This is a genomic window from Rhodoferax ferrireducens (genome assembly GCF_003347515.1).
In the GTDB taxonomy this organism is placed as follows: Bacteria; Pseudomonadota; Gammaproteobacteria; order Burkholderiales; family Burkholderiaceae_C; genus Rhodoferax.
Genome location: NZ_QEII01000324.1, coordinates 507164 through 564299, shown reverse-complemented (window position 1 = coordinate 564299; position 57136 = coordinate 507164). Strand labels below are relative to the sequence as shown.

Annotated in this window: 52 protein-coding genes (2 of these 52 cut by a window edge); 28 read left to right on the top strand and 24 right to left on the bottom strand. The window is 60.4% G+C overall.

What is annotated here, in order from left to right; translation table 11 throughout:
• The 3 genes in view from C5P05_RS33205 to C5P05_RS33195 are tightly spaced (at most 14 nt apart) and all read right to left on the bottom strand, a layout consistent with a single transcriptional unit that may run on beyond the window.
• Positions 1-500: the 5' portion of a tRNA-uridine aminocarboxypropyltransferase gene (locus C5P05_RS33205; protein ID WP_114974116.1), read on the bottom strand. Its footprint begins 205 nt before the window's first position; 500 of the gene's 705 nt are visible here — the first part of the coding sequence; it begins with the start codon at positions 498-500; the stop codon falls past the left edge of the window.
• A 14-nt stretch (positions 501-514) separates the two neighbouring features.
• The gene (locus C5P05_RS33200) at positions 515-1567 is read right to left on the bottom strand and encodes a DMT family transporter (protein ID WP_114974115.1); all 1053 of its coding nucleotides are present in this window, start codon (positions 1565-1567) and stop codon (positions 515-517) included.
• Positions 1564-2223, bottom strand: coding sequence for a DUF6064 family protein (locus tag C5P05_RS33195; protein ID WP_114974114.1), 660 nt, complete (start codon positions 2221-2223; stop codon positions 1564-1566). The genes C5P05_RS33200 and C5P05_RS33195 overlap by 4 nt, the downstream gene beginning before the upstream one ends.
• Before the next feature lie 191 nt (positions 2224-2414).
• Between C5P05_RS33195 and C5P05_RS33190 the strand changes: the two genes are divergently transcribed.
• Both C5P05_RS33190 and C5P05_RS33185 read left to right on the top strand, forming a co-directional pair.
• Positions 2415-3302, top strand: coding sequence for an EamA family transporter (locus C5P05_RS33190; RefSeq protein WP_198674939.1), 888 nt, complete (start codon positions 2415-2417; stop codon positions 3300-3302).
• A gap of 37 nt (positions 3303-3339) precedes the next feature.
• Positions 3340-3984, top strand: coding sequence for an ABC transporter ATP-binding protein (locus tag C5P05_RS33185; protein ID WP_198674938.1), 645 nt, complete (start codon positions 3340-3342; stop codon positions 3982-3984).
• Between the two features lie 26 nt (positions 3985-4010).
• Here the strand turns inward: C5P05_RS33185 and C5P05_RS33180 are convergent, their stop codons facing one another.
• From C5P05_RS33180 to C5P05_RS33160, 5 genes are all read right to left on the bottom strand, one after another.
• On the bottom strand, positions 4011-5045 hold the full coding sequence (locus C5P05_RS33180; protein ID WP_232834761.1) for a diguanylate cyclase: 1035 nt from the start codon (positions 5043-5045) through the stop codon (positions 4011-4013).
• Positions 5042-5584: a peptide-methionine (S)-S-oxide reductase MsrA gene (msrA, locus tag C5P05_RS33175; RefSeq protein WP_114974112.1), complete on the bottom strand. Its 543-nt coding sequence runs from the start codon at positions 5582-5584 to the stop codon at positions 5042-5044. Before msrA ends, C5P05_RS33180 begins: the two co-directional genes overlap by 4 nt.
• A 44-nt stretch (positions 5585-5628) precedes the next feature.
• Positions 5629-6687, bottom strand: coding sequence for a substrate-binding domain-containing protein (locus C5P05_RS33170; protein ID WP_114974111.1), 1059 nt, complete (start codon positions 6685-6687; stop codon positions 5629-5631).
• 109 nt (positions 6688-6796) lie between these two features.
• Positions 6797-8128 carry a response regulator gene (locus C5P05_RS33165; RefSeq protein WP_114974110.1) on the bottom strand — a complete coding sequence of 444 codons (1332 nt, stop codon included), beginning with the start codon at positions 8126-8128 and terminating at the stop codon, positions 6797-6799.
• Positions 8125-10203 (bottom strand): ATP-binding protein, encoded by a 2079-nt coding sequence (locus tag C5P05_RS33160; RefSeq protein WP_232834760.1) that lies wholly within the window; start codon positions 10201-10203, stop codon positions 8125-8127. Before C5P05_RS33160 ends, C5P05_RS33165 begins: the two co-directional genes overlap by 4 nt.
• A gap of 300 nt (positions 10204-10503) precedes the next feature.
• Between C5P05_RS33160 and C5P05_RS33155 the strand changes: the two genes are divergently transcribed.
• The 7 genes from C5P05_RS33155 (at position 10504) to C5P05_RS33125 (ending at position 20388) form a co-directional block, all read left to right on the top strand.
• Positions 10504-12771, top strand: coding sequence for an EAL domain-containing protein (locus C5P05_RS33155; protein WP_232834759.1), 2268 nt, complete (start codon positions 10504-10506; stop codon positions 12769-12771).
• A 149-nt stretch (positions 12772-12920) separates the two neighbouring features.
• Positions 12921-13619 carry a TetR/AcrR family transcriptional regulator gene (locus C5P05_RS33150; protein WP_114974108.1) on the top strand — a complete coding sequence of 233 codons (699 nt, stop codon included), beginning with the start codon at positions 12921-12923 and terminating at the stop codon, positions 13617-13619.
• Positions 13616-14749 carry an efflux RND transporter periplasmic adaptor subunit gene (locus tag C5P05_RS33145; protein WP_114974107.1) on the top strand — a complete coding sequence of 378 codons (1134 nt, stop codon included), beginning with the start codon at positions 13616-13618 and terminating at the stop codon, positions 14747-14749. Before C5P05_RS33150 ends, C5P05_RS33145 begins: the two co-directional genes overlap by 4 nt.
• Complete coding sequence (locus tag C5P05_RS33140; protein WP_114974106.1) at positions 14750-17950, top strand: efflux RND transporter permease subunit; 3201 nt, start codon at positions 14750-14752, stop codon at positions 17948-17950.
• 41 nt (positions 17951-17991) lie between these two features.
• Positions 17992-18645, top strand: coding sequence for a protein-L-isoaspartate O-methyltransferase family protein (locus C5P05_RS33135; protein ID WP_114974105.1), 654 nt, complete (start codon positions 17992-17994; stop codon positions 18643-18645).
• A 3-nt stretch (positions 18646-18648) separates the two neighbouring features.
• A complete protein-coding gene (locus C5P05_RS33130; protein WP_114974104.1) occupies positions 18649-18990 on the top strand; it encodes a rhodanese-like domain-containing protein in 342 nt (113 codons plus the stop codon).
• 66 nt (positions 18991-19056) lie between these two features.
• Complete coding sequence (locus C5P05_RS33125) at positions 19057-20388, top strand: TolC family outer membrane protein (protein WP_114974103.1); 1332 nt, start codon at positions 19057-19059, stop codon at positions 20386-20388.
• Here the strand turns inward: C5P05_RS33125 and C5P05_RS33120 are convergent.
• Genes C5P05_RS33120 through C5P05_RS33110 form a run of 3 tightly spaced genes read right to left on the bottom strand, consistent with a single transcriptional unit; the run spans position 20356 to position 24127 of the window.
• Complete coding sequence (locus C5P05_RS33120) at positions 20356-21696, bottom strand: 3-deoxy-D-manno-octulosonic acid transferase (protein ID WP_114974102.1); 1341 nt, start codon at positions 21694-21696, stop codon at positions 20356-20358. The genes C5P05_RS33125 and C5P05_RS33120 overlap by 33 nt on opposite strands.
• On the bottom strand, positions 21693-22748 hold the full coding sequence (waaC, locus tag C5P05_RS33115; protein ID WP_114974101.1) for a lipopolysaccharide heptosyltransferase I: 1056 nt from the start codon (positions 22746-22748) through the stop codon (positions 21693-21695). The genes C5P05_RS33120 and waaC overlap by 4 nt, the downstream gene beginning before the upstream one ends.
• Positions 22745-24127, bottom strand: a complete 1383-nt coding sequence (locus C5P05_RS33110) for a phosphomannomutase/phosphoglucomutase (RefSeq protein ID WP_114974100.1) — start codon at positions 24125-24127, stop codon at positions 22745-22747. The genes waaC and C5P05_RS33110 overlap by 4 nt, the downstream gene beginning before the upstream one ends.
• A 131-nt stretch (positions 24128-24258) precedes the next feature.
• Between C5P05_RS33110 and C5P05_RS33105 the strand changes: the two genes are divergently transcribed.
• From C5P05_RS33105 to C5P05_RS33095, 3 genes are read left to right on the top strand one after another with little or no spacing between them, the layout of a single operon-like run.
• On the top strand, positions 24259-25827 hold the full coding sequence (locus C5P05_RS33105; protein WP_114974099.1) for a DNA-3-methyladenine glycosylase 2 family protein: 1569 nt from the start codon (positions 24259-24261) through the stop codon (positions 25825-25827).
• Between the two features lie 45 nt (positions 25828-25872).
• Entirely contained in the window at positions 25873-26367 is a 495-nt protein-coding gene (locus tag C5P05_RS33100; protein WP_114974098.1) for a methylated-DNA--[protein]-cysteine S-methyltransferase, read from the top strand.
• The gene (locus tag C5P05_RS33095) at positions 26361-27269 is read left to right on the top strand and encodes a DMT family transporter (RefSeq protein WP_114974097.1); all 909 of its coding nucleotides are present in this window, start codon (positions 26361-26363) and stop codon (positions 27267-27269) included. Before C5P05_RS33100 ends, C5P05_RS33095 begins: the two co-directional genes overlap by 7 nt.
• 18 nt (positions 27270-27287) lie before the next feature.
• Here C5P05_RS33095 and C5P05_RS33955 read toward each other — a convergent pair whose 3' ends face one another.
• The 3 genes from C5P05_RS33955 to C5P05_RS33085 form a co-directional block, all read right to left on the bottom strand.
• Positions 27288-27464 carry a hypothetical protein gene (locus C5P05_RS33955; RefSeq protein ID WP_157979506.1) on the bottom strand — a complete coding sequence of 59 codons (177 nt, stop codon included), beginning with the start codon at positions 27462-27464 and terminating at the stop codon, positions 27288-27290.
• A 119-nt stretch (positions 27465-27583) separates the two neighbouring features.
• Positions 27584-28192, bottom strand: coding sequence for an OmpW/AlkL family protein (locus tag C5P05_RS33090; protein WP_232834758.1), 609 nt, complete (start codon positions 28190-28192; stop codon positions 27584-27586).
• A 260-nt stretch (positions 28193-28452) separates the two neighbouring features.
• The gene (locus C5P05_RS33085) at positions 28453-29667 is read right to left on the bottom strand and encodes an SAM-dependent methyltransferase (protein ID WP_114974095.1); all 1215 of its coding nucleotides are present in this window, start codon (positions 29665-29667) and stop codon (positions 28453-28455) included.
• Between the two features lie 167 nt (positions 29668-29834).
• Between C5P05_RS33085 and C5P05_RS33080 the strand changes: the two genes are divergently transcribed.
• The 8 genes from C5P05_RS33080 to C5P05_RS33045 all read left to right on the top strand — a co-directional run bounded on the left by C5P05_RS33080 (position 29835) and on the right by C5P05_RS33045 (position 36384).
• Complete coding sequence (locus C5P05_RS33080; RefSeq protein WP_114974094.1) at positions 29835-30239, top strand: Hsp20/alpha crystallin family protein; 405 nt, start codon at positions 29835-29837, stop codon at positions 30237-30239.
• Positions 30240-30262: 23 nt separating this feature from the next.
• Complete coding sequence (gene lon, locus C5P05_RS33075) at positions 30263-32686, top strand: endopeptidase La (protein WP_198674937.1); 2424 nt, start codon at positions 30263-30265, stop codon at positions 32684-32686.
• Positions 32687-32731: 45 nt separating this feature from the next.
• Complete coding sequence (locus C5P05_RS33070; RefSeq protein ID WP_114974092.1) at positions 32732-32941, top strand: hypothetical protein; 210 nt, start codon at positions 32732-32734, stop codon at positions 32939-32941.
• Positions 32942-33020: 79 nt separating this feature from the next.
• Positions 33021-33482: an RT0821/Lpp0805 family surface protein gene (locus C5P05_RS33065; RefSeq protein ID WP_114974091.1), complete on the top strand. Its 462-nt coding sequence runs from the start codon at positions 33021-33023 to the stop codon at positions 33480-33482.
• A 29-nt stretch (positions 33483-33511) separates the two neighbouring features.
• Positions 33512-33937 (top strand): hypothetical protein, encoded by a 426-nt coding sequence (locus C5P05_RS33060; protein WP_114974090.1) that lies wholly within the window; start codon positions 33512-33514, stop codon positions 33935-33937.
• 111 nt (positions 33938-34048) lie between these two features.
• Positions 34049-35683, top strand: coding sequence for a chaperonin GroEL (gene groL, locus C5P05_RS33055; protein WP_114974211.1), 1635 nt, complete (start codon positions 34049-34051; stop codon positions 35681-35683).
• A 25-nt stretch (positions 35684-35708) separates the two neighbouring features.
• Positions 35709-36167 (top strand): host attachment protein, encoded by a 459-nt coding sequence (locus C5P05_RS33050; RefSeq protein ID WP_114974089.1) that lies wholly within the window; start codon positions 35709-35711, stop codon positions 36165-36167.
• Positions 36168-36222: 55 nt separating this feature from the next.
• On the top strand, positions 36223-36384 hold the full coding sequence (locus tag C5P05_RS33045) for a universal stress protein (protein WP_114974088.1): 162 nt from the start codon (positions 36223-36225) through the stop codon (positions 36382-36384).
• Here C5P05_RS33045 and C5P05_RS33040 read toward each other — a convergent pair.
• The 6 genes from C5P05_RS33040 to C5P05_RS33015 all read right to left on the bottom strand — a co-directional run bounded on the left by C5P05_RS33040 (position 36370) and on the right by C5P05_RS33015 (position 46424).
• Positions 36370-38211 carry an adenosylcobalamin-dependent ribonucleoside-diphosphate reductase gene (locus C5P05_RS33040; protein ID WP_114974087.1) on the bottom strand — a complete coding sequence of 614 codons (1842 nt, stop codon included), beginning with the start codon at positions 38209-38211 and terminating at the stop codon, positions 36370-36372. The two genes, C5P05_RS33045 and C5P05_RS33040, sit on opposite strands and share 15 nt — an antisense overlap.
• A 175-nt stretch (positions 38212-38386) precedes the next feature.
• A complete protein-coding gene (locus C5P05_RS33035; RefSeq protein WP_114974086.1) occupies positions 38387-40237 on the bottom strand; it encodes a diguanylate cyclase in 1851 nt (616 codons plus the stop codon).
• Entirely contained in the window at positions 40224-42854 is a 2631-nt protein-coding gene (locus C5P05_RS33030; protein WP_232834756.1) for a chemotaxis protein CheB, read from the bottom strand. Before C5P05_RS33030 ends, C5P05_RS33035 begins: the two co-directional genes overlap by 14 nt.
• 199 nt (positions 42855-43053) lie before the next feature.
• On the bottom strand, positions 43054-43812 hold the full coding sequence (locus tag C5P05_RS33025; RefSeq protein ID WP_114974084.1) for a Crp/Fnr family transcriptional regulator: 759 nt from the start codon (positions 43810-43812) through the stop codon (positions 43054-43056).
• A 138-nt stretch (positions 43813-43950) separates the two neighbouring features.
• Positions 43951-44619 carry a response regulator transcription factor gene (locus tag C5P05_RS33020; RefSeq protein ID WP_114974083.1) on the bottom strand — a complete coding sequence of 223 codons (669 nt, stop codon included), beginning with the start codon at positions 44617-44619 and terminating at the stop codon, positions 43951-43953.
• A complete protein-coding gene (locus C5P05_RS33015) occupies positions 44616-46424 on the bottom strand; it encodes a PAS domain S-box protein (RefSeq protein ID WP_114974082.1) in 1809 nt (602 codons plus the stop codon). Before C5P05_RS33015 ends, C5P05_RS33020 begins: the two co-directional genes overlap by 4 nt.
• Positions 46425-46786: 362 nt before the next feature.
• On the opposite strand from C5P05_RS33015, the gene C5P05_RS33010 reads away from it, so the two are divergent.
• The 4 genes from C5P05_RS33010 (at position 46787) to C5P05_RS32995 (ending at position 50154) form a co-directional block, all read left to right on the top strand.
• Positions 46787-47977 carry a multidrug effflux MFS transporter gene (locus tag C5P05_RS33010; protein ID WP_332871380.1) on the top strand — a complete coding sequence of 397 codons (1191 nt, stop codon included), beginning with the start codon at positions 46787-46789 and terminating at the stop codon, positions 47975-47977.
• Positions 47955-49007 carry a tRNA (adenosine(37)-N6)-dimethylallyltransferase MiaA gene (miaA, locus tag C5P05_RS33005; protein WP_114974080.1) on the top strand — a complete coding sequence of 351 codons (1053 nt, stop codon included), beginning with the start codon at positions 47955-47957 and terminating at the stop codon, positions 49005-49007. Before C5P05_RS33010 ends, miaA begins: the two co-directional genes overlap by 23 nt.
• The gene (locus C5P05_RS33000) at positions 49004-49657 is read left to right on the top strand and encodes an ABC transporter ATP-binding protein (RefSeq protein ID WP_114974079.1); all 654 of its coding nucleotides are present in this window, start codon (positions 49004-49006) and stop codon (positions 49655-49657) included. The genes miaA and C5P05_RS33000 overlap by 4 nt, the downstream gene beginning before the upstream one ends.
• A 92-nt stretch (positions 49658-49749) precedes the next feature.
• Complete coding sequence (locus C5P05_RS32995; protein ID WP_157979505.1) at positions 49750-50154, top strand: hypothetical protein; 405 nt, start codon at positions 49750-49752, stop codon at positions 50152-50154.
• A gap of 24 nt (positions 50155-50178) precedes the next feature.
• On the opposite strand, the gene C5P05_RS32990 is transcribed toward C5P05_RS32995, so the two are convergent.
• The gene (locus C5P05_RS32990) at positions 50179-50607 is read right to left on the bottom strand and encodes an Hsp20/alpha crystallin family protein (RefSeq protein WP_114974077.1); all 429 of its coding nucleotides are present in this window, start codon (positions 50605-50607) and stop codon (positions 50179-50181) included.
• A gap of 130 nt (positions 50608-50737) precedes the next feature.
• On the bottom strand, positions 50738-51646 hold the full coding sequence (locus tag C5P05_RS32985; protein ID WP_114974076.1) for a LysR family transcriptional regulator: 909 nt from the start codon (positions 51644-51646) through the stop codon (positions 50738-50740).
• A 146-nt stretch (positions 51647-51792) separates the two neighbouring features.
• Here C5P05_RS32985 and C5P05_RS32980 point away from each other — a divergent pair, with 146 nt between their 5' ends.
• The 3 genes from C5P05_RS32980 to C5P05_RS32970 are packed head-to-tail and all read left to right on the top strand — an operon-like array spanning position 51793 to position 55035.
• Positions 51793-53010 carry a CaiB/BaiF CoA transferase family protein gene (locus C5P05_RS32980; RefSeq protein ID WP_114974075.1) on the top strand — a complete coding sequence of 406 codons (1218 nt, stop codon included), beginning with the start codon at positions 51793-51795 and terminating at the stop codon, positions 53008-53010.
• On the top strand, positions 53007-54008 hold the full coding sequence (locus C5P05_RS32975; RefSeq protein WP_114974074.1) for a hydroxymethylglutaryl-CoA lyase: 1002 nt from the start codon (positions 53007-53009) through the stop codon (positions 54006-54008). The genes C5P05_RS32980 and C5P05_RS32975 overlap by 4 nt, the downstream gene beginning before the upstream one ends.
• Positions 54009-54033: 25 nt before the next feature.
• The gene (locus C5P05_RS32970) at positions 54034-55035 is read left to right on the top strand and encodes a Bug family tripartite tricarboxylate transporter substrate binding protein (RefSeq protein WP_114974073.1); all 1002 of its coding nucleotides are present in this window, start codon (positions 54034-54036) and stop codon (positions 55033-55035) included.
• Between the two features lie 23 nt (positions 55036-55058).
• Here C5P05_RS32970 and C5P05_RS32965 read toward each other — a convergent pair whose 3' ends face one another.
• Together C5P05_RS32965 and C5P05_RS32960 are read right to left on the bottom strand one after the other, a co-directional pair.
• Positions 55059-55520, bottom strand: coding sequence for a CBS domain-containing protein (locus C5P05_RS32965; protein WP_114974072.1), 462 nt, complete (start codon positions 55518-55520; stop codon positions 55059-55061).
• A gap of 31 nt (positions 55521-55551) precedes the next feature.
• Positions 55552-55911 carry an HPF/RaiA family ribosome-associated protein gene (locus C5P05_RS32960; protein WP_114974071.1) on the bottom strand — a complete coding sequence of 120 codons (360 nt, stop codon included), beginning with the start codon at positions 55909-55911 and terminating at the stop codon, positions 55552-55554.
• 109 nt (positions 55912-56020) lie between these two features.
• Here C5P05_RS32960 and C5P05_RS32955 point away from each other — a divergent pair, with 109 nt between their 5' ends.
• On the top strand, positions 56021-57136 hold the 5' portion of the coding sequence (locus tag C5P05_RS32955) for an FtsX-like permease family protein (protein ID WP_114974070.1). Its footprint extends 1443 nt past the window's final position; 1116 of the gene's 2559 nt are visible here — the first part of the coding sequence; the start codon lies at positions 56021-56023; the stop codon falls past the right edge of the window.

Below are 57136 nucleotides of genomic sequence, written 5' to 3'. Positions count from 1 at the left end.
TAGTGCGAAGCCGGCATGTCGCGCAGGGCCAGGCGCGGCAGTTGGCGCAGCAGCGGGTTGAGGTACAACATCTTGCGGCTCTTGCGCCAGGTGCCATCCAGCACGATCAGGCGCAGCTGCGAGGGATCGCGCAACCAGGCGGGCGACAAGACAGGCGGCTGCGGCATGCCCAGCGCTTGGTCTTGCGGCGAGTCTGGATACAACAAAACTGCGTGCTTCGGGTGAAGCACCCCAGCCCCGGCCTGCGGCTGGAAGGGCACCGTCAGCAAGGCCTGCAACTGCGGCGTGGCAAAGACCTCACCCGTCAGCAAACGGCTGCGCGCCAAACTCAGCTGCAACAGCCGTGCGCTGCCTTTGGCATTCGCCACTTCCAGCGGATGCTGCAAGACCACCACCTCGACCTCATGCGGCGTCGGCCTGATCCACTGGCAGATGCAGCTGCTTTGCGCCCGCAGACAGGTTGGGCAGCGCAGACGTTTACTCGGGGTGTCGCAAACCATGGGGAGTTTTGCAGTCAATGGTCATGGCGGTGATGCGCATCCGGAAAATGCGCGTGGCTGTGCGGCATGGGCTCGTGCCGGTGCGTATGACTGTGTGGTTCACGGGTGGCGGTGCCGTCGGGATGCAAATGCTGATGGTGTTCATCGTGCACATGTTCGTGGCTGTGTTCCATCGCCTCGTGGCTGTGAAAATGCTGGTGGCGCTCGGTCAGGTGGAGCCAGACCCCCACGCCCATGGCCAGTCCGGCCAGCATCAGCTTCACCGAGAGCGGCTCGCCCAGCAGCGGCACGGCCAGGGCGGCGCCGAAAAACGGCGCCACGGAGAAATACGCGCCGGTCCGGGCGGTGCCCAAATGCCGCAGGCCCACCACAAACAGGGCGAGACTCACGCCATAGGCGCCGAAGCCGACCACGGCGGCACCGAGAACAAAAGGCAAAGATGGCAGTTCTGCGCCCAGGGCCAGGGCCAGGGCCAGATTGACGCTGCCGGCCACCAGGCCCTTGACGGAAGCGATCCAGGTGGCATCGTTCAGGGACACGCGCCGGGTCAGGTTGTTGTCCAGACCCCAGGCCAGGCAGGCGCCCAGTACGGCCAACGTGGGCACCATGCCGGCCAGCTCGGAACGCTCGGGCCAGCTGAGGACCAAGGCGCCCAGGACGATGGCCGCCATGCCCAGCGCGATGCGCCGGTCCACGTTTTCCTTGAACACGACCCAGGCGATCAGCGCCGTGAAAACGCTCTCGGCATTCAGCAACAGCGAGGCCGTTGAGGCCGGCATGTGCGTCAGGCCAAACATCAAAAGCACCGGGCCGACCACGCCGCCCGACACAATGGCGCCGGCCAGCCAGGGCCACTCGTTTGCCGCCAGGGTGACCGGCCCGGACTGACGCAGCCGCCGGTACAGCCACAGGCCAACGCCGGAGCCGAGATAGAACAGACCCGCCAGCATCCAGGGATCGACCTTGCCCAGCAGCCACTTGGCCAGCGGTGTTCCGGCGCCAAACAAAAGCGCTGCGCCCAAGGCAGCGAGGACGCCGGAGTGGCCGAGTCGGGTGAAAATCGTCATCCCGATATTGTCGCGCCAGGTTTGATGGCAACTTTGGCCCGTGCCAGCAGTACCACGCCTGCGACACCTGCGGCGATGACCCCGGTGTCCGGGGGCACGTCCAGAAGAAATACGGCCTGCGCCCCGATAAAACACCACACGACCGGCACCACCAAGGGACTGCGCGGATACGGTGCCACCGCCAAGCAGAGCAGCCCAATGGTAAAAATTGTGGTGGGGCACGGCACACCAAATGTCGGTATGGCTGGATAACTGTGCCCCACGGCCATGGACCAGGCGGGGTACACGAGCAGGGCGAACGCAATGAGAACGAGCCCGGCCACGGTGCGGGCACTGCGGGCTCCCCTGAATTCAAGCCTGCGACACACAACGCCCTGCCAGAAAAAGAGGGCGGCGCCTGCCAGTGAGACAGCCGAAAAGCCATAGGCCAGCGGGTTAATGGCCGTGAAGAACGCCAAGTGGTAGGCCAGACCCAGCCAGGCCCAAAGAAAGGCAAGAATGGCTGAAATGACGGCGCCGGACCAGCGGCGCGGGTAAAACACGAACGCGAGGGTCATCAGGGCGAGGCCGACCAGGAACACCTGAGCCGGCCACAGGCTTGTGTTGTAGTCGCGAAAGACACCAAAGAATTGCTCGACCGAAAACGGAAGCTGCATGCTCGCTCCTTGTGGCATTCCTGACTTGAACGCCAAAATACAGAGCGCTCAGACTCACTATAGGTGCCGTGCATCGCGTGAATTTTGACGCACCTCACCCGGAGGCCTTGAAAGGTCAAAACGAGGTTAAGGTTATGGTGTCTTTTTTGTCAATTCAATCGCAGCGAATGCAAGCGCCGGAGCATTATTTTTTGTCCTATTCCCATCTTCTTCTTGCCCTGTCCGTGGTCTTTGTCTGGGGCACCAACTTTGTGGTGATTCGCTGGGGACTGGACGGCTTGCCGCCGTTTCTGTTCGCCACGCTGCGCTTTGCCTTTTCCGCCCTGCCCTGGTTGCTGTTCATTCGTCGCCCGGCCGTGCCCTGGCACAAGCTGGCCCTATTCGGCGTGCTGCTGGGCGTGGGGCAGTTCGCCTTGCTGTTCCTCGCCATGCGCGCCGATATCTCGCCGGGGCTGGCCTCCTTGGTGATTCAGGTGCAGGTGTTTTTCACCATCGGCCTGTCACTGCTGACGCTGGGTGAGCGGGTGAAAGGCTTTCAGATGGTCGGGCTGATGCTGGGCGTGGCCGGCCTTGCCGTGATTGCCGCGCATCTGGACGCCACGCTCACCGTGAAAGGACTGGCGCTGGTGCTGGCGGCGGCGTTCTTCTGGGCCTGCGCCAACATGGTGGTCAAAACCGTGGGGCGTATCGACATGCTGGGCTTCATGGTCTGGACCAGTCTGTTTGCCGTGCCGCCCCTGTTCGCCCTGTCCTGGTGGCTGGAAGGCCCGTCGCTCATGGCCTCCAGCGTGATGCAGGCCAGCACGAGTGTCTGGGCCTGTGTGCTGTGGCAGGCGATCGGCAACACGCTGTTTGGTTACGGCATCTGGAACTGGTTGCTGGCGCGCCACCCTGCCGCCACGGTCACGCCGCTGGCTTTGCTGGTGCCGGTTTTTGGCATGGGGGCGTCCGCCCTGTCACTGGGCGAGCCGCTGCCCGCCTGGAAGCTGGCCGCTGGCGCGCTGGTGCTGTGCGGCTTGGCCGTCATTGTGCTGTGGCCGCGCTGGCGTAGCGCGACTGGCCGGGCCAATGCGGCTTAGCCAGAGGGCCATGTCCCCAATAAACGAAAGCCGATCCATGGAACACCTCCCTTTAGCCACACCCGTCACATTGCAGATCGAAGACCTGTGTTTCTCCTACCCGCAGCGCATGGTGTTGACGCACCTGTCAGTTGGCATTCCGCCCGGCGTGACGCTGGTGCATGGCGGCGATGGCAGCGGCAAGAGCACGCTGCTGCGCTTGTTGGCGGGCGAGCTGCCAGCCCAGGCGGGCACCCTGCAGGTCAACAACATTCGGCTGGGCGACTCGGCCGTCGCCTACCGGCAGCAGGTGTTTTGGGCCGACCCGCGCTCGGAGACCCTGGATCAAACGACAGCGGTCGACTACTTCAAGTCCCTGCACCGCCTGTACCCCCGGTTTGATGAGCAGCTTATGGGCGAGCTGACCGCCGGCTTGTCGCTGACGCCGCACCTGAACAAGCCGCTGTACATGCTGTCCACGGGATCAAAACGCAAAGTCTGGCTGGCCGCCGCTTTTGCTTCGGGTGCGGCCGTCACACTGCTGGACGAGCCCTTTGCCGCGCTCGACAAGGCGTCAATTGGCTTTGTGCTGGAGCTGCTGGCCGACGCGGCCGAGCACCCGACGCGGGCCTGGGTCATTGCCGATTACGAGGCGCCGGGCAAGGTGCCACTGGCGACCACTATCGAGTTGGGGCAGCGGTAACGACTCGCTCGGCAGGCCAGGCCAAGTCAGTCCATCGCCAATTGCATGCAGTTCCGCCCGGCTTCTTTGGCTCGGTAGAGCGCGGAATCGGCCTGCAGCACCAGATCTTCAGGGCTGTGCTGGCTTGACGGCACCAGGCTCGCCACGCCCAGGCTGAAGGTGACGATGCCGGGGGCAGTTTGCGCATGTGGCAGGGCCAGCGACCAGACCTCGTGCTGCATGTGGCGGGCGGCTTCCACCGCCGCATGCCCATTCATGTCCGGCAGCAGCACGACGAACTCCTCACCCCCATAACGCGCCACCAGGTCAGACGAGCGCCGCGCCGCCTTGACCAGCGCTCGGGCCAGCGCCTGCAGGCAGCCGTCGCCGGCAACGTGGCCGTAGTGGTCGTTGTAGTGTTTGAACAGGTCCACATCGAGCATCACCAGGGCCAGCGGCGTGCCCGCGCGTTGAGCCCGATGCCATTCCTGCGCCAGCATGCGGTCGAAGTAGCGCCGGTTGGCAATGCCAGTCAGCCCATCCGTGTTGCTCAAGGCCTCCAGCTTGCTATTGGCCTCTTCCAGCGAGCGGGTGCGCTCCTCGACCAGTGTCTCCAGCTCGCGGTTGCGCTCGTGCAAGCCCTTGATCGGATAGACCTCGCCCGCCCGGACCAGGCCATAGGGGATGGAGATGCCGCTGTGCACAATCTTCCAGTCCTCGCCCTCCAGCCGAAAAACCAGCACCAGCCGCGCTGTCTCGCGCGACAGGATGTGGTCGGGGATGGGCAGGTGAATGTGGAAGAAAGCAGTGGCGACCACGACCTCCTCGCTGAGGTCCTGCAGCGCAAGGTCGAGCACCTCGATGCGAATGCGGCCGGTCACCTGCGCGAAGTCCTGCCGGGTGATCTTCACCCACGCATCCCGGTCCTTGACGAGGAAATCGCCACCACCGGTGTAGCCGCTGAAGTTTTCACTGAAACGCGCGGTCAGGCTGTCATCGCGCGCAGCGTACAGCTCGATGTACTCGTCAAACAGGGCGCGGATCAGGCGCAGGCGCTCCGCCGGCACGGGGCCGGGCTTCAATCGCGCACCAGACGCGCAAAGGTCTTGCGAAACTTGGCGACCTTGGGCGCGGCCACGGCAACACAATAGCCCTGGCCCGGGTTGTTCGCAAAAAAGTCCTGGTGGTAATCCTCGGCCGGCCAGTAGTTGGCCAGCGGCAGGACCTCGGTCACGATGGGGCGGCTGTACACGCCGCTCTCGCTCATCTCGCGAATCACGTCTTTGGCAACCGTCTCCTGCTCGGGCGTGGAAAAATAAATGCCGCTGCGGTACTGGGTGCCGCTGTCATGGCCCTGCCGGTTCAGCGTGGTCGGGTCATGGATGACGAAGAAAATTTCCAGAATTTCACGCACGCTGATTTGGGCCGGGTCAAACGCCAACTTGACAACCTCGTTATGGCCTGTGCTGCCGGTGCAGACCTGCTCGTAACTGGGCTTGGCAGTGTGGCCGTTGCTGTAGCCGGACTCCACGTCGACCACGCCGCGCACTTGCACATACACGGCCTCGGTGCACCAGAAGCAGCCACCGCCCAGGGCAATGGTTTGCGGGGAATCGGACATGAAATTTCTCCTTTAAAGGATTGAGAATGCCAGCAACAACGAAATCATGGCTTCTCAACAGCCTTCACTTGCCAGATGGCTCGATAAGCTTTTCCATAGGGGATTTCGGAATCGATGGCGGCAGTACCGATCTGTTTCAACAATTGGGTCGTGACCAGGATGGGCTTGCTCACGTAGCCACTTGAGGCGACGCCGGCAAATGCGCGGTTCAACTCATCGGCCAATTGCCAGCCCTGCATATTTGTGGGCTCGGCCACGGTCGCGATTTGTTGCGATAGCCCGCCCTTGATACGGCTCAGGGCAACATTGGAGCCGTCACCGGCAGATATATTCTTGATGTCGAGTCTTCCGATGGACACCAGGGGGAAATTCATGGCATCAAAATACACGTCATTGATGGCCAATGTGTGCGTCCAGGCTTTGCCATAGGTCTTGTCGAGTCGTACAACGGCCGCTGGAATGTCCTTCCCCGCATTTGAAATGAGCAGGTTTTCCACCGCCAAAACCTTGCATTTTTTGCACTGTTCAACAATCTCTTTCATGCGCTGCGTTTTGGCGTTGGCTACGCCAAAACGATTGTCATTGAAAATGATCACCCCCACATTCCCGCTTCCGCTTTGGATCGCGTAGTCGGCGGCCATTCTGGCGACTTCGGAGGATTCCGTCGCAATGTTGATGAAAAGATCTTTGCTTGGTCCCGGCTCCGCTGCGGCGTGCCAGCCAGCCAGAATGATCTTGGACTGTTTGGCAAGCGCGACGACATCTTTGAATTCATCGGTTTGAAATCCGCCAAGGACAATGGCATCCTGATGTGAGTGGATCGCATCGAGGAACGCAGCGTGAATGGTCTTGACATCGCTTTTCCCATCGACCACATTGACGTCCCAGCCGAGCTCTGCTGCTGCGGCAGAAAAACCTCGATACGCCGTCGAAATGCCTCCGTTCTTGAAGTCTTGTGAAATGAACAGGACTTTTTTCGCCGCTTGTTTGATCGGGCCGCTGGTGGGCCCATCCCATTTTTCCCCGAACGCTTGCTGACCCAGCAATAAAGCCATCGCGACGATGGCGCAACGAGCAAGTGACGAGTTCTTAATATTTTTCATAGTGTCTCATCCGGTTGAAAAGAGAATCGCAAACGTGCGGGCAGACCTGATTTTCCGACGCAGCCCCTGGGCGAAATTATGCACAGCAATCTGAAAACTGAACGGAGTGCTAACCCGGATTCGCTGGATTGACCGGCAAATGCACCGTGAAGCTGCTTCCCTTGTTCAGTTCGCTGCGCACTTCTATCCTGCCGCCATGCTTGCGCACGATGCCATACGAGAGAGACAGGCCCAGGCCGGTGCCGCTGCCAACCGGTTTGGTCGTGAAAAACGGTTCGAAGATGCGATTCATGATGTCCTCGGGAATGCCAGCGCCGGTGTCGCATATTTCCACCCAGACCCAGTCGTTGACGACGCCGGTGCGCACGGTGATGGTGCCGCGCTCCTTGATGGCGTGCGCCGCATTGATCAGCAGGTTCATGAAGACCTGATTCAACTGCGAGGCCAGACATCTCACCAGCGGCAGCTGACCATATTGTTTGACGACGTCAGCCTTGTATTTGATCTCGTTGTTGACGATGTTCAGCGTGCTGTCCAGGCCGTGATGCAGGTCGGCGTCCTGCCAGTTGGCTTCGCCGACATGAGAAAAATCCTTGAGTGACTGCACGATATCCTTCACCCGTTTCAAGCCGTCCCTGGACTCCTTCATCAAATCGACAATGTCCTGTTTCAGGAAATCGATTTCGGATTCTTCCTTCACTTGCGCAAAGCGCGCAACAATTTGTGTGCTGTTGGGCGATTCAGCGACCACCTGTTCGCAGGCATCGAGCGCCGCGAACAAGGTCTCAAAGTAGTTCTGCAAGGAACCCATATTGGAGTTCACAAACCCGATGGGGTTGTTGATTTCGTGCGCAATGCCAGCGGCCAGCTGACCGAGCGAGGCCATTTTTTCCGACTGCAATAGTTGATCGTGCGCCGCCTGCAATTTGGCAATCAATAACTGCTGCTCGGCACTGAGTTTACGCAGTGCTTCTTCTGTTTCCAGGCGTATTTCCATCTCCTGACGCAATACCTGGTTTTGTTGGGTCAGTTGCTGGTGCATGGCACGCAAGTCCAGATGTGTCTTGACTCGCGCCCACACCTCTTCGATCTGGACTGGCTTGGTCACATAGTCAACGCCGCCGACCTTGAAGCCTTTGACCACACTCTGCGTGTCCGTCAACGCGGTCATGAAAATCACCGGAATGTCCCGGACAGCCTCACTCATCTTCAGGCGCCGACAAGTCTCAAACCCATCCATGCCCGGCATCATCACGTCGAGCAATATCAGATCAGGCTTGACGAATTCAGCGCGTCCGAGCCCCTCCTCTCCATCCTGCGCGACCACGACACGCAAACCCAAGTCGTCAAGGTAGTCCGCCAGCATGGCCACATTGGCGGGCGTGTCATCAATGATCAGGATGACCGCAGCGTGCGGGGTCTTCTCAACGTTTGCGCTCATTCGGATGATCTCGGTTTGGCGTACTCATTGACCATTTCCAGTATGGCTTTTGATTGATACGTTTTTGCCAATTGCCTCAATCGGTCGGCAAAGGCCTGGTACCTGATATCCATGGCTTCAATGTGATCCGCGCGCTTTCGGATATCGCGCATATTGCCCCCCCGGGCGAGTTGATACAGCACGTCTATCTCATCCTCGGGTGGCGCAAACAGTTCGGCGGTTCTCGCGGTCACGTCCGCATGCTTGTCATCCAACAATGCATCATAGTTGAGGGTCAGGTCCAGAAATTCAGCGAGTTTTTCCAGCAAAAGGGTTTGCTGAACCGGTTTGCCCATGAATGCATTGGCACCTGCCAAGATCGCCTCATCCTGGTCTTCCGGGGTGACGCTGGCGGAGATCGCGATGAGGGTCACCTGCTCCATGCCGGCCATATGACGAATGCAGCGCATGGCCTCCAGACCATCCATCACCGGCATATGGATGTCCATCAAGATGACGTCGGGCCGCGTCTTGAAGGCCTGCTCCACGCCTTCCAGCCCATTCTCTGCCAGGCCGACATCAAAGCCAAGATCGGTCAGCAAGGCCTTCAACACGTCCCGGTTCGCCTCCACATCGTCGACGATCAATGCCTTCTTGCGGGCACCTTGATAACTGATCACCACACGTTCCGGCGTGGCAGCCGGGACTTCGATGGTGCTTGGCTGCACCAGAATTTCAAAGCTGAATGTGCTGCCTCTACCGACCTCACTGTCCACCTGAATATCGCTGTCCATCAAGCGCACCAATTGGCGGCTGATGGACAAGCCCAGCCCCGTGCCACCGAATTTACGTTGCGCCTCACCCACTTGTTCAAAAGGCTGAAAGATATGCCCCAATTGGCCCGGACTCATCCCCACACCGGTGTCCTGAATTTCAAAGTGCAAACGCATCTCCTTAGGCCCCGCGCCTGAACGCGATACTTTCAGCGTGACTTGCCCGCTGTCGGTGAACTTGATGGCGTTGCCCAGCAAGTTGAGCAAGACTTGGCGCACGCGTTTTTCGTCAAGCAGCACGGCACTGGGCAAATCTGTCTGCGCTTCAAAGCAGAACTGCAAGTTTTTTTGCTCCGCCCTGACCCGTACGATATTGACAATGCCGATCAAAAAGGACGGCAAATGGATGGGAGCAGGCATGAGCTCAAACTTGCCGGCTTCAATCTTGGCCAGGTCCAGCAAATCAGAAATCAGGGTCAATAAATGCTCGCCACTTTGTTGAATCGTGGTTAAACCTGTCACCTGGCGCTCGCTCAAGGGCTTGTCACGCTGGAGGATCTGGGCATAACCGAGGATGGCATTCAGCGGCGTGCGCAATTCGTGCGTCATGCTGGACAGAAAGGTACTTTTGGCCTGGTTCGCCACGTCAGCCCGCTCTTTAGCCGCTTGCAGTTCGCGGGTGCGCTCCCTGACCAGTTCTTCCAGATGCTCGCGATGGCCTTGCAGCTCCTTTTCGGTCAAGGCGCGTTGCTCAATATCCTTTTCCAGCATCAGATTCTTGGCCTCAATTTCGCTGAACAAGGCCTGCAGCGCCTGTCGCGTGTGCTCCAGGCTGGCGCCCAGACTGCCCAGCTCATCCTTTTGCTCCCAGACGAATGGTGTCACAAGATCGCGCTCCGCCAGGCGTCCGGATTCGCGCATCAGGCGCTTTATCGGAACCAGCACGCGACGCTGCAGCAGCGTGACGATCAAGATCAGACTCAACAAAAGCTGGCCGACCACGGTCCAGGCAAAAACCAGCCGATCATGGGCAACTTCGCTATCGAGCAGGCCACTGTCCATTTCCAGGCTGACATGACCAATCTGGTTTTCGTTATAGCTCACCTCGCGATCCAGCGTGACCTGGCGTCCCAGGCGCCGTTCCGGGTACTGTTTCGACAAGAATTCGCGGTTTCTGCTGTCAGTCACTGCGATGGCGACGATACGGGTGTCACCCAGCAGGGATTCAAACAGCGGCAGGCCACCCGTGGGATTGATGTTCCACAAGGGCTCTTGCATACCCAGCGCCAGTATTTCGGTCAGGCGCTGGTGGTCGGTTTGCATTCTTTGTGCCTGCGCTCTTTGACGCTGCCCCAAGGTAAAAAAGCTGCTCACCGATACCGGTATCATGAGCCCCACAATGACCACCAACACTATGGATGAGCGCAATCTTAAGTGCATCAGGTATTGGTCCTCTATTTTGCAAATTTTACTTTTCTTACCCGCCCAGCGCCCAATCATGTCTGGGCCCCAAGCACGCGTCAATTGCCACTTGGCTGTCAGACCCTATGAATGCGTGAAGCGCTGCCAGTCAAAAGCGCGACTCGGCCGGGTCGGGAAATTCACGGGCAAGAGAGGCACACGGTGAACAACACACTGGATTTTCAGGGCTATACGATTCTGATTATTGACGACACCCCGGCGAATTTGGGGGTGATGGTCGAGCATCTGGAGGTTTGCGGCTGCCGCGTGGTGGTTGCACAAGATGGAGAAGAGGGAATCAAGCGGGCACAGTTTATCCAGCCGGACCTCATCTTTCTCGATGTCATGATGCCGGGCATGGATGGGTTCGAGACCTGTCATCAACTCAGCATGCTGGCTGACACGCGCAACATCCCGGTCATTTTCATGACGGCGCTGACCGAAACCGCAGACAAAATCAAGGGCTTCGCGGCTGGAGGCGTTGATTTCATTTCCAAGCCCTTTCAGATCGAAGAAGTGCTGGCGCGTGCGAACATCCATTTGGCCTTGCGCAAGGCACAGAGGGAACTGGAGGCGAAGAATGTGCAGCTCCAGGCAGAAGTATCCTTCCGGGAAGGACAGGCCCGGATTCTGGAGATGATCGCGACCCAGGCGCCTTTGACGGAAGTATTTGAGCGCCTGATCCGGTTGATCGAGCACAACAGTAGTGGCGCACTGGGCAGTGTGTTGCTGCTCAACCGGGACGGCGTGCATATAGACCTGTGCGTCGCCCCAGGTCTGCCCGAGGCCTATTGCACGGCCCTGGTGGGCATTGCCATCGGGCCACAGGTCGGCTCTTGCGGCACGGCCATGTTCCGCCGCGAAACGGTCGTCGTCACCAATATCGAAACCGATCCGCTGTGGTCCGATTACCGCAGTCTGGCCTTGAACTATGGCCTGCGCGCTTGTTGGTCGACGCCCATCCTGTCACCCGAAGGCCCGGCACTGGGGTCCTTTGCCTTGTATTACAAAACGGTGCACGGCCCCACCCCGGCCGACCTGGCCCTCATCGAACTGGCCACCCACAGCGCCGGCATTGCGATCCAGCGCTACCAGACGCAGGCGCGCATCCAGCACATGGCACACCACGACGCGCTGACGGACCTGCCCAACCGCATCTTGCTGGAGGACCGACTGAACCAGGCGATCGTCCAGGCCCGTCGGGACCAGAACCACGTCGGCGTCCTGTTCATTGACCTGGACCATTTCAAGCACGTCAACGATTCGCTTGGGCATCACGTCGGGGATGCCTTGCTGATGGAGGTTGCGCAGCGATTGCGCGCCTGCGTGCGCGAAGGCGACAGCGTGGCCCGCATTGGAGGCGATGAGTTCATCATCAGCCTGCCCCGACTTGCCGATAGCCACAATTCGGCGCAGGTGGCAGAAAAAATTGTGGCCACCTTGAGTTCAGCCATCCAGTTGAATGGCCACGACCTGCACATCGGTGCCAGCATCGGCATCAGCCTCTATCCGGAGGATGGCGAGGATGCCAATACCCTGCTGCGCGCCGCTGACACCGCCATGTACAACGCCAAGGAGAAGGGGCGCAACAACTACAAGTTCTTCACGGCCGCGATGAACGAAGCGGCGCAGCAGCGGTTGGTCACTACGACCCGGCTCCGAAAGGCACTGGTCCAACAGGAATTCGTGCTGCACTATCAACCGCAGGTCAGCCTGAAATCGGGCGCCATCATTGGCGTCGAAGCGCTGTTGCGCTGGAACAATCCAGAGTTGGGCATGGTCCTGCCGTCCCGCTTTATCCCCATGCTGGAGTCGACCGGCCTGATCAACGAGGTCGGCGAATGGGTGCTGCGCATGGCGTGCGAGCAAAGCATGGCCTGGCAGCGGGAAGGGCTGCCACCGGTCCGCATGGCCGTCAATCTATCGGCGCACCAGTTTCAGACCGGCGACATCGTTCGTGTGGTCAAACAAGCTCTGGATGAGACCGGCCTGAATCCCAAGCAGCTCGAACTGGAGATCACGGAAAGTGTGATTCTGGACAGTTCGGAACTGATCATCGGCGCCCTGCACGCGTTGAAAAAACTGGGCGTCACCTTGTCGCTCGATGATTTTGGAACCGGCTATTCGTCGCTTTCCTATCTGCAGCGATTCCCCATCGACCGGGTCAAGATCGACCGTTCCTTTATCGACAAAGTCACGGCGGACGCCGGCTCCGCCGCGATCGTGTGCAGCATTCTCGACCTGTCCCGGAACCTGGGCCTCGACTGCATCGCAGAAGGCGTGGAAACGTCCCTGCAAATGGGGTACTTGCAGAACCAGCTGTGCTCGGAAATCCAGGGCTTCCTCTTTAGCAAAGCGCTACCGGCGCCCGAACTGGCTGCCATGCTGCGCGCGGATTGTCGCCTCCCCATGATGCCGCCGAATACGTGAGGCATTCCGGTGGCATGAAGCGCTGCACAAGCAGGCCGGCCCGTTGCCGCAGACCCGCTCAATTTGACGCAGACGCTGGCGGCGCAGCCCGCCAGCCGCATCCCCATTGGAAAAAAGATACACTAATAACCAGTTAGTCATTAATTTCCATGTCCATTTCCAAGCTGAACTGCAACACCACACCTGCGGTGCTCGTCAAGCGAGAGCGCCGCAAGAGCGCGCGTCCGGCCGAACTGCTGGCCGCGGCGCTGGAACTCTTTGTTGAAAAAGGTTTCGCCGCGACCCGGGCCGAAGAGGTCGCCAAGCTGGCGGGCGTGTCCAAAGGCACGCTCTTTCTTTATTTCGCCAGCAAGGAAGAGCTGTTCAAAGCCGTGGTGCGCGAGAATATTTCCGGCCGCTTCACGGAATGGAATGCCGAGTTCGAGACTTTTCAGGGCAGCACGGCCGACATGCTGCGCTATTGCATCACCGCCTGGTGGGAGCGCATCGGCTCGACCAAGGCCTCGGGCATCACCAAGCTCATGATGAGCGAGGCCGGCAATTTTCCGGAACTGGCCGCCTTCTATGAGCACGAGGTCATTCAACCGGGCCACCAGCTGATCCAACGCGTATTGCAGCGTGGCGTGGACCGCGGTGAATTCCAGCCGATCGACATGAAGTATGGGGTCTACATCGTGTTGGCCCCCATGATGTTCCTGGCCATGTGGAAACACTCCTTGGGCTCCTGCGCCGCGAGCGCCGAGCTGGTGCCCGAGGAATACATCGCCGTGCAAATTGAAACCATTCTCCATGGTCTGTGCACGGCGCAGCCCCCTCATCCGCCCTCACCGGAAAACCCTGCACCATGAAACCTTGGTTGAAATGGCTGGTCATCGGCCTGGTCCTGGCCTTGTTCGCCGCCGGTGCACTGCGGGCCCTGTCGGCGCGTCAGACGCAGAAGGAAGCGCTGCAGGCGCAGCAGGCCGCACAAAAAATCCAGGCTGTCGTGGCCTTGGCGCCGACGGATCTGGTACAGGTCAAAACCATTGAGCTGTCGCAAGGCCTGGCCATCGCCGGCCCGCTCAAGGCGGTCAACTCCGCCGTGGTCAAGGCCCGCGTGGCGGGCGAACTGCAAGGCCTTAGCGTGCGCGAAGGCGACTTCGTCAAGGCCGGCCAGGTCATCGCCCGAGTGGACTCCACCGAATTTCAGGCACGGGTGCGCCAGGCCCAGCAGCAGGCCGAATCCGCCAAGGCCCAGGTGGATATTGCCAAACGCAGTTTTGACAACAACCGCTCGCTGGTCGATCAAGGTTTCATCTCCAAAACGGCACTGGAGTCGTCGCTGGCCACTTTGTCTTCTGCGCAATCCAATTACCGTGCCGCCCAGGCGGGGGCCGATGTCGCATCGAAGTCCCTGCAAGACACGGTGTTGCGAGCCCCGATTTCGGGTCTGATCGCGCAACGCCTGGCGCAGCCGGGCGAGCGCGTGGCCGTGGATGCCCGTGTTGTCGAAATCGTCGATCTGAGCCGCCTGGAGCTGGAAGCGTCTTTGAGTGCTACGGACTCGCTGCTGGTGAAGGTTGGACAAACCGCACGTATCACGATTGAAGGGGCGACCCAGCCCTTGACGGCCAAAGTCGTGCGGGTGAACCCCAGCGCCGTGGCCGGTAGCCGCGCCGTGCTGGCTTACCTGGCGCTTGAATCCAGCACCGGTCTGCGTCAGGGACTATTTGCGCAAGGCACGCTGGAGATTGGCACCGCACGCACATTGGCCGCGCCCTTGAGCGCCGTGCGCACCGACAAACCGCAGCCCTATGTGCAGCTGGTCAGTAGCGACCAGGTGACGCACCAGACGGTCGAACTCGGAACCCGTGGCGAATTCAAGGGCCAGACCCTGGTGGGCCTCAAAGGCGTGAATGAGGACGCCATGATTCTGAGCGGTTCTGTGGGCGTCTTGCGCGCCGGCACCCTGGTCAAACTCGCGCCCGGTACGCCATAAATGTGGTTCACACGCGTCAGTCTGAAAAACCCGGTCTTCGCCACCATGGTCATGCTGGCCCTGGTGGTGCTGGGTCTGTTCTCCCTGCAACGCCTGCAGGTCGACCAGTTCCCCAACATCGACTTTCCCGTGGTGGTGGTGACCGCCGACTATCCGGGTGCCTCGCCCGAGATTGTGGAGAGCGAAGTCTCCAAGAAAATTGAAGAAGGCGTCAACGGCATTGCCGGCATCAACGCCCTGACCTCGCGCAGTTACGAAGGCCAGTCGGTAGTCATCATCGAGTTTGGTTTGCACATCGACGGGCGCAAGGCCGCTGACGATGTGCGCGAAAAGGTAGCCGCCATCCGGCCCAACTTGCGCACCGAAGTCAAGGAGCCGCGCGTGCTGCGCTTTGACCCCTCCGCGCGCGCCATCTGGTCCGTCGCCGTACTTCCCCATGAACAGGCAGGCGCGGGCAAACCGATGAGCGCCGTGGAGCTGACCAACTGGGCCGAGCAGACCTTCAAGAAGCGGCTGGAGAACGTGCGGGGTGTCGGCTCCGTCACCCTGGTCGGCGGCACCAAGCGGGAAATCAATGTCTATCTGAACCCGCAGGCCCTGGAATCCTTTGGCATCACACCGGACCAGGTTGTATCCGCCGTGCGCAATGAGAACCAGGACTTGCCGGTGGGCGCCATTCGCTCAGCGGAGCAGGAGCGCGTGATCCAGATCACCGCCCGCATGCAGCGGCCGGAAGATTTCGGCCAGATCATCGTGGCCCGCAAGAATGGTGCGCCCGTACGCGTCGATCAGCTGGCGCGCGTCACCGACGGCGCCCAGGAGGTCGAGAGCCTGGCGCTGTACAACGGGCAGCGCACGCTTTTGCTCAACGTGCAGAAGTCGCAGGACGAAAACACCATTGCCGTGGTGGACGGCCTGCAAAAAACCCTGGCCGAGATGCAAACCCAGCTGCCACCAGGCGTGCGGCTGGAGCAGATCACCGATGGCTCGCGCCAGATTCGCGTATCGGTGCAGAACGTGCGCCGCACGCTGATCGAAGGCGCTTTGCTGACCGTGCTGATCGTGTTCCTGTTCCTGAACTCGTGGCGCTCCACCGTGATCACCGGCCTGACCTTGCCGATTGCGCTGATCGGCACGTTCTTCTTCATGAACCTGTTTGGCTTCACCATCAACATGATCACGCTGATGGCGCTGAGCCTGTGCGTCGGCCTGCTGATCGACGACGCCATCGTGGTGCGCGAAAACATCGTGCGCCACGTGCAGATGGGCAAAAACGTCTACCAGGCCTCGCTGGATGGCACGCAGGAAATTGGCATGGCGGTGCTGGCCACCACCCTGTCCATCGTCGCCGTGTTCATGCCGATTGGCTTTATGGGCGGCATCATCGGCAAGTTTTTTCACGAGTTCGGCATCACCATCGTGGCCGCCGTGCTGATTTCAATGTTCGTCAGCTTCACGCTGGACCCGATGCTGTCCAGCATCTGGCATGACCCCAGCATTGAAGACCACAGTCGCCGCAGTCTGGGCGCCGACGGCAAGCCCTGGGTTCCTGTCACCTTGTACGACAAGACCATCGGCCGCGTGACCGGCTGGTTTGACCAGGCCACCGACAGCCTGGCCGACACCTATCAAGGCATTCTGCGCTGGGCCCTGGGGCACAAGCTGGCCACGGTCGGGCTGGCGCTGGCCATCTTCATTGGCAGCATTTTCATGGTGCCGCTCTTGGGCACCGAATTCGTTCCCAAGGCCGACTTCTCGGAAACAACGCTGAGCTTCAATACCCCGGTCGGCTCCTCGCTGGAGGTCACCGAAGCCCGAACGCGGCAGGTGGAAGCCATCATTCGCGAGTTCCCCGAGGTGCGCTATACCCTCTCGACCCTCAACACCGGCAACGCGCAGGGAAAGATGTACGCCAGCATTTACATCCGGCTGGTGGACCGCAAGGCGCGCAACATTAGCGTGGACGCCATGTCACTCGTCCTGCGGGAACGGCTCAGACTAGTGCCCGGCATCACGGTCACCCATGTCGGCCTGCTTGACTCCGTCGGCGGGCAAAAGCAGATTCTGTTTTCGATCCAAGGTGCGGATACGTCGGAGCTGGGGCGTTTGACCCAACTGGCGATGGACAAGATCCGCAACATTCCGGGCCTGGTGGATCTGGACTCCAGCGTGAAACCGAATAAACCGACACTGGATGTGGACGTCAAGCGCGACGTCGCCTCCGACCTGGGCCTGAGCGTGGCGCAGATTGGCTCGGCCCTGCGCACCCTGGTGGCCGGGCAAACCGTGGGCAACTGGCGCGCACCGGACGACCAGACCTACGACGTCAACGTGCGCTTGGCACCACAGGCACGCAACAGCCCGGCCGACATGGCCATGCTGCCCTTCCCCGTGGGCAGCAACGCCGACGGCAGTGCGCGCATCGTGCGGCTCAACCAAGTGGCCACGGTGCGGGAGTCGACCGGGCCCAATCAGATCAACCGGCGCGACATGACGCGCGAAGTGGCGATCAGCGCCAACGTGTCGGGCCGCTCGGCCGGTGAGGTGTCAGCCGACATCAAAACCGCCATGGACAGCATCGCCCTGCCGCCGGGCTACAGCTACAAGTTCAGCGGCTCCACCAAGGACATGGCAGAAGCCTTTGGCTACGCCATCTCGGCACTGGTGCTGGCGGTGGTGTTCATCTACATGATTCTGGCCAGCCAGTTCAAGAGCTTTCTGCAACCGCTGGCGCTGATGACGGCGCTGCCCCTGACCCTGATCGGGGTGGTGCTGGCGCTGATGATGTTCAATTCGACCCTGTCGATGTTCTCGGTGATCGGCGTGGTGATGCTGATGGGTCTGGTCACCAAGAACGCCATTTTGCTGGTGGACTTTGCCATCCGGGCGCAAGCGGATGGGCTGGCCCGCAACGAGGCCCTGCTGATGGCGGCCCGGGTGCGCCTACGGCCAATTTTGATGACCACGCTGGCGATGATTTTTGGCATGGTGCCGCTGGCCTTTGCCCTGACCGAAGGCGCTGAAATGCGCGCCCCCATGGGCCAGGCCGTGATTGGCGGGGTCATTACTTCGTCCTTGCTGACTTTGGTGGTGGTTCCCGTGGTGTACTGCTATATGGACGATTTGGCCCAATGGCTGCGCCGGCGCTGGGGCGCGCAACCCAAGACGCAAAGAAATTCTGTTGAAAGCCCGGCCGGGTAAAATTTTACACAATCGGTTAACATACCCCCTGGAGTACCTGAATGAACTTTGAACAAGCCCGCTTCAACATGATCGAACAACAAATTCGTCCCTGGGACGTTTTGGATGCAGACGTGCTGCACCTGTTGTCGGTGGTCAAGCGTGAGGACTTTGTCCCCTTGGTTTACCGTGCCCTGGCGTTTGCGGACATGGAAATTCCATTGGGCCATGGCCAGTGCATGCTCGCGCCACGCCTTGAGGCCCGCATGCTGCAGGACGCCGCAGTTCAAAAACATGAGAAGGTACTGGAAATCGGCGCCGGCTCGGGCTACATGGCGGCACTGCTGGCGCACCGGGCCCAGCGCGTGATTTCGCTGGAAGTCAATCCGGAACTGGCCGCCATGGCCCGCACGAATCTGCAGAAAGCCGGCATCCACAACGCCGAGGTCCGCCAATTTGACGGGGCCAAAGGCGCGCCCGCAGAAGGCCCATTCGACGTCATCATGCTGAGTGGCTCGGTCGCCGAGGTGCCGCAAGCGCTGCTTGCGAACCTCAAGGTGGGCGGTCGCCTCATCGCCATCGTGGGTGAAGAGCCGGTGATGCGCGCCACGATTGTGACCCGCACCGGTGAGGCCGATTTCAAAACCAGCCAACCCTGGGACACCGTGGCACCGCGCCTGCTCAACTTCCCCGAACCCTCCCATTTTCACTTTTAACCCATGATTACCCAATTTCGTCCCTCTCAGTTATCCGCCTGGCTGGAAACGGCACGCGTCCATGGTGCGCCTGTCGTGCTGGATGTGCGCGAACCCGCCGAGTTGCGGGTCGCAAGCGTCACGGCCGACGGATTTGAGTTGCTCACCATTCCGATGGGCGTGATTACAGCGCGTCTGAATGAGCTTGACCCCGATCAACCCATTGCCTGCCTGTGCCACCACGGTGCCCGCAGCATGCAGGTCGCCATGTTCCTGCAAGCCCAGGGGTTTGTCCATGTCGCGAATATTGCCGGGGGCATTCACGCCTGGTCGGCTGAGCTGGACACCAGCGTTCCGAGCTATTGAAACCCTGGTGGAACCGTCCCCATTTGCTGTCATACCTTGTCGATAAAAACAACGCGAAGGCCCTTCATGAACTCGTTCCGTCTCCTACCCCTGTTTGTGGCCGTCAGCGCCGCGCTGGCCCTGCCTGTGGGTGCCCAAAGTCTGGTGGAACTGTACGAATCGGCACGGACCTTTGATGCCTCCTATCAGTCAGCCAAGTCGCAGTACGACGCCACATTGGCCCGGGCAGATCAGGCCAAGGCGGCCATCCTGCCGACCGCCAATCTGGCCGTTGGGGCGTCACGCTCCACGCAGGAAGTCAGCCCCGAGGGGGCGCCCTCAAGCGACCGCAGCTTTGGCACCGAAAACGCCACCGTGAGCGCCTCGCAGCCGCTGTACCGGCCAGGCAACTGGGCCAGTTACCGGCAAGGCCTCAAGCAGGTGGATCTCGCCCAGGCCCAGCTGTCCGTCGCCGATCAGGACTTGATCGTGCGCGTCAGCCAAGCCTATTTTGACGTCCTCGCCTCACAGGACAGCCTGACCTTTGTGCAGGCCCAGAAAACGGCGGTAGGCGAGCAACTGGCTTCCGCCAAGCGCAATTTTGAAGTCGGTACCTCCACCATCACCGACACCCGTGAGGCCCAGGCCCGTCATGACCTGGTGATCGCCCAGGAAATTGCGGCTGAGAACGACCTGCGCGTCAAGCGAATTGCGCTCGATCAGTTGGTGGGTAAAAGTGATACCCAACCGCAGGCCTTGGCCCTCCCCCTGACCTTGCCGCCCTTGGCGCCAGACGATGTCAACATCTGGGTTCAGCAATCCGAAGCCGAGCACCCCAGCATCAAGCAGACGCAGGTCGCGCTGGATGTCGCCCAGCTGGAGACCCAAAAGGCGCAGGCCGGCCACAAGCCGACCCTGGACCTGGTCGCCAGCTACAGCGCCATCAACAACGTGAATGGCAGCAGCAGTTCGACCGGCAGCTCACGTGTCAACACGGGTGCCATCGGACTGTCCTTCAATCTGCCCTTGTTCGCCGGCTTCTCGACGCAAAACCGCATCCGTGAAACCCTGGCGCTGGAAGAAAAAGCCCGCAATGACCTCGATGGCGCCAAACGCTCCGTCGCCCAGGGCACCCGCACCGCCTATTTCGGCGTACTGTCGGGCCAGGGTCAGGTCAAGGCGCTGGAAGCGGCCGAAGCCTCCAGCCAGAGCGCGCTGGATGCCAACAAGCTGGGCTACCAGGTGGGCGTGCGCATCAACATCGACGTGCTCAACTCGCAAAGCCAGTTATTCGACACCAAAGCCAAACTGGCCAAGGCGCGCTATGACGTACTGGTGGGTGGATTGCGGCTGCGCCAGGCCAGCGGCACGCTCAAGGCCGAGGACTTACAGAGCGTCAACGGCCTGTTGGCCAAGTAGTGCCGCCACGGCGGCGACCGTTTTTTCAACGGCGCCGCGGTGGGCGCGTGAAAAGCCTGCAGCGGCATTGACCCGACCGGCGTGCGCGGCCGGGTCACTCACCAGTGTCTGTGCCACCGCCACCGCGTCCGCCAAGGATGGCGCCCTCAGCGCGGCGCCGGCGGCCTCGGCCAGTTCAGCGGCTTCGGCAAAATTGAAGGTGTACGGCCCCATCACCACTGGGCAGGCGCAGGCAGCGGCCTCGATCAGGTTTTGACCGCCCAGCGGCGCAAAGCTGCCCCCCAGCAAGGCGACATCGGCCAGGCCGTAATACAGCGCCATTTCACCGAGCGAGTCACCCAGCCAGATCGTGCTGGCATCGGCCGCCTCGCCCCTGATCGGCCCGTCATCCCAGTTGCTGCGGCGCGAGACTGCAAAACCATGCTGTTCGATCAGGGCGGCCACCGCCTCAAAGCGCTGCGGATGGCGCGGCACAATCAGCCATTGAATGTCATTTGCTATTGAGTTAATAGCTACCTGCACACTGCCTACGGGGGCCAGAGGCCTGAGTGATTCCAAAAATTGAAGCAAGATCTCTTCCTCGCCTTCGCGCGAGCTGGCAAACATCACCACCGGTCGGCCGGCCCGGCTTCCCCAGGCACGGCCTGTCGCCAGCTGCTCCGGGTTGGGCGTGGCGTCAAACTTGAGGTTGCCAAACACGCCCTGCACCGGGGCACCGAGTTGCGTCAGGCGCTGGGCGTCGGCCTGGGTTTGCGCCCACACGGCCCTCAGGCTGCGGTAGGCGGGGCGTGCCAGCCAGGCCAGGCGCTGCGCCTGTTGCAGGGATTTGTCGCTCAGGCGGGCATTGGCCAGCACCAGGGGCACACCCCTGCGCTGGCACCCCGCCACCAGATTGGGCCAGATTTCGGTTTCCATCAGGATGCCGATGGAGGGCTTGAAATGGTCGAGAAAACGCTGCACCGCCGCCGGCGTGTCCCAGGGCTGCCAGCTCTGGATGTCACCCGATTGCAACAGGCTCGCGCCTTCGGCGCGCCCGGTGGCCGTGCCATGCGTGAGCAGCAAGCGCATGTCGGGCAGCTGCTGGCGCAGGCGCGACACCAGCACGGCGCAGGCACGCGTTTCCCCGAGCGACACGGCGTGAACCCAGACGGTCATGCCCTGCCGCGCCGGAGCGCTAGCCGCGTAGTGCCCAAAGCGCTCCTCGATGGCGGCCAGATAGCCCGGTTCCTGCCGTCCGCGCTGGCGCAGTTTGCGGCGCAGAAGCGGCTGGGCCAGCCGCATGAAAAGCGAATACAGCAGGCGCGTCATGCCACCTTGACTGCAGAGTCAGGCCCGGACACGGCCAGCCAGGCCTGCCAGACTGCGTCGATAGAGGGTGTCGGATCGGCAAACACACTCAACTGGCGTGCGCCCTGGCCCACCGCGCCGCCCGACCCAGTGGCTGCGGACTGCGGCCCGGTGCGCCAAGCGGTGTCAAAGTTGTAGATCTGCACATGGGGCAAATCCAGCGCCACGGCGATGTGACTCAGGCCGCTGTCCACGCCGACCACACCGGCGCAGGTGGCCAGCGCGTCGCTCAAGGCGTCCAGCCCGAGTCGGGGCCAGACAACGGCCCGCGCAAGCGGGGCGGCAATCTCCTGCGCCATTCGCTGCTCGTCGTCATTGCCATGCGGCAAGGCCACGGCATAACCGCTGTCATTGAGCAGCTTGCCCAAAGCCTGCCAACAGGGCAGCGGCCACTGCTTGTCGGTCCGCGAGGTGCCGTGCACCAGGGCCACAACACCGTTGGGTGTGGTAGCACTGGATGCTACATTATTAATAGCTACTTGCGCTATATCCACCTGGGCTAGAAGCCCAAAAGACTGTATTTTTGGTACGCCGTAACCCAAGGCACGGGCACACAGTTCACGCGAACGCGCCACGGCGTGAATGTGCGGCGGCAGCGCAATTGCCACATCCGCCACCCAACGCGCGGGCGCCTCGAAACTGGAGCCTTCGGTCTGGTTGGCCAGGCCATAGCGCTTGCCCTGGGGCGTTAACAACGCCAGCCAGGACAGCAGCGCGGACTTGCTCAGGCCCTGCACATCGATGACCGCGTCATAGTGCTCGCGCTGCAATTCGGTCTTGAAGGCGCGCCAGGCCTGGCGTGTCTGCGGTGACAAGGGCGACTTGCGCCAGCGCCGCAGTTCACACGCGATGACGCGATTCACCCCGGCGCAGCGCTGCACCAGCGGGGCAAAGCCACGCTCCACCACCCAGTCAATCTGCGCTGCGGGAAAAGCCTGCCGGAGGTCCTGAACCGCCGGCATGGCATGCACCACATCGCCAAGCGAGGACAGCTTGACGATCAGTATCTTCAATGCGCAGCCTGATCCACTTTGGCGCCGGGCTTGACCGTGCGCAAGAGTGTCAACATGGCTTCTTCGATGCGGTGCAGGGCTTCCTGTGTCTGCCCTTCAAAACGCAGCACCAACACCGGCGTGGTGTTGGAGGCACGAATCAGCCCAAAGCCATCGGGCCAGTCCACGCGCAGGCCGTCAATGGTGGTCACCACGGCGGGCTCGGCAAAGTTCGCGGCCGCGATCAATTCCGCCACCAGGGTGTGCGGCTCGCCTTCGGCGCATTCGACGTTCAACTCGGGCGTTGAAAAACTGGTCGGCAAGGCATCCAGCACGGCATTGGCATCCGGTGATTTGCTCAGAATCTCAAGCAGGCGCGCGCCGGCGTAAGTGCCGTCGTCAAAGCCAAACCAGCGCTCCTTGAAGAAAATGTGGCCACTCATCTCGCCACCCAGCGGCGAGTTGACTTCCTTCATCTTGGCCTTGATCAGCGAATGCCCGGTCTTGTACATCAGGGGTTTGCCGCCAGCGGCTTCAATGGCCGGCGCCAGGCGCTGCGAACACTTCACGTCAAACAGAATGGTGCCGCCCGGCACGCGCGACAGCACATCCTGCGCGAACAGCATCATCTGCCGGTCAGGGTAAATGTTGTTGCCCTCTTTGGTGACGATGCCCAGCCGGTCGCCATCGCCGTCGAAGGCCAGGCCGAGTTCGGCATCGCTCGTCTTCAGGGCGGCAATCAGGTCGCGCAGGTTCTCGGGCTTGCTCGGATCGGGATGGTGGTTGGGGAAGTTGCCATCGACCTCGCTGAACAGCTCGGTCACCTCGCAACCCAGCGCCCGCAGAATGGCCGGGGCCGAGGCGCCGGCAATGCCATTGCCGGAATCGACCACGATCTTCATCGGTCGCGCCAGCTTGATGTCGCCGACGATGCGCTCCCGGTAGGCCTCATACACATCAACCGCGCGCACTTGACCACGGGGCAACAGCGACTTGGTCTCGCTTTCCATCAAGCGGTGCAAAGTCTGAATCTCTTCGCCGTAAATCGCCCGCCCGGCCATCACCATCTTGAAGCCGTTGTAGTCTTTCGGGTTGTGGCTGCCAGTGACCTGGATGCCGCTGGTGCACAAGGTGTTGGCGGCAAAGTACAGCATGGGCGTGGTCACCATGCCGATGTCGATCACGTCCACGCCGGCGGCGACCAGACCGCGCATCAGCGCCGCGCTCAAGGAAGCGCCGCTGAGCCGGCCGTCACGGCCCACGGCGACGCAGGTTTCGCCTTCAGTGCGCGCCACGGCGCCAAAGGCCCGGCCCAGCGCCTCGGCCACCGTCTCGTCAATGGTGCCAGGGACGACCCCGCGTATGTCATAGGCCTTGAAGATGGAAGCTGAAAACTGCATAAGGGGTTCCTTAGAAAATTGCCCGGAAGGATCTCCGCCAAGATTGTAGGCGCCAGCCCGGCCAGGGGCATGTCCGAAAACGGCTGATACGACCCATGGTTTTTGCCCCGTTAGCGCCTATTATTCCCCGCATGCCACTCTACAACACCCCGCCGATGGACGACGCCTGCTACTCCGCACTCAAGGCGAAGGACGCACGTTTTGACGGCTGTTTTTACACCGGCGTTACATCCACCGGCATTTATTGCCGTCCGGTGTGTCGTGTGCGAACCCCCAGGCGCGAGAACTGCCGTTTCTTTGCCCACGCAGCGCAGGCTGAACAGGCCGGCTTTCGGCCCTGCCTGCGCTGCCGCCCGGAACTCGCGCCGCATGCACCCGCCCAAAGTCACGACCCCGACGCCAGAACATGGTCGATACAGGACGCCTCCAGCATTCTGGCCGGTCAGGCGGCCAGAATGCTGGACACGCCCGAAGCCTGGAGCGAGGCCGCACCCACGGTGCAGCGACTGGCCGAGCGTCTGGGCGTCAGCGACCGGCACCTGCGCCGCATTTTTGACGCGCAGTTTGGCGTGTCGCCGGTGCAATACCTGCAGACACGGCGGCTGCTCAGCGCCAAACAACTGCTGACCGACACGGCCCTGGCCGTGACCCAGGTGGCACGCCTGAGCGGCTTCGCCAGTGTGCGGCGTTTCAATGCCGCGTTTGCCGAACACTACGCCCTCAACCCGACGCAGCTGCGCCGCGAAGGTGCAGCGCGCGGGCCTGGCACGGTGGACGCGGGCATCCACGTCAAGCTGGCGTATCGCCCGCCCTACGACGCGGACGCCATGCTGCAGTTCTTCGCCACGCGGCAAATCGCGGGCATTGAAGAGATCTCCCTGGCGAGCGGCCACCTGCGCCTCGGCAAAACCCTGGCCGTGCAGGACGGTAACAAGCGCTACACGGGCTGGCTGGTGGCCAGCTTTGATGTTTCCCGCAGCCAGGTGGACCTGCGCGTCAGCGATTCGCTGTGCGATGTGCTGCCCCAAGTGATGGCACGGGTGCGGGCCATGCTCGATCTGGACGCGGACCCGCAGGCCATCAACAACCTGCTGCACGCCCGCTTCCCGCTGGGCGATGGTTTGCGTGTGCCCGGTGCATTGAACGGCTTCGAGTTGGCCGTGCGCGCCGTGCTGGGCCAGCAGATCACCGTGGCCGCAGCACGCACCCTGGCCATGCGACTGGTGGAGCGATTTGGCGAACGGGTGGAAACGCCTTTCGCGGGATTGACCCGGCTGTTCCCGACACCTGCCGCGCTGGCTGACGCCTCGGGCGACGGGCTGGGCCAATTGGGCATCGTCAAGCAACGGCAGGCGGCCATCCAGGCGATTGCCAGCGCGATGTCAGACGGATCCCTGCAACTGCATGCCGGGGTGGACATCCCCGCCACCATCGCCGCCCTGAAGGCCCTGCCCGGCATTGGCGACTGGACCGCTCAGTACATCGCCATGCGTGCCCTGCGCTGGCCCGACGCCTTTCCGGCCGGCGACGTGGCCTTGCACAAGGCACTCGGCGTGCAGGACAGCCGACATCCCGCCAAAGAAGCACAAGCCGCGTCCCAGGCCTGGCAACCGTGGCGCAGCTACGCCGTGATCCGGGCTTGGGCGTCTCTGCCCGCAGTGGCACGCAACGCGGCCAAGGCCACGATTACTATTAAATAGATAGCTAGTTACGCTTATTCCACGAGGGCGACAAGGAGATTTACCATGAAATTTGCAGAAACCACCGTTCAGACAAGTTACGACAGCCCGCTCGGGCGCGTCATTCTGGCCGCCACGGACGACGGCCTGGTGGGCGTCTGGTTTGAGGGCCAACGCCACCAGCCCGACACCTCGGCCTGGCCCGTGATCCCGGATCACCCGGTGTTGCAACTGGCCCAGGCCCAGTTGAGCGACTATTTTGCCGGCCGTCGCACGGCATTTGACTTGCCGCTGGCATTCAGCCTGGGCACCGGTTTTCAGCAAGAGGTCTGGCGCGCGCTGCTGAAAATACCGCACGGGGCCACGCGCAGTTATGGCGCGCTGAGTGCGGACATTGGCAAACCCGCAGCGGTGCGCGCTGTCGGCGGAGCGGTTGGACGCAACCCCTTGAGTATCATCGTGCCCTGTCACCGCGTGGTCGGGGCCGACGGCGCCCTTACCGGTTACGCCGGCGGGCTGGCGCGCAAGACCGCCCTGCTGCAACTCGAAGGCCAATCTTGAACTTACCTCAACCCAAACTTCGCTGGCGAACCGACTTTGTGCTGCTGGCCGCGATCTGGGGTTCGTCCTTTTTGTTCATGCGCCTGGGCACGGTCGAGTTCGGTGCCTTGCCCACCGCCGGGGTACGCGTGGCGATTGCCGCGTTATTTCTGCTGCCCCTGTTGCTGTGGCGAGGCCTGGGACCGCAACTGACTCAGCACTGGAAGAAGACCTTCTTCGTTGGTTTGCTCAATTCCGGCATTCCCTTCGCCTGCATCTCCTACGCGCTGCTGTCCATCAGCACCGGGCTGTCCTCGGTCCTCAACGCCACGGTGCCTTTGTTTGGCGCGCTGGTGGCCTGGTACTGGCTGAAAGACCGGCCGAACGGCCTGCGCATTCTGGGCCTGGTGATTGGTTTTTTGGGCGTCGCGCTGCTGGCCTGGGACAAAGCCAGTTTCAAGCCCGACGCCTCCGGTCTGGCCACGGGCTGGGCCGTGCTAGCCAGCCTGCTGGCCTGCCTGTGCTATGGCATTGCCGCCAGCTACACCAAACGCCACCTGAGCGGATTGCCGGCCCTGGTCACCGCCACCGGCAGCCAGCTGGGCGCGACGCTTGGCCTGGCGCTGCCCACGGTTTGGCTATGGCCGCAGCGCATGCCCGGCACTGGCGCGTGGCTGGCCCTGCTGGCGGTTGGCGTGCTGTGCACCGGCGTGGCCTACATCCTGTACTTCCGGCTGATTGAAAACGTCGGTCCGGCCCGCTCGCTGGCGGTAACCTTTGTCGTACCGGTGTTTGCGGTGATCTACGGCACCATCTTTCTGCATGAGGCGGTCTCGATGTGGATGGTGTTCTGCGGCGCCATCATCATCTGCGGGACGGCACTCTCGGCAAACCTGCTCCAGTTGGGAGTCAAAAAAACCTGAACTGTCGAGCCCGCCTATTCAGGGGCTCATGCTCCAGTTGGTCGCCATGAGGTACCACATGATCAGCGCCGGTATGACCACCGGCAGTGACAGACCGAGAAACATCAGCAGGGTCATCAGGAACGTCGACAGGTCGCTGCCCCACAGCTTGAACAGCTCAATCAGGTCAACATTCCAGAATCTTTGTTTTTTCATCCTGCAACGATACTCCGGCGAGGCAGGCACTGTAAATAGGCGTAAAAAAACCGCCCTGCGGCATGCGCCGGGCGGCTGGTACAAATCGGGCCCGTACAGGCCAGTTCAGTACACCGGGCTCAGAAGCGCCAGCCGAGGCCCACACCGATGAGCACGGGGTCGATCTTGAAAGTGCCGACTTTGGTTCCATTCAAAGAAACATCAGTAGCGATATAGACCTTCTTCACGTCGAAGTTCAAGTACATATTGCCCGACAAAGGAATGTCAACACCGACCTGCAACGCGCCGCCAAAGCTGTTGCGATCAATGTCCGCACCCGGGACGCTCAGGTTCACCGAACTGAAACGGGTGTAGTTGACGCCAGCGCCCACATAGGGCTTGAAGCTACCGGCATCAAAGTGGTATTGCACCAACAGCGTCGGGGGCAAATGATCGAGCGTGCCAATGGATCCACCGACGGCTGACGAGGTGAGCGTGTGCTCTTGCGGCACCGTCAAAATCAACTCAAGCGCCACGTTCTTGTTGATGAAGTAGCTGATGTCCAGCTCAGGCATGGTCTTGTTGTTGATGCTCAAACCCAGACCGGTGGAGTCGTCGTTGGCGCTGTCAAGGTTGACGGCACGCACACGCACCATCCAGGGTCCTTCTTTAGCTTGAGCAAAAGCGTTGCCGCTCACCAAGGTGGCAGCGGCCAGGGCAACAGCGGCGATAACTTGTTTCTTTTTCATATCAGATGTATCCATTCAGACTAGTTAGGGGAAACCCCGCTGCGCATTTAACCCGCCTAGTTGTGTGGTTAATTTGCTTTGGGTCAAACCGGTCGAGGCTTTGCGCCTGCGGCGCCCGCAAATCTTGTGATGGATCAAGAAAAAGGTGAATACAAAACGGGCTGATATCGCCAGTTTCAACGCGCCGCGGGGGTGAACAGGGAGTTCACACGGCGCGAGCCAAGGTCAGACGAAGCCTGAGAGCATTCGCTGGTACGAAACTACTCCCGCGGGTACATGTAGTCGCGTGTCAGAGGCTGCTGCCTCAGTTCAAAGTTTTCAGCCTTGCTGCAAAGTACCTGGTAAAGATTCATCCAGCCATTGGCAAATCCATAGGCGCAGCCGGCGAGGTAAATTTGCCAGATGCGGTAACGCCGCTCACCGGCAATGCGCACGGCGGCAAGACGATGCGATTCCAGATTGTTTGACCAGGCCTCGCAGGTGCGTGCGTAGTGTCGTCGCAAGGACTCCAGGTCCACAACTTCCAGACCGGCGCTGGCCATTTCCTTCAGCGCCAGTGAAACATGTGGCAACTCACCATAAGGAAACACATAACGCTCGATGAATTCACCCGCACCCATGCCAATCCACCGACTCTCGACGTCGCTGGTTGTGATGCCATGGTTAAGAACCAGGCCATCATCTTTCAGAAGGCCGTGTACCGCTTTAAAGTAAACCGGCAGATTTTTCAGACCCACATGCTCGAACATGCCGACACTGGCAATCTTGTCGTAGGCAGCTGCCTCTTTCAGATCTCGGTAGTCACACAGCAGGACCCGGCACCGGTCCTCCAGGCCCGCACGACGGATCTGTTCCCGTGCCCCGTCAAACTGGTTTTTCGACAAGGTAATGCCCGTAGCGTCGGCGCCATACTTTTGCGCAGCCCGGATGATCAGGGCGCCCCAGCCACAGCCAATATCTAGAAACTTTTCACCCGCTTCAAGCCTCAGCTTCTTCAGGATGTGGTCCAGCTTCTGCTCTTGGGCGGCATCCAGCGTATCCCCGTCATGTCGATAGTAAGCACATGAATAAACCATGTTGCGATCAAGAAACAGCGAATAAAAATCATTGGAAACATCGTAGTGGTACTGAATCGCCTCGCGATCACGATCACGATCGCGACTGTGATGCCTGGCCCACGAAAACCCCAAGGGGAGTCGGGCCGCCACGCTGCTGGCCAAACCCTCTGCCACCTCGAACACGTTTTTGGGCGTGCCTTCCACGCGAATATGCCCTTCGACAAACGCCTCGCCCAGTTTGTTGAGGTTGGGTGAAATGAAGTATTTGAGCGCCGATGCGCTCGGGACGGTCACGGTCACGCTGGGCTCGCTGGAAAAATCAAACTGTCGGCCATTCCACAATTCAATTCTAAGTGGCACAGCGACATGCTTACGGATCTGTTCCATCGTTTTCAAAAAGCGTTTTTCAAAAAACATGAGGAGTCCTCCACAGCGACAGACGATGCCTCAACGGCAGGTCAATGGCTATATCAATAGTCAAACCTGCGAGTACCTGAGCCCTTGCGATTTGTCAAGCATTCGTTGGGGTGCCACATTTACGCTTCGATGACGAACGAGAACTGCAGGACGGACAAGGAAATTGAATGCGACACACCGACCCGAGTGCGTGGATGCTGGCCGAAGCCGTCGAACTTCTTCAGACTGCAGACCGGCTTCAGCGCCAGTTTTTCAGGATTGGCCAGCCCAGTGAATCGCCAAACTGGGAGCCTCCTGTTGACATGTATGTCAATGACCGTGAACTTGGCTTGCTCATCGCGCTGCCCGGCGTAGCCCCTGAGCGGTTTGAGGTCACGCTGGAGCAGCAGGCGATCGTGGTGCGTGGTGAGCGGTCATTTGGCGCAAGCCTGGGCCCGGGCGCCATTCTCCAGATGGAGATTCCTTACGGGCGCTTTGAACGCCGCATCCTGTTGCCCTTTGGCGGGTTTCGACTGGAGGAAATGCTATTGGAGAACGGGTGCCTGAAACTCACGCTTGAGCGACTGAAATGAATCCATTCAAGCTACTGGAAAACATGAACGGAAAACCCGACGCGGGGAAGGACGATTCCGCCGCGCGCGGGGGCGCATCCGACCCGGGCGGCGTCGTTCCGAACGATGCCATGATCATTGTGCCAGTACGAAACATGGTGCTATTCCCCGGCATGATTATTCCGATTGCCATCGGTCGTGAAAGCTCGATAGCCGCGGCCCAGTACGCGATAAAAGCTGAGCGGCCCATTGGCATCCTCATGCAGCGCGACCCCGACGTGGAGTCGCCGGAGCCCGATGATTTGTCGCTGGTGGGAACGATTGCCTCCATCCTGCGGTACGTCACCACGCCCGACGGCACACATCACATCATTTGTCAGGGGCAGCAGCGGTTTCGCGTGATGGGGTTTATAGACGGCTTTGCGTTCACCGTGGCAAGAATCGAGCGGATTGTTGAAGCCGACGTGCAGGATGACAAGGAAATCGAGGCTCGCTTTATACGGCTCAAGGAACGCGCCGTTGAAGTCCTGCAACTGCTGCCACAGGTGCCCCAGGAAATGGTCCATGCGGTTCAGGGCGTTGAGACGCCAGGCATGCTGGCCGATCTGGTCGCCGGCTACGTCGATATCAAAGCGACCGAGAAACAGGCGCTATTGGAAGAAATTGATCTGCGCAGGCGAATGGACCGCGTACTTGACATGCTGGTGCATCGCATTGAAGTTCTGGAACTCTCCCGCGATATCGACAAGCGAACCCGAACCAGCATGGGACAGCGAGAGCGTGAGTATTTATTGCGGGAAAAACTGAAGTCAATTCAAAAGGAACTCGGGGAAGATGGGGGCGGGAACACCGCCGAAATAAGTGAGTTGCGCAAGATGATCGAAGCGGCGCGCATGCCCGAAGAGGTGGCCAAACAGGCAGATAAGGAACTCAAACGGCTGGAACGTATGTCTGACGGCTCAGCGGAATATTCAATGGTTCGCACTTACCTCGATTGGCTCGTCGAATTGCCCTGGAAGACACCGGAACCGGATGCCATCGACGTGGCGCAAGCCCGACGCGTGCTGGATGCCGATCACTTCGGGCTCGATCAAGTCAAGAAGCGCATTCTCGAATTTCTGGCTGTGCGCAAACTCAAGCCTGGCGGCCACGGCCCCATTCTCTGTCTGGTCGGTCCACCTGGCGTTGGCAAAACGTCACTCGGGCAATCGATTGCCAGGGCCCTCGGTCGAAAATTCGTACGCGTGTCGCTGGGCGGCGTGCATGACGAGGCAGAAATCCGCGGCCACCGGCGCACCTATATCGGCGCGCTTCCCGGCAATATCATCCAGGCCCTGAAAAAGGCGGGCACCCGCGGCTGCGTCATGATGCTGGATGAAATTGACAAGGTCGGCGCCGGTATCCATGGCGATCCCTCGGCGGCGTTGCTGGAGGTACTCGACCCGGAGCAAAACAACACCTTTCGCGATAACTACCTGGCGGTGCCGTACGACCTCTCACAAGTTCTGTTTATCGCCACGGCCAATGTGCTCGACCCCATTCCGGGTCCGCTGCGCGACCGTATGGAAGTGTTGCACCTGGCAGGTTACACACAGGAAGAAAAACGCGAGATCGCCCGCCGATACCTGGTGGCACGTCAACTAGAAGACAGTGGACTCAAGCCTGATCAGCTGGAAATTACGGATGGCGCCATTGCCTCCATCATTCGTGACTACACCCGCGAGGCGGGCGTGCGTAACCTGGAGCGCCAGATAGGCGCCGTGTGCCGGCGTGCGGCGGTTCGGATTGCCGAAGGCGAGGCGACGACCGTACGTGTTGACACGCCAGACCTGGCTGAGGTGATTGGACCAGCCAAATTCGAAAATGAGGTTGCATTGAGGGCTGGAGTGCCTGGCGTTGCGACCGGGCTTGCCTGGACGCCGGTAGGTGGCGATATTCTTTTCATCGAAGCCAGCCGTACGGCCGGCAGTGGTCGCTTGATCCTCACCGGTCAACTTGGGGATGTGATGAAGGAGTCGGCACAGGCCGCGTTGACACTGCTGAAATCGAGAGCCGAAACCTACAAACTCGATCCCTCCATTTTCGAAAAAGCCGATGTGCATATTCATGTTCCGGCGGGTGCCATTCCGAAGGACGGACCAAGCGCCGGCGTTGCCATGTTCATCGCACTGACTTCACTTTTCATGAACCGCACCGTGCACAACGATGTCGCCATGACCGGCGAAATCAGCTTGCGTGGCCTGGTACTGCCAGTCGGAGGAATCAAGGAAAAGGTGCTTGCGGCCATGGCTGCGGGTATCAAAAAAGTGATGTTGCCGGCACGCAATCGCAAGGACCTGGAGGACGTCCCACAGCAAGCCAGAGCGCAACTCGAATTCGTCTTTCTTGACGACGTCGAGGAGGCGGTGCGCGCGGCGATCGAGGATGGCGGGGGGCGCCCGCTTGAGAATAGTCAACTGCCAAATTAGAGGCTTCCGCTATATTTTCACCAGTCACATATCAGGAGATTGGTCATGAAAAATACAGGATCCAAGACCGATATGAAGATCGCCATCGGCGAGGTGAGTTCGGCTCTGTTTGAGCTTCGCGATGCGCTCATGGAATTGTCACTGTCCCTGAAAGACTGGCAATTTGAGACCGACATGGTCCGGCGTAAGAATGCTGAAGAAACGGTTCAAAAACTGCTCGATGAAATCACGTCAAATCGGGGCAAACCGCAATAGCACAGCCGTTAACCAGTGAGTTCACAGACTTCAAAAGCTGCGGAGTTTTCGTCGCGGCGGGAAGATAAGGAGTTCTGGTATGTGGCGAAATAGATCGCTTGTCATTGCAGGAATGTGCGCAATCCTGAGCACCAGTTGCGCGAACTACCAGAGTCAGCAGGAGCAGAGTGGCATGGTCATTGGTGGTCTGCTAGGCGGGGTTCTGGGATCAAACGTCGGACGTGGCGATGGTCGCACGGCGGCCATTATTTTAGGAAGCCTTGCGGGTGCCGCTGTGGGCGGATCGATCGGTCGATCGATGTCCGACACCGACAGAATGAGGACCGCCCATACGCTTGAAACCGTGAGGACGGGCGTCCCCTCTTCGTGGAGAAACCCGGATAGCGGAAATCAATACGTGGTCGTGCCCACCCGCACCCTTGATACCGCCAGCGGGCCATGCCGCGAATACAGCATCGATGCCGTGATTGCAGGCAGAAAAGACAAGGTGTTCGGCACTGCCTGTCGCCAACCGGACGGCAGTTGGCAGGTTCGCAACTAGCATCCACGCCTTCAGCAAAAGGAATCACGATGAAACGATTGCTTGCAACCGCGGGTGTCATCATGGTAATGGCGGCCACCGGTGTTTCATGCGACAAGATCAAGCCACCCCAACCTGAGCTACAGCCGCCCCCACCGCCCCCTCCCGTATCCGAGCAAGCCAAACCGCCAGTGGAACATGAGGCATTTTCACAGGCCGCGCAAAAAGAGCTTGATGAATTGCAGGGTGTGATTGCCGGGCTGAAGGTCAAGGCGGAGTCGGCCAACGCACAGGCTAAAGCCAGACTGAGTGAGGAAATCAAAACAATCGAAGACGAATGGCAGGAAACCCAAAAGCGTCTGACAGAACTCACGTCCGCCACGCGTGAATCCTGGAATCAGATGAAAGATGTGTTCTCAAATTCTCTCGACAGATTGAAAAATGGAATAGAGAAATTTCGCAAAAATTCCGCGTAAAAGTGAATGACTGCGCGAGGGTTTCGGCCTGCCAGGCACTTGCGATTTGTCAACCGTGAGTTGAGGGGCCAAACCTAAGATTGACCTGGGCTCAATGCAGCAGTTCCCATGATGAAACCCAAACAGCTCATTTTTCACGACGCCGCCCGGGAAAAGATACGCCTTGGGGTCGACGCGCTGGCGGAAGCGGTCAAAGTCACCCTGGGGCCACGCGGGCGAACCGTCATTCTGGAACGCGACTTCGGCCCGCCCCAAATTGTCAACTCCGGTGTACTGGTAGCCAAGTCAATCGAACTGGAAGATCGGTTTGAAAACATGGGTGCGCAGTTGTTGCGTGAGGTGGCCGCCCGCACCAGCGAGATGGCGGGCGACGGCACCACCACGGCGACCGTGCTGGCCCACGGCATGATTCAGGAGGGCCTGCGTTATCTGGCGGGCGGCATGAATCCGATGGACCTCAAGCGCGGCATTGAGTTGGCCATCGATACGGTGGTGGCGGAACTCAAGCAGATGGCCAAGCCCTGCAGCACGTCGCAGGAGATCGCCCATGTCGCCGCAATCTCGGCCAACAATGACAGCTCCATCGGCGATCTGCTGGCCAGTGCCATTGACAAGGTGGGACGCGAAGGTGCCATTGCCATCGAGGACGGATCGGGTCTGGTCAGCGTGCTTGAGGTGGTGGAAGGCATGCAGTTTGACCGCGGCTTTCTGTCGCCCTATTTTATCAACGATGCCGAACGGCAAAGCGCGGTGCTGGAAGATGTGTCCATCCTGTTGTGCGACGGTCGCCTCACATCACTGAAGGACTTGTTGCCCCTGCTTGAGGAAATCGTCAAGGCCGGTCGGCCCCTGCTGGTGATCGCCGAAGAGATCGACAACGACTCGCTGGCCGCGCTGGTCATCAATACAATTCGAGGCACCTTAAGAACCTGCGCCGTCAAGGCCCCAGGCTTTGGAGACCGGCGCAAGGCGATGGTGCAGGACATCGCGGTGCTAACGGGTGGTACGGTGGTCAGTGATGAGGTCGGCCTGGCACTGGGCAAGGTCAAACTGTCCGACTTGGGGCGGGCCACCCGTGCTGAAATCACCAAGGAAAACACCACGCTGATCGGTGGAGCTGGCCAGCCGAAGGCCATCAAGGAACGCATTGCCACCATCCGCAAGGAACGCGAGCTGGCAAGCAGCGACTATGACCGCGAGAAACTAGACGAGCGTGCCGCCAAGTTGTCAGGCGGGGTCGCCCTGATCAAGGTCGGTGCCGCAACGGAAACCGAGTTGAAGGAGCGCAAGCTGCGGGTGGAAGACGCCTTGCACGCCACCCGGGCAGCGGTGGAAGAAGGTATCGTGCCCGGCGGCGGCGTGGCTTTGCTGCGAGCCCGTCGGGCCCTGACCGGCTTGACTGGCAGTACGCTGGATGAAACGTCTGGTATTCGTCTGGTGGCACGCGCCCTGGAAGAGCCATTGCGGCGTATCGTGAGCAATGCGGGCGATGAGCCCTCGGTGATTCTCAACCGGGTAGATGAGTCGGCCGAGCAGGCCTTTGGCTACAACGCGGCGACCCGCACCTATGGCGATCTGCTGCAGATGGGTGTGATCGATCCGGCCAAGGTCACGCGACTGGCGCTGCAAAATGCCGCCTCCATCGCCAGCCTGATTCTCACCACTGATTGCATGATTGCCACGGCGCCCAAACCACCAAACGACGAGGGTGCGATGGCTGCTGGGGGCGGCGCGCCCATGTATTGACAGACACAAAGCAGGAGGAATATTGATGGACACAACCTGGATTCTGATTGCGGATGCACACCGGGCGCGTTGCTTCGAACGCCATGCCAAGGACCATTCACTGACCGAGTTGGCTGATTTCGTAGCCCCGAAAACCAGCATTGCCGGCGCGGCCGGCGGGGGCGACCTGACGGGTGCGGCCGGCAAGGGCCATGGTCGCACCGGACACGCCGGCACACAATTTGAGCCCCAGACCGAGGCGCACGCAAAAGAGCGTGGCAGCTTTGCCCGCCAGCTTGCCAATTACCTCAACGACGCCATCGCCGCGCAACGCTGCAATGCGCTGGTGCTGATTGCCACCAGCCCCATGCTGGGCGATTTAAAACCGTTCCTGAGCCCGGCCGCGAGCAAGGCGCTCAGACGCAGCGTGACAAGCGATTTGACGCATTACACGGGGCCGGAGTTAAAGGAGCGCGTCAACCACGCCCTGGAGTTACCCGACTAAGGCCAAGGTACAGGACGCAAGTGCCGGACAACAGACTTCAAAACAGGAGGAAAAAATGCTAAAAATATTGATCGCGGTGGACGGATCTGAGCATGCCAATCGGGCCATCGAAGCGGTGGGCACACGCGGCATGGGCGCCATCGGCAACATGCTGTTGGGCTTGGTCGCCCAACGGGTGATCCATCAGTCACCGGTACCGGTACTACTGGCTAAATAGGCCCGCCTCGTCGTTCGCTCGACCCGTCGCTTGCCGTCTCTCGATTCTCTTGCAGGTAACCACGGCCTCGCTCCCGCGGCTGCCTTCACGGTAAACGGAGCAGCCTTTGAGCCCAAGCTGCCAGGCCCGTCGCACGACGAACCCAATCTCTTGCGGGTTGGCGTTCTTCGGTAACAGTATCGCCCTGGTGATCGCGTTGTCAACACATGACTGAACCGTTGCCATCATGCGCAATTGATCTTCAGCGCTCACATCAACACCCTGAACAAAGTGTTCGGGCCGCTTCGCATGGTGTCCGTACAACGCCTTGTACTGGTGCCACGCGGCGTCTTCAACATCAAAAGTCATAACCTGACCATCGGGTCCCCGCACGCGACGCAAGGCGTCCAGAGCGGCAATAGGCTGAATGCCGCCTGACACATTGTTGGCAAGCAAGCTGATGGAATCCGACGGGGCCACCGCAAGCAAGTGGCTGTTGCGAATACCGTGCTGCGCTATGGCGTCCTGTATTTCATGCGAAAGCCCCAGCACGAAAGGACTGGCCCCGAACTTGATCTTGTCAAACTCAGGAAACGCACCTTTCTCCTGGGCAATCGCAATCGATGTGAAATAGGCCGTGTCCCTGATTGTGCGCATGATCTCGTGTGTCAGATCAATGCTCGCCTGCGAGCCGTAACGCAGACCCAGCATAGCCAACATGTCGGCCAATCCGGTCACGCCAAGCCCGACTCGTCTGCAGGCCTCCGCCACTTTTTCCTGGGCTTTGAGCGGGAACAGCGAGATGTCGTGCACGTTGTCCAGAAAACGCGTCGCAACGGAAGCGACTGCCTTCAGCCCGCCAAAATCGACGCGGGGATGTTCGGCAAAAGGATTCTGCACAAACCGTGTCAAATTGATGGACCCAAGGTTGCAGGCACCATTTGAAGGAAGAGGTACACCCCCACAGGGATTCGTCGCATACAGGCGCTCACAGTACCAAAGGTTGTTGGCGCTATTGATCCGATCAATAAACAGAACTCCAGGTTCAGCGCCAGCATGTATGGCCGCCAGCAGTTTGTCCCACAAGGCGCGGGCTGGTATACGCCGGTGCACCAGACACGGCTGGGGCGTCACGCCACCAGACCAAATCCGAACGCACAGTTCACCGTCCTCGGGGACAGGATGCGCCCCGACGGGAAAAACCAGCGGCCAGAGCCCGTCGTCCTCGACGGCACGCATAAATTCATCCGTGAGCAACACCGATTGATTGAAATGCTGGACTGCGCCGCTGGCTATTTTGGCTTCAATAAATGACTCAATATCAGGGTGGTCGCAACGCAGTGTTGCCATCATGGCACCACGACGCGGGTTACTCGACGCCAGCACGGCGTTGGCCGCCTGCCAGGCCTTCATGAAGGATATAGGACCCGAGGCCACGCTACCGCTTGACACCGCCAGTGAACCGGCTGGCCTCAAGGTGGAAAAGTCAACCCCTACGCCGCCACCGGCCTGCAGGGTCAGCATGGCTTCGCGCAGGGCGTTGAAAATACCCTGTATTGAATCCTCCATCGGACCCATCACAAAACAATTGAGTAAGGTAGCCCGGCGCGATGTGCCAGCACTCGCCAGTATCCGGCCTCCAGGCAAGAAGCGAAAGTCACCCAGAATGGCTCGAAATCGTTCACGCCATTCATTATGGTGGTGCGCCTCTGCACCAGAAACGGCCAGCGCCACCCGATCCCAAGTGGCCTCGATGGAAGGCTCATGCATGTGACCGCCCTCAGACCACTGGTATTTGGTACGCCAGACATGCTCCGAAATCTGAGCTTTGAGTGAGGTCGTAGGCATGGCGGACAAAGAAGATCAAGACAAGGTTTCAGCGTAGCCAGCGCATGCCAAACACGTTTGATTAATCGCAATGGCCGGCAACCTTCAACTCTACGTGAGGCTGTCTGAATCGACTCGCTTCAGATCGTTTGCCAAGGTTCGAATGGCGAGCTCGTCCAACGTTTCCGTTGGTGGGCTATGTGGGCGCCACTTCCAGTCGATCTCGACCACCGTTTTTCGCCCGGTACAGCGCAGCGTCGGCCACACCAAGCAATGCGGCAAATGATGTCTCGTTCGACAAACAACCCGCCCCAATACTGACTGTGTACGGAATGCACTGATGGCACACCTCAACCGGGCTGGCACGAACACTTTCGACGACCCGTTGCGCCAGCGCGCACCCGCCTTCATGCGTTGTGTTGGGTAACAAAACCGCAAACTCTTCCCCGCCGATGCGACCAATCAAATCAGACTCTCTCAAAACAGCAGCCACCGTCTTGACAAATCCGTGCAGAACCGCGTCGCCCGCGGCATGCCCGTACCGATCATTGATAAGCTTGAAATGGTCCAGATCCAGCATCAGCAGCATAAGTGGCAATTGATAGCGTATTGACCGGGCCAACTCCTGCTCGGCTAAATTCAGAAAATTTCGCCGACTGAGCGCGCCGGTCAAAGTGTCAATGTTCGCAAGAGTCAAACTGGCCAGTTCGGCGGCCTTGAGCTTGGTGACGTCTTCGTGGCTGACAACAATCCGCTCATCAACGTCGTGCACCGGCGTGACTTTCATGATGAACCACCGCTTGTCCAAGGGTGTAAAAAAGGGATGCGGCAACTGAAATTGAGACACTTCGCCGGAAGCTACTGCGGCGATACCCGCCGAGGCCGCCAGGACCGTTTCCCGGTCGCTTCCAGTCACGCAATCGAGAATTTCCAGATAGTTGTTTCCAATAAAGCTCGGGGCATTTGCATACCCGTTATCAATCGCGTACTTCCACCAGGCCGCATTGGTTTGAATCACCGTGCCGTGGCGATCCAGAACTGCAATCTGGGCCGACAGGGAGTCAAATACGGCCTGCTGAAACCGGGCAGAGACAAGCAGAGCCTCTTCTGTCTGTTTTTTGCCCGTGATATCAACATGCGTGCCGATCATCCGCAACGGTTTGCCTTCTGCATCGCGGCTCACGATGGCACCCCGACAAAGAACCCATTTCCAGCTGCCGTCCTTGCATTGCCCCCGATGCTCATTGAATAAATTGGACGTCTTGCCAGCAAAGTGCTCCTGGATATCTGCCATCACACGCTGTTTGTCATCCGGGTGAATACGGGAACTCCAGTCTTCAATGTGATGCCCGAACTCGTTGTCATTGAAGCCAAAAAGCTCCCCGAACCGCTTTGAAAAAACCACGTCCCCCGTCAGCAGATTCCAATCCCAAACACCATATCCGGCCGCCTCCAGCGCCAACTTCCAGCGCTGCTCGCTTGCATGCAGTCTTTCCTCAATTTGCCGGCGCTCAGTGATGTCCACCAAAATTAGCTGCCATCCCAGGTCTTCCGGAAGCGGCGCAATTCGGACTTGTACATACGGTGCGATCAGCCCTTTTTCTGCCAACGATATTTCGCCACCCTGAACATCGCCGGTTGCTGTGGCCTGCACCAACAAGGCATTGAACACGGAACGATCTGCGTCAGCGACATACTGTGCGAATCTGCTGCCCAGTAGGCGGGCACGCTCCCCCCCCAGCAAATTCGCTCCCGACAAGTTCAACTTCGTAATGACGCCTGCCCGGTCGAGCGTCAGGCTGCCTACCGGTGAAAAATCGTAAAGCTCGCTGCTTTGATTCAGCGCCATCTCAAGTTGCGCCCGCGTTGCGTTCAGATGGTCGTTTTGCAACTCCAGTTCAATTTGATGGATCTCGAGCTCTTCAAATAACTGCTGAGCCTCCACCAGGCTCAGGGCCGTGGCGTTACTTTTCAAATGGCCTGGAAAACGTTTTTCCGCCAACTCCCGCAACTCACGAAAACTCGACGGATTTCTACGAAAGCCCATTACCAACACCTTGTGCTTCTGAGTGACCCATATGTGCCTGAAGTCTGGCTTGCGTAGCGCACAACTCCAGCTCCAGCGTCTTGCTCGTAGTAATGTCCGAAAAAGTGATCACCAGACCATCTATCCGATTTTCCTGTGTTCGATAGGGCATGATGCGAACCTTGAACCAGCGCCCATCGGTCGCTGGCACATCCTTTTCCCGAAACACCAGTGTGCGCAGAACTTCACGCGCGTCTGGCACCATCTCCGGATAGTTCAAATCAGTCACGATGTCGGTAATTGGCCGCCCCGTATCGCCGGGAATCAGTTTAATGAGGTGGGTAGTCTGGGGGGTGAAGCGCCGCACATTGAGTGATTCATCCAGAAACAGGGTCGCAATTTCGGTGCTGTCGAGCAGGTTCTTCATATCATTACTGGCGCGCGATAACTCTGTCACCTTGGCTTGCAACTCATGGTTGACCGTCTGCAACTCCTCGTTCATGGACTGCATCTCTTCCTTGGACGTTGTCAATTCCTCATTGGTGGACTGCAATTCCTCATTGGTGGACTGCAATTCTTCGTTGGTCGACTTTAGCTCTTCCTGCGATGTCTGCATTTCCTCCCGGGTGGCCTTCGCGTCTTCCCTTGATTGCTGGAGCTCCTGCGCCAGCGCCTCCATGCGCAGACCGTCACCCGCCCCCATGTCAGCTGTACTCCTCTTTTGCCTGCGAGGGGGCGCAGCGACATCATTGAAAACGACGAAGGCCATTCCCCGGACTGCCGCCGGCTCCTCCAATGGCTGAACGACCACATCTACATATTGCTTGATACCGCTTCCGTCGACTTTCACATTTTTCAGTTTGGCCACGGTTTTATCGCGAACGGCCCGGTGAAATACCTCGCTCAGCGCCTGATTGAGCCCGTCTCGCGCCATCGCAAACAGGTTCAGACTGGGCTTGCCGCTGGCAGGCTCAAGGTATTTTCCGGTCTTGCCGCTGAAATAGAGCATTTCTCCCTGGCTCGTAACCAGGACGGCGGCTGGTGCATAGTGCTGCAAAACCATTTTCTCCACCAACAACTGAAGATTCGGCGCCGATGATAAATCACCGTGATCCAATGCTACGTCGCTCCACGGCCTGGATTGGTGCTGAATGAACGATGAGGGAAAACCAACGGGCAGCACACGTGCAGAGGCATCCAGCCGCCGGTATATCCGCGATTTTCCGGCCAAGGGGAAAAACAGTCCGGTGGCGGTGCCCGTGGACTCCGCACTGCCCAGCACCAGATAGCCTCCGGTATTGAGGCTGTAATGGAATAGCTGAATTAATTTGGCCTGCAATGCAGACTCCAGGTAAATCAACAGGTTGCGGCAACTCAACAGATCGAGCTTGGTAAAAGGCGGATCTGCAATAATATTTTGCTCCGCAAAGATGACCATTTCGCGAATTTCATTGCAAACTCGGTAACCGCCTGCATCCTCCACAAAAAATCGGTTCAATCGTTTTTCTGACACATCAGCGGCTGTGCTGCGCGCGTAAACACCCGCGCGCCCCACGGCGATGGCCTCTTTGTCCAGGTCCGAGGCAAAAATCTGGAGCGAAAACCGCTGGGCCGGATTGGCAAGTTCGAGGGCCTCCCTGAAAATCATCGCCAGCGTGTAGGCCTCTTCCCCGCTTGAGCAGCCTGGCGTCCACGCCCGCAACACAGCGCCATCCGGGTGGCTTGCGAGCAATGCCGGAATAACTTCTGTTTTGATCTGATCCCATACTGAGGGATCACGAAAGAAACTCGTAACGCCGATCAGCAGTTCATTGAACAACAGCTCAGACTCTTTCGGGTTCTCGCGCAGATAGCGCAGATAGTCACCAATCCGGGCCAGTTGATGCAGACCCATGCGCCGTTCAATTCGCCGCGAAATAGTGCTTTTTTTGTATGCGGAAAAATCATGCCCGGTCTGGGTGCGCAACAGGACAATGATTTGGTCCAGCAGCCCAGCATCTTTTTGATCAGCTTCGAACTCGGTTTCGGCGTGGGCTCCGAGCTGGACGCGACCGACATAGGCAAGGATTTTGTCCGGCAGTTCATCGGCCGAGGCGACGACATCCGCCACACCTGCATCAATCGCACTACGCGGCATGCTGTCAAATTGGGCTGCAGCCGGTGTCTGGACAAAGCACGCACCAGCCGCCTGTCTGATAGCGCGCAGGCCCAGCGTACCGTCCGAACCCATGCCGGACAGGATGACACCGATACTGTTTTGTTGTTGGTCTTCTGCCAGCGATTTGAAAAAGTAATCAATCGGCAGGCGCAGACCGCGTGGCGCCATGGGCTCCAGCAAATGAAGCACGCCGTGCAGCACGGAGAGGTCGCGTCCCGGTGGAATCACGTAAACATGGTCAGGCGCCATTGGCATTTGGTCCTGGACCTCAACAACCGGCATGGGGGTATGACGTTGCAGCAACTCAACCAGCATGCCCTGTCGATGGGGGTCAAGGTGCTGCACAACCACGTAGGCCATGCCACTATTCACCGGCACGTGCGACAAAAACTGCTCTAAGGCTACCAGGCCCCCGGCAGAAGCACCGATACCGACAATGGGAAAAGGAGCGCTCCCCAGAAGCACTTTATTTTTTTCCAATCGAACTCCGTTTGGTCTTTTCCAAGTCCGCCTGACGGTCAAACCGTCAGTTATTTATGAAAGTGTAAACGGAGATGACTGGCCGGTAAAGGCACGCCTGTCACCAAACCTGCAATGAAATCTGCTGGAAATGCCCCGCACCAGCGCAACTACACCTTGAAGAAGAATGTGCGTCTGGATTCAATCGCACTGCACTTCGTCAAGCCTCAAATTTACGCAGCGCTTCTAGGGAGAGAATTTTGATTTCACGCCTTTCGACCGAAATGATTCCGAGGTGATCCAGTGCCGAGAAGGCACGGCTGACGGTCTCCAGTGTGACGTTCAGGTGGTTACCGATGTCGCGCCGGGTCATCGGCAATGTAAATCGGTTGGCCGAGTAACCCATGGCGGCAAAACGTTCCGACTGGACACGCAGGAAGCGGGCAACCCGGGCTTCGGATTTGGCGGAGTGAGTCAAGGCGTAGGTTGTCTGCTCTTGAACGATTTCGCGGCTAATGGCCCAATAAGCCATGCGCTCAATGTCGTTGCAACCCCGGCCTGGCGAGAACAATTCCGTGTCAGGTATCTTGATCAAGTCGCAATCCGTCAAGGCCACCACTTCGCTCAAATACTTGTTTTTGCAGATCCCGTCAAAACCGAGCAAATCCCCTTTCATGGGAAAGGCCAGCACATGTTCAGCCCCGTCAACATGCGTCATCGACGTTTTCAGGGAACCGAGTCGGACCACATACAGCCCCTCAAAAGGCTGACCCATACGCAAGGCGGACTGACCTGCCTTGAGGCGACGACGCCTGAAAAGGCTGGTGTCGTTCATTCCGTGCAATTGACCATCAAACCGCAGTAAATTCAAAACTTCAGGGAAGTCCGACCAGCGCTCGTCACTGTCAAGCTTAAGCACAGGTTGACTGGCCGAGGGCTGCCAACGGGCTGCGCTCGGTAATGTTTGAACATTCATCATGTTGTTGCTCTCTTGCCGGATGCCGCGCCCGGTGGGCGCTTAAGCGAATCCCCGGGAACAACTTTAGGTGTCGCCCTGCGTTCCGTCTGTAGGGAGATATCGACGCATTGCGCAGGCAGTCATGGACAGTACAAACAACTAATCCGAGGCGCGACGGCCCCTGATTCCCTGGTCCTCGGAGTCAATCAGCTTGCAGCGAATAGCCAATCGCACCAGCCCCGGGACGTCGCTCACGCCCAGTTTGGCCATCAGGCGACTGCGGTAGGTGGCGACTGTCTTGGGTGACAGATGAAGTTTCAAGCCGATTTTGGCACTGGACTCGCCGTCGACCACCAAGGCAATGATTTGCCGCTCACGCGGTGACAGCGCACCCAGGGGGTCGGCGTCATCCTGTTGCGTGAAGACCTGCAGCGCAAGATCGGCCACTTCAGCACCGAGATGTTTTTTCCCCTGGACAGCCGCGTCAATGGCGGCCAGGAGATCGCTCCCTGCAGAGCCTTTGAGTACATAGGCGCTCGCCCCCATGCGCAGGGCCTCGGCCACATTGCGTGGCTGCGCCGACATGGTCAAAACGACACACCGGGTCGGTAAGCTTCGACGTTGCAGCTCTGCCAGCAGTTCAAACCCCGACCGACCGCCAAGATTCAGGTCAAGCAGCAGCACCTCGGGGCGCAGGCGCAGCAGGTCGGCCAGCGCCTCGGTGGGATCGGCCGACTCTCCCACGACTTTGTGCCCTTTCGCTTCCAGCAGGGCGCGCAAACCCTCCCGCATGAGCTGGTGGTCGTCGACCAGGTACAAGCGGGTCATGGCGAGGGCTGCCAGCTGAAACGCACGCACGTTCCATTGGATTGCTCTGAATTGACCGTCACAGTGGCGCCAATCGCCTGTGCCCGCTCCTGCATGCCAAGAATGCCCAGATGACCGGTTCGCTGTGTGGCGCCAGGCGTGATCCCGACGCCTTTGTCAGCGATCTCCAGATGCAACGAGTTGGCCGTGCCCGTGAGTCGGACCGCCACAGACGATGCGCCCGAATGCCGTAAGGAGTTTTCAACGGCTTCCCGGGCCACCATGAAGGCGGCATATTCGACCTCGCTTGGCCAGCGCAACAAGGCAAATTCTGGCGGTACCGAAACCGAGATATCAACATGTGGCTGCGTCAGCGATCGATTGCGAAGCTCATTGTCAAGCGCTGCCGCGAGCCCGTGCTCCTCCAGCAAGGGTGGGCGCAAGTCGATCAGCACTTGCCGGACCTGCCGGATGGCCTGGCTGATGAGTTTTCCCATTTGCGCCTGGAGACTGTCGATGCCCGGCGTGGTCTTGCCACGCTGTAGCGTAATGATTGTTTCGTGTGCCATGCGAATGGCCGCCATCGTCTGCCCCAATTGGTCGTGCAAGGCTTGAGCCAGGCGTTTGACGAGGGTCTTCTCCTGCGTCATGAGCCTTTGTGTCAGCTCCGAAAGCTGCGCCCGTGAATGCTTGTATTCAGCATCGTCTTGCAGGCGTTTCGTGACATCGCGCAGATTGACAATCAGCACCTGCTGGTCGTAAACCGTCACTTGGGAGATGGTGCCCTCCAGGTCAAGCTCCTGCCCATCCGAGCGAAGCCCCTTCACCAGGCCCATGCCCATCATGCGACTGACCACCCCTGATTCGGCGAAAGGGCGCAGATGCTGCCGATGCGCAGCCCGGAAGCGCTCAGGCAGTAGCACCTCCATGGTTTGACCCTGCATGCTGGCCTGGGTACGGCGAAAAACGCGCTCGGCGCCCGGGTTGAACATCTTGACCAGCCCTTGGACACCAACGCTGATGACGGCGTCTTCGGTCGAATTGACCACCGCCGCAAGTGTCTCGCGCTCCTCAATCAGCCGCTTCCGACTGGCGTGCTTTTCAGTCACATCGCGACAGTACACGGCCAAGCCTAGTACGGACGGGAAAGCATTCACTTCCAGCCACACCCCCCACTGCGGATAGAACGCCTCAAAACTGACCGGGACATTCTCAGCCATGGCACGTTCAAACTCGACGTGACACGTGCTGCCAACCGTCTCTGGAAACCTTTCCCATAGATTGCATCCCAGCAACTCACCGCGAAGACTGCGCAATGTTTGCTCGGCACGTGAGTTCACGTAGGTGATGTGCCACGCCCGATCCAGTGTCAGAAAAGCATCGGTGATGCTCTCCATGGTGGTCGCCAGCCGGTCGACCAGATCCCGCTGTGCCTGTTCCGTACGACGCTGCTCGGTTACGTCCCGGACCAGGGCCACGCTGGCGTAAGTGCCATCAAGCTCCAGCGTTTCGGTCACCATCTCGACTTCCATCACATCGCCGTTGCGACGCCTGTGTCGCCACACTTTCGTTGCGGCCTGCTGTTCCACGGGGAGTTTGAGGTGTGCCTGCACTTGCGCTATATCGTCTTCATGGTGAAGATCCAGCAAGGTCAGGCCGACAAACTCCTGCTCGCTGTAACCGTAATGCGCCAATGCGGCTTTGTTGACGGCCAGCATGCGCAGGGTCTTGGCGTCATAAACCCACATGGGCAGGGGATTGCGCTCAAAGAGCAGCCTGTAGCTGAGCTGTAGTTTTTTGGACGACTCTTCAGAAGGATTCTCCATAGAGGAGGCTTCCGTGACGGTTAACGCGGTTGGAGGTTCGCATGAAATATCCAATGGGATTGCCAAAAAATTCACAAAAGCTTACATAAAAGTATTTGGTAAATCTTACAGGAGACTGGATATAGCGTATAGCGCCAAGCACGTGGCAATGCGGGTTATCAGGTTTGCGTTTGCGGGTTATCAAACCCGACGCTCGTGCCAGGCATAAGCTCTGTCCGTCGCGGTTCGTCAGGACGCCTGGCGGGCAAGGGGTGCGAATGGCGGGGCCCGCAGGACAGGCGGATGCGGGGCGGTGATCTGATACGCTCACGCGGATGTCTGTTCGCCCCCCACTTTCGGTCCCTCACACGGCCATTCCCGCGATGCCACCTGGCCTGACGGTTGTCATCCTGTCACTGCTGTTAGGCCTGCAACCGATCACCACGGATTTGTACCTGCCAGCGCTGCCCGCGCTGACTGAAGGCTTTGGTGCGCCCATGGCGCAGGCACAGCTAACGTTGACTGCCCTGCTGCTGGCTTTTGGCCTGTCGCAACTGATCTGGGGCCCGCTGTCGGACCGGTATGGACGACGCCCTATCCTGCTGACGGGCATGGTGGCCTACGTGCTGGCGTCGGTCGCCAGCACCTTGTCACCCAGCATGGACATGCTGATTGTCTGGCGTACCGTGCAGGGCGCCGCCATGGGCGCTGCCGTGATGTGCGCCCGCGCCATCGTACGCGACCTGTACACACCGCTTCAGGGTGCGCGCGTCATGTCCAAAGGCTTGAGCGGGCTGGGCGTGATTGCCTGCTTGTGTGCCCCACTGGGTGGCCTGCTGTCAGACCTGTTCAACTGGCGCATCGCCCTGCTGGCGCTGGCCGTTTTTGGTGCTGTGTGCCTGGGTCTGGTGGCGCTGCGCTTCCTGGAAACCGTACCCCAAAAAAACATGAATGCGCTAAAGCCCGCCACCTTGGCGCGCACCTGGCTCATCATTTTGCGCAACCCCACTTTTCTGGCGTTCTCGGCCCTGTCCACCGCGTCCTACGGTGGACTGTTCACGTTTCTGGCCTCCTCCTCTTTTGTATTCATCAAGGTGCTGGGGCTGAGCAAAACGCAATATGGACTGCTGATGTTTTCGATGTCACTGTCCTACATTTTGGGCACATTCTTGTGCCGGCGTCTGCTGCCGCGATTTGGCGTGCGCCGCTCCGTGGCCATCGCGGGCGGGGTGTCGCTCACCGGCGGCACGCTGATGGGCGTGCTGGCGCTGGCGGGCGTGCACACTTCCTGGGCCATCATGTTGCCCTATTACCTGTTCATGCTGGCGCACGGTGTTCACCAGCCTTGCGGGCAGAGCGGCGCAGTCGGGCCATTCCCGCAAGCGGCCGGTGTCGCCTCGGCATTGAACGGTTTCCTGATGATGCTGGCCGCCTTTGCCATGGGCGGTTGGCTGGGCACGCACATGGACGGCACGGTGTTGCCGCTGGCCTATGGCGTCTGGTTCTGGAGCGCGCTGGTCGCGCTGGCGGCATGGACGGTGGTGCAAAAGCATGGAAAAACCGGTGAACACTGAAAACGCCGCGGCACCCGCGCGCAGCACCCTGCGCTACCTGGCCCTGGCCGGCCCCACGGCCTCGGGCAAGACGGCGGCCGCGCTGGCGATTGCGCGGCAGCACGACACGGAGATCATCAGCGTGGACTCGGCACTGGTCTACCGTGGCATGGACATCGGCACGGCCAAACCCACGGCTGAAGAACTGGCCGCCGTGCCACACCACCTGATCAACATCCGCGACCCACTGCAGGCCTACAGCGCCGCCGAGTTCGTGACCGACGCCCAGTCCCTGATCGCCGACATCACGGCGCGTGGCAAGCTGGCCCTGCTGGTGGGCGGCACCATGCTGTACTTCAAGGCGCTGCTGGACGGCATCGACGCCATGCCCAAGGCCAACCCGGCCATTCGTGCCGAGCTGGAAGAAGAGGCGCAACAAAAAGGCTGGCCCGCCATGCACGCCGCGCTGGCGCTGGTGGACCCGGTGACGGCGGCGCGCCTGAACCCGGCGGATTCGCAACGCATTCAGCGGGCGCTGGAAGTGTTCCGGATTTCCGGGCAAGCGCTGTCGTCCTTTCATACTACTAAAATAATAGCTACTCACGCAGGTAACACAGTGGCTAGAGGCCTAAATGATCATAAATACCCGGAAAACGACACGCGGCTGATCTCACTGGAGCCCACGGACCGCGCCTGGCTGCACCAGCGTATTGCCCAGCGCTTTGACTCCATGCTGGCCGCCGGTTTTCTGGATGAAGTCAAAGCCCTGCGCGCCCGTGGCGACCTGAACCCCGACCTGCCTTCCATGCGCTGTGTCGGCTACCGCCAGGCTTGGGAATATTTGGACGCGCTTGAAGCGCACGGACCGGGCACGCCGCCACCCATTGCGGCGTTCCGCGACAAGGGCATTTTTGCCACGCGTCAGCTCGCCAAACGCCAGATTACCTGGCTGCGCTCCATGCCCCAGCGCCGCATGGTGGCCTGCGATGACCCTGCAGCCCTGCAACAGGTACTGGCGATTGCCAAGAAATTTGCAGAAAACGGCCTATGAGCCTGGTGGTCACCAACTTGAGCAAGCACTACGGCGAGGTGGCCGTGTTCAGCCAGGTGTCGCTGACGGTCGCCACCGGCGAGTTTGTCGCCATTGTGGGTGAGTCCGGCGTGGGCAAGTCCACGCTGCTGAACTGCATGGCCGGGCTGGACCACTGGAGCAGCGGCTCGGTGCTGCTGGACGGGCTTGATCTGGGTCGCCTGAATGACGATCGGCTCGCCCTGCTGCGCCGCGAAAAAATAGGTTTTGTATTCCAGGCTTTTCATGTGTTGCCACACCTGGACGTGGCGCAAAACGTGGCGCTGCCGCTGATGCTGCTCGGCCAGCAGGACGACGCCCGGGTGCAGGCCATGCTGGAGGCCGTGGGTTTGGCGGGTCTGGGCCCACGCCTGCCGCAGCAACTCAGTGGTGGCCAGTTGCAGCGCGTGGCGATTGCGCGGGCGCTGATTCACCGCCCCACCCTGCTGCTGGCGGACGAGCCCACCGGCAATCTCGACCCGACCACGGCGGCCCTTGTGATGGATGCGCTGATTGCCCAGACCCGCCAACACCGGGCCTCACTGGTGCTGGTCACCCACTCGCAAGCGGCTGCCGCGCGGGCTGACCGGGTGCTCAGGCTGTCTGCCGACGGGCTTGGCCCGCTGGACTAGAAGTTCATCTTCCACTTATATATTGATATTTTACAAGGGCTCCTGATACCCAGGCGGGTATAAAAGTGGCTTCTTTACCACTGGGGGCTTCCATGAAGACAATGCGTTTATGGGTGGTTTCGTCTGTTGCGGCGTCCGCGATGGCCTTGCTGGGCACCTCAGTGCTGGCGCAGACACAAGGCGGCGCAGGTCCGGCCGCTGGCCCTGCTTCAGCCGCGTCCGCACCCGGCGGCATGGGCCGGGGTATGGGGCCGGGAATGGGCTCCGGCCCCGGCCGCGCTGCACAGTGGGGCACGGATTTCACCCCCGGCTGGTCCATGATGACGCGGGCGGAGCGCAATGAGCACCGTACGCACATGCGCTCCACAAAGACGTATGAGGAATGCAAAACTTATATGGACGAACACCACGCGCTGATGACGGAACGCGCCAAGGAAAAGGGTGGCAAGCCTCTCGCGCAGCCACGTCGCGATGCGTGTGCGGGCCTGAAACCCTGAGACTGCAACGTGCGCGCGGGGCAGTCACTCAATCTTGAGCCGCTGCACGCCGCCGCCCAGTTTTTTCGGCAAGGTGAGCGTAAGTACACCGTTGTCAACCCGGGCCCGAGCCTGTGAGGGCTCAATCTCCAGGGGCAGCTGAAAGCTGCGGCTGAGCGAACCAAAATACCGCTCATTGCGCAACACCTTGTCGTCCTGGGTCTGGACATCATGCTGCCTGACCTCGGCGCGCAGCATAACCACGCTGCCACTCAAGGACACATAGATGTTGTCCTTGCTCACGCCGGGCAACTCCGCGTGGACGGTGTAGGCCAGATCGTTCTCCTTCAAGTCCATCTTGATCTGGACAGGCTCTGGCAAGGGATCGCCGTGCAGGGACGTGACGTAAAAACCAGGGGATACGTCCCTGAAAATATCATCCAAAAGACTGCCGCGCATCACCCGTGGTTTCATCATCTTCTCCAGGGCATGAATGCTCTTGATGCCGCCCCGCAGCCCCGATGACCACGGACATCAGTCTTCAATCAATACCAGCACGTAGAAATCATTATTCAAGACACCAAAGAATCCGCGTTGATGGAAATCAAACCGACAAACTGGGCACCGGCGCCCCGCTGATATGGTTGACCAGCAGCTTGGCAACGGGCGACAAGGCCTCGTAAGTCCGCACGCACACCACCAGCTTTCGGGTCGCCCACGGCTCCCTGAGCGTCACGCACTTGATCTTCAGGGACCGGACATACAGTTGCGCGCTCTTGCGCGGAATTAAACCAATGCCCAGGCCGGCCGCCACCATGAGACACAGCGCGTCGTAACTGCTGACCTGAATCCGCAGGCGCAGCGTGCGGCCCAGATCGCCCGCCGCCTTGGTCAGCTGGTTGTTGATCGCGCTATTGGGATGGGCCCCCACAAAATCGTAGTCCAGTGCCTCATGCAGGGCCACGGATTTCTTGCCGCTCAGCGCGTGCCCGACCGGGACGACGACCACCAGTTCGTCATCGTGGTAGGGCAACTGTGTCAGGTTCTCGCCGTAGTTGCCGGCGTTGAGGATGCCGATATCTGCCATGTTGTCGGCCACGGCCTTGGCAATGACCGAGCTAATTCGCTCCTGGAGATGGATCTGCACCAGCGGATAGGCCACCATGAAGGATTTCAGCTCGTCGGGCAGAAACTGCGTGATGGCAGAGATGTTGGCGAACACCCTGACATGGCCACGCGTGCCGGAAGAATAGTCGCTCATCTGCTCAAAAATATCGTCCAGGTCATTGAGCACGCTGCGTGCCAGATTGAGCAGGGCAAAGGCCGCCGCTGTGGCCACGGTGCCCTTGTTGCTGCGCACAAAGAGTTCGGTGTTGAGGGTTTGCTCCAGCTCGCTCATGCGTTTGCTGACCGCTGACGCGGCTATGTGCTCGCGGTTGGCCGCCTCGACAATCGTGCCCTCCTCCATCACGGCGACAAAAAGCCTCAACGAGACGGGATCAAGTTTGGTCATGCAGCTCTCCGATGTGAATACGCTGGGGCAGACGCTGCCGCAGCGCCCCGATTACACCATCTCCATCCGCGATGCTGGCGTGGCAATAAGTTGATTTACCCGGACTGCGAAGGTGGCCATGATTCACCGCCAACAAGGAGTCTTTCATGGATAGCAACCCTCAAATCCCGATATCACCAGCCGCCCTCCAGGGCGTGCGGGTGATTGAAATGGGGCAATTGATCGCCGGTCCTTTTTGCGGCAAGACCCTGGGCGAGTTTGGCGCGGACGTCATCAAGATCGAAGCCCCCGGCGCGGGCGATCCCCTGCGCAACTGGCGCATGCTGCAGAGCGGGACCTCGGTCTGGTGGCAGGTCCAGTCGCGCAACAAGCGTTCGCTGGCCCTCGACCTGCGCAGCCCCGAAGGCCAGGACATTGCACGGCGCCTGATTGCCGATGCCGATGTGCTGATCGAGAATTTTCGCCCCGGCACGCTGGAGAAGTGGGGGCTGGGCTGGGATGATCTGCACGCGCTCAACCCCGGCCTGGTGATGCTGCGCATCTCGGGCTATGGGCAGACCGGCCCGTATCGGGACCTGCCGGGCTTTGGCGCCATCGGCGAAGCCATGGGCGGCCTGCGCCACCTCACCGGCGAGCCGGGCCGGGTGCCGGTGCGCGTGGGCGTCTCGATCGGCGACACCCTGGCGGCGCTGCACGGCACGATCGGTGTGCTGATGGCGCTGTACCACCGCAAGGTCAACGGTGGCGCCGGCCAGATGATCGACGTGGCCCTGCACGAGGCGGTCTTCAACGTGATGGAAAGCCTGATCCCGGAATACAGCGCATTCGGCGCCGTGCGCGAAGCCGCTGGCAGCGCCCTGCCCGGCATTTCACCATCCAACGCCTACGCCTGTTCCGACGGTTATGTACTGATTGCTGGCAATGGCGATAGCATCTTCAAGCGGCTGATGGAGACGATCGGACGCGGCGACCTCGGCGAGGCGCCGGACTTGGCCAGCAATGCCGGACGCACACTGCGTGTCGCCGAACTCGACGCCGCCATCGGCCACTGGACGCAGGGCCGCAGCATCGGTGAGGTGCTGGCCGTTCTGGGCGCAGCCCATGTGCCGGCGGGACGCGTTTACACGGCCAAAGATATCCATGAGGACCCGCACTACCGGGCTCGCGACATGATCCTGAGCCAGACCACGCGCGATGGCGACCGCATGGACGTGCCGGGCATCGTGCCCAAGCTGTCGGCCACCCCCGGCACCATCCGCTCCTGCGCGCCGCACCTGGGGGACGACACCGATGGTGTGCTGCGGCAAATGGGCCTCTCCACGGCCGACATCAGCACCTTGCGTCAAAAAGGAATCATTGCATGAACACCTCACCCGTCTGGCACGGCGCGCAAAAGCGCATCTATATGCAGGAGGTTGGCACGCGCGACGGCCTACAGGTCGAAGCGGCTTTTGTCGCCACCGAAGACAAGATTGCACTCGTCAACGAACTGTCGGACGCCGGCCTGAGCAAGATCGAAGTGACTGCCTTTGTCTCACCGCAAGCCATTCCCGCACTGAGCGATGCCGAGATCGTGCTGCGCGAGATCACGCGCCGCCCCGGCGTGGTGTATAGCGCGCTGGTGCCGAATGTGCGCGGTGCCGAACGGGCCATCGAGGCGCGCGCCGATGAGCTCAACCTGGTGATGTCGGCCAGTGAAACCCACAATCTCGCCAACCTGCGCATGACGCGCACCCAGTCTTTTGGCGGTCTGGCGCAGGTCGCTCAGCTGGCACTCAGCCAGGGCGTGGCGGTGAACGTCTCACTGTCCTGTTCGTTTGGCTGCCCGATGGAGGGCGACGTGCCTGAGGCGACCGTTCTGGCATGGGCGCAGCGTTTTGTGGACCTGGGTGCGCGCGGCGTCACGCTGTGCGATACGACCGGCATGGCCTACCCGGGCCAAGTCGCCACGCTCACGCAGGCCTTTCGCCAGCGCTGGCCCGACACCGAACTCACGCTGCATTTCCACAACACCCGCGGCCTGGGTCTGGCCAATGTGCTGGCCGGTATTGACGCCGGCGCCGAGCGTTTTGATGCCTCGCTCGGCGGTATCGGCGGCTGCCCCTACGCCCCCGGCGCGACCGGCAACGTCTGCAGCGAAGAGATGGTTCACGCACTCGATTTGATGGGTTACGACACCGGCGTTGACCTGACGCGTCTGATCACCGCCGCCCGGCGCCTGCCCGGCCTGATTGGCCACGACATTCCCAGCCAGATCACCAAGGCGGGCCGCCGGCTGGATTTGCACCCTGTGCCCGCCGATTTCGATGCGATTCGCGACCGTGCGTTGGCACGCGACGCGGCTCACAAACTTTCACGTTAAGACCTATTTCAACAAGGAGACTCTGATGACAAACAAGCAACGCAGCCTACGGGCTCTCGCAATCACTACCCTCGCAGCCTCGGCCGCCCTGAGCGGTCTGGTCCAGGCGCAAACCCCGGCCAATGGCAGTTACCCGGCACGCCCGATCATGCTGGTGGTACCTGCGGCAACCGGTGGCACCACCGACATTTCAGCCCGCATGCTGGCGGTGCCGTTGGGCGCGGCCTTGGGTCAGACCGTGATCGTGGACAACCGCGGCGGCGCCAATGGCAGCATCGCAGCGGTGGCGGTCAAGCGCGCGGAACCCGACGGCTACACCCTGCTGATGCAGTACTCCGGCTACCACGTCATCACGCCGGTCGTCAGCAAGACGCCGCTGCAGTGGGACGCCAAAGACTTTCAGCCCGTCGCCAATGTGATTTCCGCCCCGCAAGTCGTCGTGGTGCGTGCCAGCTTGCCGGTCAAAACCATGGCCGAGCTGATTGCCTACGCCAAGGCCAATCCGGGCAAACTGAACTACGCCTCCTCGGGCAATGGTTCTCTGCAGCACGTCACCGGCGCCATGCTGGAGCAACAGGCGGGCGTGCAGATGACCCATATTCCCTACAAGGGCACCGGCCCGGCGCTGCAGGATTTGCTGGGCGGCCAGGTCGACCTGACCTTCGGCACGCCGCCGCCGTTCATGCCGCACATCCAGTCCGGCAAGTTGCGCGCGCTGGCCATCACCGGAAAAACCCGCCTGCCCAGCCTGCCTGAGGTGCCAACGACTGCCGAGGCCGGTCTGCCCAAGCTCGATGCGAGTTCGTGGTTCGCGGTGTTTGCGCCGGCCAAAACGCCCAAGCCCATCGTTGACCGGCTCAGCAACGAGATCGCGAAGCTGGCCGCAACACCGGCCTTCAAACAAAAGGCCATCGAACAGGGTGCCACCGTTGACTACATGAACCCGCAACAACTGGCGGACTTCAGTACGGGCGAACTGGCGCGCTGGACGCAAGTGGTCAAGGCGTCAAAAATCGAGGCGGACTGAAAGTTGCCGACAGCGCAAGATGCTCAGCCGCGAACCTTGCGTTCGCGCTGCCCCTCGCTGTCAATGGCGGCCACCAGCAAGCCCAGCTCCTGCGCCAGGATGTCCAGCACGTCATCCAGCGTGACCACGCCCACCAGCTCGTCCTGGGCGCCAACCACCGGAATGCGGCGCACACCCTTGCGGCGCATGGTACGCATCAGGTCGATCAGTGAATCGTCCTCGCGGGCGGTGACCAGGTCGGTGGTCATCACGTCCTCCACGCACAGGGTGCTGGGGTCCAGGTCGGCGGCGACCACGGCGGTCACGATGTCGCGGTCGGTGAGCACGCCCAACACGACCCGCTGAGCGCCCACTTCATCGACCACGATGAGAGCCCCGACATGGTTCTCCCGCATCAGCCGCGCCGCGCCATTCAGGGTCGTCTGCCTGAAGGCAATGGTCACGCTGCGTGTGCAAATTTCGCCGGTGGTTAGACGTTCACCCATACAGTTCTCCCTATTTTCTGCCTGCGAGATGTCATTTGCCGGGCTCTTCACCATGTGGTGGCACGGCGTGCTGTTTCACCTGCCCCCGGCGCTTGCGCACGACATCCTCCAACTGGCGCCGCATGTTGTCAAAGGCCTCGCGCAAGGCTGTGTTGGCGTCTTCGTGCCGGACCCGGTTCACCACCAGCTCAATGCCCGGCAACGTGAGGTCAATGCGCACACTGAAAGGCCGCCCCTGCGATTTGTGCTTTTGCTCCAGGTCGATGCTGACGCGACAGGTCATGATGTCGTTGGCGAATGACTCAAGCTTGTAGGCGTGCTCACGTGCACAGTTCGCGAGCGCATCCGAACGTTCCATGCCATGAAACTGAATGTGAACCGGAAGCTTCATCTGTGCACCTCCTGTGCGGCGATACAGTTGCATTCTTGGGGAGCGCACGGAAATCAGATTGAGATTTGTCAAGAGCGCAATACACTGCCTGCAGACCCCATAACCTCCCATGATCGAGCTGCTAAAAACCTTTTCCTGGCAAGAGCTTCGCCACCATCCCTGGCGCAACGCGGCCGCCGTGGTGGCCGTGATGCTGGGCGTGGCGCTCTCGTTTTCGGTGCAGTTGATCAACGCCTCGGCGCTCGACGAATTCTCCCAAGCGGTGCGTTCGGTCAACGGCCAGCCGGATCTGGAACTGCGTGGCATGCAGGGCAGTTTTGACGAGGCGGTCTTTGCGCGCGTGGCCCAACTTGCGCAGGTGACTGTGGCCTCCCCGGTGCTGGAATTCACCACCTACGCGCTGACGCCAAATGCCGAGCGTGTGCCACTGCGTGTGGTCGGTGTTGATGCCCTGGCGGTGGCCAGCGTGGCGCCGGCGCTCATGCCGCTGCCCGCGCCGGAGGCCGACCGGCTGGCACTCTTCTCGCCCAACAGCGTATTTTTGAATGCGGCCGCGCGCCAACGGTTCGATGGCGACAGCTTGCAGCTGCAAAGTGCCTTGCAACTCAAAGAAGTGACGGTGATGGGCCGCGTCAACGCCGGTGGCGCGCCGCTGGCGGTGATGGACATTGGTGCTGCGCAAGAGCTGTTTGCCAAGCAGGGGCAGCTGACGCGCATTGACATCCGGCTGCAGCCCGGCACCGACCGGGCCGCCTTTGTGCGCGCGCTGCAAAGTACCCCCAACTGGCCACCTGACCTGAGCCTGGCCGAACCCGGCGACGCGGCGGCCCGGGTCAGCAAGCTGTCGCGCGCCTACCGCGTCAACCTCTCCGTGCTGGCGCTGGTGGCCTTGTTCACCGGGGCGTTTCTGGTGTTCTCGGTGCTGTCGCTGAGCGTGGCCAAACGGGCGCAGCAGTTTGCGCTGCTTGGCGTGCTCGGCTTGAGCGGGCGCGACCGGCTGGCGCTGGTGTTGTGGGAGTCGCTGGCCCTCGGGCTGGTGGGCAGCGCGGCCGGCATTGCCTTGGGCACAGGCCTGGCGGCACTGGCCCTGCGCCTGCTCGGCGGCGACCTGGGCGGCGGCTACTTCACTGGCGTCGCCCCGGCCCTGCAATGGAGCGGCTGGGCGGCGCTGATTTATGGCGCTCTGGGGGTGCTGGCCGCGCTGGTGGGCGGCTGGTGGCCGGCG

What these genes read in the sequence shown, in the direction of transcription:
- C5P05_RS32965 (WP_114974072.1), bottom strand. Translation starts at nt 55,520, where the DNA reads ATGGGTGAACGTCTAACCACCGGCGAAATTTGCACACGCAGCGTGACC.
- C5P05_RS33085 (WP_114974095.1), bottom strand. Translation starts at nt 29,667, where the DNA reads ATGTTTTTTGAAAAACGCTTTTTGAAAACGATGGAACAGATCCGTAAG.
- C5P05_RS33070 (WP_114974092.1), top strand. Translation starts at nt 32,732, where the DNA reads ATGAAAAATACAGGATCCAAGACCGATATGAAGATCGCCATCGGCGAG.
- C5P05_RS32975 (WP_114974074.1), top strand. Translation starts at nt 53,007, where the DNA reads ATGAACACCTCACCCGTCTGGCACGGCGCGCAAAAGCGCATCTATATG.
- C5P05_RS33160 (WP_232834760.1), bottom strand. Translation starts at nt 10,203, where the DNA reads ATGCAAACCGACCACCAGCGCCTGACCGAAATACTGGCGCTGGGTATG.
- C5P05_RS33035 (WP_114974086.1), bottom strand. Translation starts at nt 40,237, where the DNA reads ATGGGCTTTCGTAGAAATCCGTCGAGTTTTCGTGAGTTGCGGGAGTTG.
- C5P05_RS33065 (WP_114974091.1), top strand. Translation starts at nt 33,021, where the DNA reads ATGTGGCGAAATAGATCGCTTGTCATTGCAGGAATGTGCGCAATCCTG.
- C5P05_RS33125 (WP_114974103.1), top strand. Translation starts at nt 19,057, where the DNA reads ATGAACTCGTTCCGTCTCCTACCCCTGTTTGTGGCCGTCAGCGCCGCG.
- msrA (WP_114974112.1), bottom strand. Translation starts at nt 5,584, where the DNA reads ATGTCCGATTCCCCGCAAACCATTGCCCTGGGCGGTGGCTGCTTCTGG.
- C5P05_RS33955 (WP_157979506.1), bottom strand. Translation starts at nt 27,464, where the DNA reads ATGAAAAAACAAAGATTCTGGAATGTTGACCTGATTGAGCTGTTCAAG.
- C5P05_RS33170 (WP_114974111.1), bottom strand. Translation starts at nt 6,687, where the DNA reads ATGAAAAATATTAAGAACTCGTCACTTGCTCGTTGCGCCATCGTCGCG.
- C5P05_RS33060 (WP_114974090.1), top strand. Translation starts at nt 33,512, where the DNA reads ATGAAACGATTGCTTGCAACCGCGGGTGTCATCATGGTAATGGCGGCC.
- C5P05_RS32990 (WP_114974077.1), bottom strand. Translation starts at nt 50,607, where the DNA reads ATGAAACCACGGGTGATGCGCGGCAGTCTTTTGGATGATATTTTCAGG.
- C5P05_RS33100 (WP_114974098.1), top strand. Translation starts at nt 25,873, where the DNA reads ATGAAATTTGCAGAAACCACCGTTCAGACAAGTTACGACAGCCCGCTC.
- C5P05_RS33020 (WP_114974083.1), bottom strand. Translation starts at nt 44,619, where the DNA reads ATGACCCGCTTGTACCTGGTCGACGACCACCAGCTCATGCGGGAGGGT.
- C5P05_RS33105 (WP_114974099.1), top strand. Translation starts at nt 24,259, where the DNA reads ATGCCACTCTACAACACCCCGCCGATGGACGACGCCTGCTACTCCGCA.
- C5P05_RS33040 (WP_114974087.1), bottom strand. Translation starts at nt 38,211, where the DNA reads ATGCCTACGACCTCACTCAAAGCTCAGATTTCGGAGCATGTCTGGCGT.
- miaA (WP_114974080.1), top strand. Translation starts at nt 47,955, where the DNA reads ATGGAAAAACCGGTGAACACTGAAAACGCCGCGGCACCCGCGCGCAGC.
- C5P05_RS33090 (WP_232834758.1), bottom strand. Translation starts at nt 28,192, where the DNA reads ATGAAAAAGAAACAAGTTATCGCCGCTGTTGCCCTGGCCGCTGCCACC.
- C5P05_RS33200 (WP_114974115.1), bottom strand. Translation starts at nt 1,567, where the DNA reads ATGACGATTTTCACCCGACTCGGCCACTCCGGCGTCCTCGCTGCCTTG.
- C5P05_RS33185 (WP_198674938.1), top strand. Translation starts at nt 3,340, where the DNA reads ATGGAACACCTCCCTTTAGCCACACCCGTCACATTGCAGATCGAAGAC.
- C5P05_RS33110 (WP_114974100.1), bottom strand. Translation starts at nt 24,127, where the DNA reads ATGCAGTTTTCAGCTTCCATCTTCAAGGCCTATGACATACGCGGGGTC.
- C5P05_RS33010 (WP_332871380.1), top strand. Translation starts at nt 46,787, where the DNA reads ATGCCACCTGGCCTGACGGTTGTCATCCTGTCACTGCTGTTAGGCCTG.
- C5P05_RS33080 (WP_114974094.1), top strand. Translation starts at nt 29,835, where the DNA reads ATGCGACACACCGACCCGAGTGCGTGGATGCTGGCCGAAGCCGTCGAA.
- lon (WP_198674937.1), top strand. Translation starts at nt 30,263, where the DNA reads ATGAACGGAAAACCCGACGCGGGGAAGGACGATTCCGCCGCGCGCGGG.
- C5P05_RS33145 (WP_114974107.1), top strand. Translation starts at nt 13,616, where the DNA reads ATGAAACCTTGGTTGAAATGGCTGGTCATCGGCCTGGTCCTGGCCTTG.
- C5P05_RS32980 (WP_114974075.1), top strand. Translation starts at nt 51,793, where the DNA reads ATGGATAGCAACCCTCAAATCCCGATATCACCAGCCGCCCTCCAGGGC.
- C5P05_RS33140 (WP_114974106.1), top strand. Translation starts at nt 14,750, where the DNA reads ATGTGGTTCACACGCGTCAGTCTGAAAAACCCGGTCTTCGCCACCATG.
- C5P05_RS33000 (WP_114974079.1), top strand. Translation starts at nt 49,004, where the DNA reads ATGAGCCTGGTGGTCACCAACTTGAGCAAGCACTACGGCGAGGTGGCC.
- C5P05_RS32970 (WP_114974073.1), top strand. Translation starts at nt 54,034, where the DNA reads ATGACAAACAAGCAACGCAGCCTACGGGCTCTCGCAATCACTACCCTC.
- C5P05_RS33120 (WP_114974102.1), bottom strand. Translation starts at nt 21,696, where the DNA reads ATGACGCGCCTGCTGTATTCGCTTTTCATGCGGCTGGCCCAGCCGCTT.
- C5P05_RS32985 (WP_114974076.1), bottom strand. Translation starts at nt 51,646, where the DNA reads ATGACCAAACTTGATCCCGTCTCGTTGAGGCTTTTTGTCGCCGTGATG.
- C5P05_RS33165 (WP_114974110.1), bottom strand. Translation starts at nt 8,128, where the DNA reads ATGAGCGCAAACGTTGAGAAGACCCCGCACGCTGCGGTCATCCTGATC.
- C5P05_RS33135 (WP_114974105.1), top strand. Translation starts at nt 17,992, where the DNA reads ATGAACTTTGAACAAGCCCGCTTCAACATGATCGAACAACAAATTCGT.
- C5P05_RS33130 (WP_114974104.1), top strand. Translation starts at nt 18,649, where the DNA reads ATGATTACCCAATTTCGTCCCTCTCAGTTATCCGCCTGGCTGGAAACG.
- groL (WP_114974211.1), top strand. Translation starts at nt 34,049, where the DNA reads ATGAAACCCAAACAGCTCATTTTTCACGACGCCGCCCGGGAAAAGATA.
- C5P05_RS33150 (WP_114974108.1), top strand. Translation starts at nt 12,921, where the DNA reads ATGTCCATTTCCAAGCTGAACTGCAACACCACACCTGCGGTGCTCGTC.
- C5P05_RS33025 (WP_114974084.1), bottom strand. Translation starts at nt 43,812, where the DNA reads ATGATGAATGTTCAAACATTACCGAGCGCAGCCCGTTGGCAGCCCTCG.
- C5P05_RS32960 (WP_114974071.1), bottom strand. Translation starts at nt 55,911, where the DNA reads ATGAAGCTTCCGGTTCACATTCAGTTTCATGGCATGGAACGTTCGGAT.
- C5P05_RS33050 (WP_114974089.1), top strand. Translation starts at nt 35,709, where the DNA reads ATGGACACAACCTGGATTCTGATTGCGGATGCACACCGGGCGCGTTGC.
- C5P05_RS33045 (WP_114974088.1), top strand. Translation starts at nt 36,223, where the DNA reads ATGCTAAAAATATTGATCGCGGTGGACGGATCTGAGCATGCCAATCGG.
- C5P05_RS33195 (WP_114974114.1), bottom strand. Translation starts at nt 2,223, where the DNA reads ATGCAGCTTCCGTTTTCGGTCGAGCAATTCTTTGGTGTCTTTCGCGAC.
- C5P05_RS33015 (WP_114974082.1), bottom strand. Translation starts at nt 46,424, where the DNA reads ATGGAGAATCCTTCTGAAGAGTCGTCCAAAAAACTACAGCTCAGCTAC.
- C5P05_RS32995 (WP_157979505.1), top strand. Translation starts at nt 49,750, where the DNA reads ATGAAGACAATGCGTTTATGGGTGGTTTCGTCTGTTGCGGCGTCCGCG.